49 protein-coding genes and 1 pseudogene (1 of these 50 cut by a window edge) are annotated in these 56,497 nt (G+C 71.7%); 30 read left to right on the forward strand and 20 right to left on the reverse strand.

What is annotated here, in order from left to right; genetic code table 11:
* From ACTWPW_RS40925 to ACTWPW_RS40940, 4 genes and pseudogenes are all read right to left on the reverse strand, one after another.
* Nucleotides 1-199 (reverse strand): annotated as a pseudogene (locus ACTWPW_RS40925) (L-rhamnose isomerase); the annotation flags it as partial.
* Between the two features lie 10 nt (nt 200-209).
* Nucleotides 210-527, reverse strand: coding sequence for an L-rhamnose mutarotase (locus tag ACTWPW_RS40930; protein WP_443171838.1), 318 nt, complete (start codon nt 525-527; stop codon nt 210-212).
* Between the two features lie 209 nt (nt 528-736).
* The gene (locus tag ACTWPW_RS40935; RefSeq protein WP_443171839.1) at nt 737-2,665 is read right to left on the reverse strand and encodes a beta-galactosidase; all 1,929 of its coding nucleotides are present in this window, start codon (nt 2,663-2,665) and stop codon (nt 737-739) included.
* A gap of 197 nt (nt 2,666-2,862) precedes the next feature.
* Nucleotides 2,863-3,915: a Gfo/Idh/MocA family protein gene (locus ACTWPW_RS40940; protein ID WP_443171840.1), complete on the reverse strand. Its 1,053-nt coding sequence runs from the start codon at nt 3,913-3,915 to the stop codon at nt 2,863-2,865.
* Nucleotides 3,916-4,054: 139 nt separating this feature from the next.
* Between ACTWPW_RS40940 and ACTWPW_RS40945 the strand changes: the two genes are divergently transcribed.
* The 7 genes from ACTWPW_RS40945 to ACTWPW_RS40975 all read left to right on the forward strand — a co-directional run bounded on the left by ACTWPW_RS40945 (nt 4,055) and on the right by ACTWPW_RS40975 (nt 12,286).
* A complete protein-coding gene (locus ACTWPW_RS40945; protein ID WP_443171841.1) occupies nt 4,055-5,056 on the forward strand; it encodes a LacI family DNA-binding transcriptional regulator in 1,002 nt (333 codons plus the stop codon).
* On the forward strand, nt 5,053-6,465 hold the full coding sequence (locus tag ACTWPW_RS40950; protein WP_443171842.1) for a rhamnulokinase: 1,413 nt from the start codon (nt 5,053-5,055) through the stop codon (nt 6,463-6,465). Before ACTWPW_RS40945 ends, ACTWPW_RS40950 begins: the two co-directional genes overlap by 4 nt.
* Nucleotides 6,466-6,528: 63 nt before the next feature.
* A complete protein-coding gene (fdh, locus tag ACTWPW_RS40955) occupies nt 6,529-9,756 on the forward strand; it encodes a formate dehydrogenase (RefSeq protein ID WP_443171843.1) in 3,228 nt (1,075 codons plus the stop codon).
* A 3-nt stretch (nt 9,757-9,759) separates the two neighbouring features.
* On the forward strand, nt 9,760-10,599 hold the full coding sequence (locus ACTWPW_RS40960) for a 4Fe-4S dicluster domain-containing protein (RefSeq protein ID WP_443171844.1): 840 nt from the start codon (nt 9,760-9,762) through the stop codon (nt 10,597-10,599).
* The gene (gene nrfD / locus ACTWPW_RS40965; protein WP_443171845.1) at nt 10,599-11,600 is read left to right on the forward strand and encodes an NrfD/PsrC family molybdoenzyme membrane anchor subunit; all 1,002 of its coding nucleotides are present in this window, start codon (nt 10,599-10,601) and stop codon (nt 11,598-11,600) included. The genes ACTWPW_RS40960 and nrfD overlap by 1 nt, the downstream gene beginning before the upstream one ends.
* Nucleotides 11,597-11,725 (forward strand): hypothetical protein, encoded by a 129-nt coding sequence (locus ACTWPW_RS40970; RefSeq protein ID WP_375110185.1) that lies wholly within the window; start codon nt 11,597-11,599, stop codon nt 11,723-11,725. Before nrfD ends, ACTWPW_RS40970 begins: the two co-directional genes overlap by 4 nt.
* Before the next feature lie 24 nt (nt 11,726-11,749).
* A complete protein-coding gene (locus ACTWPW_RS40975) occupies nt 11,750-12,286 on the forward strand; it encodes an NUDIX hydrolase family protein (RefSeq protein WP_364116676.1) in 537 nt (178 codons plus the stop codon).
* Nucleotides 12,287-12,294: 8 nt separating this feature from the next.
* Here the strand turns inward: ACTWPW_RS40975 and ACTWPW_RS40980 are convergent, their stop codons facing one another.
* A complete protein-coding gene (locus ACTWPW_RS40980; protein ID WP_364116674.1) occupies nt 12,295-12,813 on the reverse strand; it encodes a peptidoglycan recognition protein family protein in 519 nt (172 codons plus the stop codon).
* Between the two features lie 159 nt (nt 12,814-12,972).
* On the opposite strand from ACTWPW_RS40980, the gene ACTWPW_RS40985 reads away from it, so the two are divergent.
* Nucleotides 12,973-14,148 carry an Ig-like domain-containing protein gene (locus tag ACTWPW_RS40985; RefSeq protein WP_443171846.1) on the forward strand — a complete coding sequence of 392 codons (1,176 nt, stop codon included), beginning with the start codon at nt 12,973-12,975 and terminating at the stop codon, nt 14,146-14,148.
* A 17-nt stretch (nt 14,149-14,165) separates the two neighbouring features.
* On the opposite strand, the gene ACTWPW_RS40990 is transcribed toward ACTWPW_RS40985, so the two are convergent.
* On the reverse strand, nt 14,166-15,803 hold the full coding sequence (locus ACTWPW_RS40990) for an arylsulfatase (RefSeq protein WP_443171847.1): 1,638 nt from the start codon (nt 15,801-15,803) through the stop codon (nt 14,166-14,168).
* A gap of 91 nt (nt 15,804-15,894) precedes the next feature.
* Entirely contained in the window at nt 15,895-16,788 is an 894-nt protein-coding gene (locus ACTWPW_RS40995; protein ID WP_443171848.1) for a sulfotransferase family protein, read from the reverse strand.
* A gap of 159 nt (nt 16,789-16,947) precedes the next feature.
* Between ACTWPW_RS40995 and ACTWPW_RS41000 the strand changes: the two genes are divergently transcribed.
* A complete protein-coding gene (locus tag ACTWPW_RS41000; protein ID WP_443171849.1) occupies nt 16,948-17,805 on the forward strand; it encodes a hypothetical protein in 858 nt (285 codons plus the stop codon).
* An 18-nt stretch (nt 17,806-17,823) separates the two neighbouring features.
* Here the strand turns inward: ACTWPW_RS41000 and ACTWPW_RS41005 are convergent, their stop codons facing one another.
* The gene (locus ACTWPW_RS41005; RefSeq protein ID WP_443171850.1) at nt 17,824-18,705 is read right to left on the reverse strand and encodes a MurR/RpiR family transcriptional regulator; all 882 of its coding nucleotides are present in this window, start codon (nt 18,703-18,705) and stop codon (nt 17,824-17,826) included.
* A gap of 85 nt (nt 18,706-18,790) precedes the next feature.
* Between ACTWPW_RS41005 and ACTWPW_RS41010 the strand changes: the two genes are divergently transcribed.
* The 10 genes from ACTWPW_RS41010 (at nt 18,791) to ACTWPW_RS41055 (ending at nt 28,799) form a co-directional block, all read left to right on the forward strand.
* On the forward strand, nt 18,791-20,341 hold the full coding sequence (locus ACTWPW_RS41010; RefSeq protein WP_443171851.1) for an ABC transporter substrate-binding protein: 1,551 nt from the start codon (nt 18,791-18,793) through the stop codon (nt 20,339-20,341).
* Nucleotides 20,341-21,303: an ABC transporter permease gene (locus ACTWPW_RS41015; protein ID WP_443171852.1), complete on the forward strand. Its 963-nt coding sequence runs from the start codon at nt 20,341-20,343 to the stop codon at nt 21,301-21,303. The genes ACTWPW_RS41010 and ACTWPW_RS41015 overlap by 1 nt, the downstream gene beginning before the upstream one ends.
* Entirely contained in the window at nt 21,300-22,130 is an 831-nt protein-coding gene (locus tag ACTWPW_RS41020; protein WP_364116660.1) for an ABC transporter permease, read from the forward strand. Before ACTWPW_RS41015 ends, ACTWPW_RS41020 begins: the two co-directional genes overlap by 4 nt.
* Nucleotides 22,127-23,038 carry an N-acetylmuramic acid 6-phosphate etherase gene (gene murQ / locus ACTWPW_RS41025; protein ID WP_375110179.1) on the forward strand — a complete coding sequence of 304 codons (912 nt, stop codon included), beginning with the start codon at nt 22,127-22,129 and terminating at the stop codon, nt 23,036-23,038. Before ACTWPW_RS41020 ends, murQ begins: the two co-directional genes overlap by 4 nt.
* Nucleotides 23,035-24,240, forward strand: a complete 1,206-nt coding sequence (locus ACTWPW_RS41030; RefSeq protein WP_443171853.1) for an anhydro-N-acetylmuramic acid kinase — start codon at nt 23,035-23,037, stop codon at nt 24,238-24,240. The genes murQ and ACTWPW_RS41030 overlap by 4 nt, the downstream gene beginning before the upstream one ends.
* On the forward strand, nt 24,237-25,295 hold the full coding sequence (locus tag ACTWPW_RS41035) for a serine hydrolase domain-containing protein (protein ID WP_375110177.1): 1,059 nt from the start codon (nt 24,237-24,239) through the stop codon (nt 25,293-25,295). Before ACTWPW_RS41030 ends, ACTWPW_RS41035 begins: the two co-directional genes overlap by 4 nt.
* A complete protein-coding gene (locus ACTWPW_RS41040) occupies nt 25,292-26,884 on the forward strand; it encodes an ABC transporter ATP-binding protein (protein ID WP_375110176.1) in 1,593 nt (530 codons plus the stop codon). Before ACTWPW_RS41035 ends, ACTWPW_RS41040 begins: the two co-directional genes overlap by 4 nt.
* Before the next feature lie 30 nt (nt 26,885-26,914).
* Nucleotides 26,915-27,352 (forward strand): winged helix-turn-helix transcriptional regulator, encoded by a 438-nt coding sequence (locus tag ACTWPW_RS41045; protein ID WP_443171854.1) that lies wholly within the window; start codon nt 26,915-26,917, stop codon nt 27,350-27,352.
* Nucleotides 27,349-28,080 carry a carbon-nitrogen hydrolase family protein gene (locus ACTWPW_RS41050; RefSeq protein ID WP_443171855.1) on the forward strand — a complete coding sequence of 244 codons (732 nt, stop codon included), beginning with the start codon at nt 27,349-27,351 and terminating at the stop codon, nt 28,078-28,080. Before ACTWPW_RS41045 ends, ACTWPW_RS41050 begins: the two co-directional genes overlap by 4 nt.
* A gap of 71 nt (nt 28,081-28,151) precedes the next feature.
* Complete coding sequence (locus ACTWPW_RS41055; protein WP_375110173.1) at nt 28,152-28,799, forward strand: sensor domain-containing protein; 648 nt, start codon at nt 28,152-28,154, stop codon at nt 28,797-28,799.
* On the opposite strand, the gene ACTWPW_RS41060 is transcribed toward ACTWPW_RS41055, so the two are convergent.
* Nucleotides 28,777-29,586: an SDR family NAD(P)-dependent oxidoreductase gene (locus ACTWPW_RS41060; protein WP_443171856.1), complete on the reverse strand. Its 810-nt coding sequence runs from the start codon at nt 29,584-29,586 to the stop codon at nt 28,777-28,779. The genes ACTWPW_RS41055 and ACTWPW_RS41060 overlap by 23 nt on opposite strands.
* A gap of 71 nt (nt 29,587-29,657) precedes the next feature.
* Here ACTWPW_RS41060 and ACTWPW_RS41065 point away from each other — a divergent pair, with 71 nt between their 5' ends.
* Nucleotides 29,658-30,245 carry a TetR/AcrR family transcriptional regulator gene (locus ACTWPW_RS41065; RefSeq protein ID WP_443171857.1) on the forward strand — a complete coding sequence of 196 codons (588 nt, stop codon included), beginning with the start codon at nt 29,658-29,660 and terminating at the stop codon, nt 30,243-30,245.
* On the opposite strand, the gene ACTWPW_RS41070 is transcribed toward ACTWPW_RS41065, so the two are convergent.
* Complete coding sequence (locus tag ACTWPW_RS41070) at nt 30,230-33,988, reverse strand: S8 family peptidase (RefSeq protein ID WP_443171858.1); 3,759 nt, start codon at nt 33,986-33,988, stop codon at nt 30,230-30,232. The two genes, ACTWPW_RS41065 and ACTWPW_RS41070, sit on opposite strands and share 16 nt — an antisense overlap.
* Nucleotides 33,989-34,144: 156 nt before the next feature.
* On the opposite strand from ACTWPW_RS41070, the gene ACTWPW_RS41075 reads away from it, so the two are divergent.
* On the forward strand, nt 34,145-34,954 hold the full coding sequence (locus tag ACTWPW_RS41075; protein WP_375110169.1) for an alpha/beta fold hydrolase: 810 nt from the start codon (nt 34,145-34,147) through the stop codon (nt 34,952-34,954).
* On the opposite strand, the gene ACTWPW_RS41080 is transcribed toward ACTWPW_RS41075, so the two are convergent.
* The 3 genes from ACTWPW_RS41080 to ACTWPW_RS41090 are packed head-to-tail and all read right to left on the reverse strand — an operon-like array spanning nt 34,951 to nt 38,011.
* The gene (locus ACTWPW_RS41080; protein WP_364116636.1) at nt 34,951-35,772 is read right to left on the reverse strand and encodes a carbohydrate ABC transporter permease; all 822 of its coding nucleotides are present in this window, start codon (nt 35,770-35,772) and stop codon (nt 34,951-34,953) included. The genes ACTWPW_RS41075 and ACTWPW_RS41080 overlap by 4 nt on opposite strands.
* Nucleotides 35,769-36,686 (reverse strand): carbohydrate ABC transporter permease, encoded by a 918-nt coding sequence (locus tag ACTWPW_RS41085; protein ID WP_364116634.1) that lies wholly within the window; start codon nt 36,684-36,686, stop codon nt 35,769-35,771. The genes ACTWPW_RS41080 and ACTWPW_RS41085 overlap by 4 nt, the downstream gene beginning before the upstream one ends.
* On the reverse strand, nt 36,683-38,011 hold the full coding sequence (locus ACTWPW_RS41090; RefSeq protein ID WP_443171859.1) for an extracellular solute-binding protein: 1,329 nt from the start codon (nt 38,009-38,011) through the stop codon (nt 36,683-36,685). Before ACTWPW_RS41090 ends, ACTWPW_RS41085 begins: the two co-directional genes overlap by 4 nt.
* A 120-nt stretch (nt 38,012-38,131) precedes the next feature.
* Here ACTWPW_RS41090 and ACTWPW_RS41095 point away from each other — a divergent pair, with 120 nt between their 5' ends.
* Nucleotides 38,132-39,343: an ROK family transcriptional regulator gene (locus ACTWPW_RS41095; protein WP_443171860.1), complete on the forward strand. Its 1,212-nt coding sequence runs from the start codon at nt 38,132-38,134 to the stop codon at nt 39,341-39,343.
* A 3-nt stretch (nt 39,344-39,346) separates the two neighbouring features.
* Here the strand turns inward: ACTWPW_RS41095 and ACTWPW_RS41100 are convergent, their stop codons facing one another.
* A complete protein-coding gene (locus ACTWPW_RS41100; RefSeq protein WP_375110167.1) occupies nt 39,347-40,033 on the reverse strand; it encodes a FadR/GntR family transcriptional regulator in 687 nt (228 codons plus the stop codon).
* Between the two features lie 365 nt (nt 40,034-40,398).
* Between ACTWPW_RS41100 and ACTWPW_RS41105 the strand changes: the two genes are divergently transcribed.
* Nucleotides 40,399-40,608 (forward strand): hypothetical protein, encoded by a 210-nt coding sequence (locus tag ACTWPW_RS41105; protein ID WP_443171861.1) that lies wholly within the window; start codon nt 40,399-40,401, stop codon nt 40,606-40,608.
* A gap of 13 nt (nt 40,609-40,621) precedes the next feature.
* On the opposite strand, the gene ACTWPW_RS41110 is transcribed toward ACTWPW_RS41105, so the two are convergent.
* From ACTWPW_RS41110 to ACTWPW_RS41125, 4 genes are read right to left on the reverse strand one after another with little or no spacing between them, the layout of a single operon-like run.
* Nucleotides 40,622-43,612, reverse strand: a complete 2,991-nt coding sequence (locus tag ACTWPW_RS41110; RefSeq protein WP_443171862.1) for an alpha-mannosidase — start codon at nt 43,610-43,612, stop codon at nt 40,622-40,624.
* 30 nt (nt 43,613-43,642) lie between these two features.
* On the reverse strand, nt 43,643-44,419 hold the full coding sequence (locus tag ACTWPW_RS41115; RefSeq protein WP_375110164.1) for a carbohydrate ABC transporter permease: 777 nt from the start codon (nt 44,417-44,419) through the stop codon (nt 43,643-43,645).
* Nucleotides 44,420-44,474: 55 nt separating this feature from the next.
* Nucleotides 44,475-45,347, reverse strand: coding sequence for a carbohydrate ABC transporter permease (locus ACTWPW_RS41120; RefSeq protein WP_364116616.1), 873 nt, complete (start codon nt 45,345-45,347; stop codon nt 44,475-44,477).
* Nucleotides 45,347-46,633, reverse strand: a complete 1,287-nt coding sequence (locus ACTWPW_RS41125; protein ID WP_443171863.1) for an ABC transporter substrate-binding protein — start codon at nt 46,631-46,633, stop codon at nt 45,347-45,349. Before ACTWPW_RS41125 ends, ACTWPW_RS41120 begins: the two co-directional genes overlap by 1 nt.
* A 94-nt stretch (nt 46,634-46,727) precedes the next feature.
* Between ACTWPW_RS41125 and ACTWPW_RS41130 the strand changes: the two genes are divergently transcribed.
* The 7 genes from ACTWPW_RS41130 to ACTWPW_RS41160 all read left to right on the forward strand — a co-directional run bounded on the left by ACTWPW_RS41130 (nt 46,728) and on the right by ACTWPW_RS41160 (nt 54,543).
* Nucleotides 46,728-47,768 (forward strand): LacI family DNA-binding transcriptional regulator, encoded by a 1,041-nt coding sequence (locus ACTWPW_RS41130; protein WP_375110161.1) that lies wholly within the window; start codon nt 46,728-46,730, stop codon nt 47,766-47,768.
* 10 nt (nt 47,769-47,778) lie between these two features.
* Nucleotides 47,779-48,999, forward strand: a complete 1,221-nt coding sequence (locus ACTWPW_RS41135) for a glycoside hydrolase 5 family protein (protein ID WP_375110160.1) — start codon at nt 47,779-47,781, stop codon at nt 48,997-48,999.
* A 168-nt stretch (nt 49,000-49,167) separates the two neighbouring features.
* Nucleotides 49,168-49,773, forward strand: coding sequence for a VOC family protein (locus tag ACTWPW_RS41140; protein ID WP_375110159.1), 606 nt, complete (start codon nt 49,168-49,170; stop codon nt 49,771-49,773).
* 162 nt (nt 49,774-49,935) lie between these two features.
* Entirely contained in the window at nt 49,936-50,586 is a 651-nt protein-coding gene (locus ACTWPW_RS41145) for a DUF4386 domain-containing protein (RefSeq protein WP_375110158.1), read from the forward strand.
* Between the two features lie 105 nt (nt 50,587-50,691).
* Nucleotides 50,692-51,387 carry an NUDIX hydrolase gene (locus tag ACTWPW_RS41150; protein ID WP_375110157.1) on the forward strand — a complete coding sequence of 232 codons (696 nt, stop codon included), beginning with the start codon at nt 50,692-50,694 and terminating at the stop codon, nt 51,385-51,387.
* Nucleotides 51,388-51,394: 7 nt separating this feature from the next.
* On the forward strand, nt 51,395-52,552 hold the full coding sequence (locus ACTWPW_RS41155) for a 5'-methylthioadenosine/S-adenosylhomocysteine nucleosidase family protein (protein ID WP_443171864.1): 1,158 nt from the start codon (nt 51,395-51,397) through the stop codon (nt 52,550-52,552).
* Nucleotides 52,549-54,543, forward strand: coding sequence for a hypothetical protein (locus ACTWPW_RS41160; protein WP_443171865.1), 1,995 nt, complete (start codon nt 52,549-52,551; stop codon nt 54,541-54,543). Before ACTWPW_RS41155 ends, ACTWPW_RS41160 begins: the two co-directional genes overlap by 4 nt.
* 68 nt (nt 54,544-54,611) lie before the next feature.
* Here the strand turns inward: ACTWPW_RS41160 and ACTWPW_RS41165 are convergent, their stop codons facing one another.
* Together ACTWPW_RS41165 and ACTWPW_RS41170 are read right to left on the reverse strand one after the other, a co-directional pair.
* A complete protein-coding gene (locus ACTWPW_RS41165; protein ID WP_375110154.1) occupies nt 54,612-55,427 on the reverse strand; it encodes a maleylpyruvate isomerase family mycothiol-dependent enzyme in 816 nt (271 codons plus the stop codon).
* 128 nt (nt 55,428-55,555) lie between these two features.
* On the reverse strand, nt 55,556-56,497 hold the 3' portion of the coding sequence (locus ACTWPW_RS41170; RefSeq protein WP_375110153.1) for an endo-1,4-beta-xylanase. It continues 675 nt past the right edge of the window; the window shows 942 of its 1,617 coding nt (coding positions 676-1,617); the start codon falls outside the window, past its right edge; it ends in the stop codon at nt 55,556-55,558.

Consider the following 56,497-nt stretch of genomic DNA (forward strand, 5'->3'; position numbering starts at 1 on the left):
TGTCCCACGGAATGTGCAGCGCCACCGTCGGCGCGATCCCGGTATACGCGTGCACCTGCGCCGCATCGGCCAGCTTCTCGTACGGATCCCGCGGCACCCCCCGCTGCGCGAAGACCTTGAACCGGGTGCCACTGTTGCCGAACGCCCAGGACGGCGTCTCGATGTGCTGTGCCCTCAGGGCGGCCTTGATGTCAGTCATTACTCCCCGATCAATCCAGGTGGAACACTTCGGTCAGCGGTGCCATGCCCTCGTCGGGGCGGCCGTCGAGGCCCTCGAAGAACGGCGCCATCTCGGCCTGCCAGCGGGCGTTGACCTCGGTCTCGGCCATGGCCTTCTGCGCGGCCTCGAAGTCGTCGGTCTCCAGGTACCCCACGAGCAGGCCGTCTTCCCTGAGGAAGAGCGAGTAGTTGTGCCAGCCGGTGCGTGACAGCGCCTCTCGCATCTCCGGCCAGACCTCGCGGTGGCGTTCGCGGTACTCCGCCAGCCGCTCCGGGCGGACTTTCAGCAGGAAGCAGACGCGTTGCACTGCCACTCCCTTCAAAACGTTTTAATCCGTCGTGCAGGAAACTACGATTCCTGGTGCTCGCTGTCAATGCACCGGCCGCCCCTGATCCGGTGCGAGGGTGGGGCTGAGGTGTTAAAACGTGTCATCCCCGGGGTGAGAGATGCCAGGGTTCTCGGAGGCTCTCAGCCGTCCCTCCAAGGCTCAGCGGCACCCGGTGGGCGGTGGTGCGGTCAGGTGGGGGTGATCGTGACGTCGCCGGCGGGGACGGTGATCGTGGTGCCCGATGTCAGCGTCACGGTGGCGTCCTCGGGGGTGTGGTTGATCGCGAAGAGGAACGAGCGGCCGTCGGCGTGCGAGCGGCGGACGACCTCCACCCCCGGCACGCTCCTGGCGGGGGGCTCGACCTCGGCCTCGTGGCAGGCCGTGGCGATGACCTGGGCCAGCGCGGCGTCGTCGAGCCTGGTGGTGAGATAGTGCGCGGCGCCGGCGCCGAACTCGTTGCGGGTCCAGGCGGGCTCGCCGGTGGCGTACGTGTCGAGCACCTTCGCGGTCGTGACCTGCGCCGCCTCGCTCCACACGGTCCCGGTCGCGCCCGAGGCCAGCCGGATCGGCGCCGTCAGCGGGAAGAACTCCTCGACGGTCACGCCGAGCAGGTCCCGCCAGGCGCCGGGGTAGCCGCCCAGCCGCACCCGGTCGTGCTCGTCCACGATCCCGCTGTACGGCCCCACGAGCACGACGCCGCCCCGGCGGGCGAACTCCTCCACGTTGGCCGCTCCCGAGTCGCTCACCAGGTACAGCTGGGGCACCAGGACCAGGCGGTAGCCGGTCAGGTCCCCTTCGGGGTGGGCCACGTCGCAGGTGACGCCGGCCCGCCAGAGCGCGGCGTGCCAGCGCTTGGCCTCCTCCACCGGGTCCAGCTCGGCGGTGGGCTGGGCGGGGTGGTCCTGGGCCCACACGCTGGAGTGGTCGACGAGCAGGGCCACGTCGGCCCGTACCGTGCTGCCCGCCACGTCGGAGAGCCCGGCCAGCTCGGCGCCGAGCGCCACGACCTCGCGCCAGACCTTGGTGCCGGTGCCCGCGTGCGGCAGCATCGCCGAGTGCCACTTCTCCGCGCCGGCCCGCGACTGGCGCCACTGGAAGAACATGATCCCGTCCGCGCCCCTGGCCAGGTGGGACAGGGAGTTGCGGCGCAGCTCGCCGGGGGTCTTGGCGAGGTTGCGGGGCTGCCAGTTGACCGCGCTGGTGGAGTGCTCCATGAGCAGCCAGGGGCGGCCGCCGTTGAGCGAGCGGGCGTAGTCGGCGGCGAAGGCCAGGTCGATGTGCGGCTCCGGGCGGGCGCCGGCCAGGTAGTGGTCGGTGGAGACCACGTCCAGCTCGGCGGCGAAGGCCCAGCAGTCCATGTCCCAGTGCGCGCCCGCCATCAGGTTCGTGGTGGCGGGCACGCCGGGGGTGAGCTCCTTGAGCAGGTCGCGCTCGGCGATGTAGAGCTCGACGAGCGCGTCCGAGCTGAACCGGCGGAAGTCGAGCTGCTGGCCCGGGTTGGGGAAGCTGGGCGTGGCGCGCGGCGGCAGGATCTGCGCCCAGTCGCCGTAGCGCTGGGACCAGAACGCGGTGCCCCAGGCCTCGTTGAGCGCGTCGAGCGAGGAGTAGTGCGTACGCAGCCAGGCGCGGAAGGCCGCCGCCGAGGTGTCGCAGTAGCAGCGGGCGTTGTGGCAGCCGTACTCGTTGTGCACGTGCCACAGGGCCAGCGCCGGGTGCTCCCGGTAGCGCAGGGCCACCTGCTCGGCGATGCGCAGCGCCTTCTCGCGGTAGATCGGCGAGCTGGGGCAGAAGCCCTGCCGGCTGCCGTGGTACAGCCGCCGCCCGTCCGCGTCCACCGGCAGCGCCTCGGGGTAGGCGTCGCCGAACCAGGGCGGCGGGGAGGCGGAGGGGGTGGCCAGGTTGGCCCGGATCCCGTTGGCGGCCAGCAGGTCCATCACCCGGTCGAGCCAGCCGAAGTCGAACACGCCCTCGGCGGGCTCGAGCATCGACCAGGAGAAGATCCCGACGCTGACCCGGTTGACGCCGGCCTCGCGCATCAGCGCGACGTCCTGCTCCCACGTCTCCTCGGGCCACTGCTCGGGGTTCCAGTCGCCGCCGTACGCGATGACATCCGGCATGAAGCCTGCCTTTCGAGATACTGTTAGCGCTCACAGCCCGTTACGCCTACGTTTACGGGGGATTAAAACGTTCCTCTGCCGCGCCGCACAAGACCTCACTCTCCGCCGTGAGCGGTTGTGGCTGATCAGCGGGGGTGATTCCGCAGGCAGGCCATCGGGATCCGAGCAGATCCCGTGATGCGCCGGTTGCCGGAACGTTATGAAAGGGCGTCAGCCACGAAGAACGTTTCAATGCCGCCGTCGAGCCGGTGGTAGAACGGGCTGTCCGGGTTGATCTCGTCGCGGCGCACCGGGCGGCCGGTGAAGGCGGAGGCGTACAGGCCGGTGACGAACTCCATCGCCCGCCGGCCGTCCGCGCCGGAGGCCGGGGGGCGCTCGCCGCGCCCGTAGGCGTCGAGCAGCAGGCCGAGCTGGGTGGCGTGGCTGCTGGGGAGGTCCCCGGGCGGGTTCCACAGCGGGGAGGTGGAGCTCCAGTCGGCGTTGCGGTAGCCGTACAGGTGCCGCAGCTCGACCGTGGCCTCGGCGAAGTCGAAGCGCAGATAGCTCTCCTCGCGCGGCGACAGCACGCTGGTCACCACCGAGGCCATCGCGCCGCTCTCGAACCTGACCATGGCCATCGACACGTCCTCGGTCTCGATGGGCCGGTCCAGGCGGCCCGCCATCGCCCTGATCTCCGCCCAGTCGCCGAACACCGACAGCATGAGGTCCATCTGGTGCACGCCGTGCAGCACGGTGGTGCCGCCGCCCTCGGTGGCCCACTTGCCGCGGTACGGGACGGCGTAGTAGTCCGCGCCGCGGTGCCACGTCGTCTGGCACAGCGCCAGCAGCGGCCGGCCCAGCGCGCCGCCCAGCGAGCGCAGATGGTCCGCGCCGGAGCCGAAGCGCTGCTGGTAGACCACCGACAGGTACGGGCCGCCGGGACCCTCGGCCGCCTGGATCCGGTCGTACTCGGCGAGGGAGAGCGTGGCCGGCTTCTCGCACCACACCCACGCCCCGGCCCCCAGGGCCGCGATCGCCTGCTCGACGTGCAGGTGCGGCGGCGTGCAGATCAGCACCAGGTCGGGACGCTCGGCGGCGAGCAGGTCGCCCGGATCGGTGTAGGCCGCCACACCGTCGGCCAGCGACTTCGCCCGGTCCCCGGCCACGTCCGCCACGGCCACCAGCTCGACGCGGTCACGGTGGGCCCGCAGGGCGGGCACGTGGCTGTGCGCGGCGATGGCGCCGGCCCCTATGATGGCAGCCCGGATCATGAGCGCGCTCCTCTAATAGAACGTTTTACTTCCGGCGCGCGACGTTAGGGTCCCTTTCGCGGCGGTGTCAACGGGAATCAGCGTTCCTACCGGTGCCGCGACTGGCGCAGGGTTCGTTAGTACGTTTTAATTGGGCTCCATGGCCATGGTCAGCATCAAGGACGTCGCCGCCTTCGCGGGCGTCTCACCAGGCACGGTCTCCAACGTACTGAACCGGCCGGGCAAGGTCGCACCCGCCACGCGGGAGCGGGTGGAGGCGGCCATCAGCGAGCTGGGGTTCGTCCGGCACGGCTCGGCCTCGACGCTGCGCGCCGGGCACAGCAGGACGATCGGCCTGAGCGTGATCGACATCGGCAACCCGTTCTTCACCGAGGTCGCCGCCGGCGTCGAGGACGTGGCCAGCGAGCTGGGCTACGCGGTCATCCTGGGCAACTCGGCCGGGTCGCCGGACAAGGAGGACCGCAACCTTCGCGTGCTGGCCGAGCACCGGGTGCGCGGCGTGCTGATCACCCCGTCCGGCGAGGACCCGGCCAGGCTCGACCGGCTGCGCGGGCACGGCATCAGCGTGGTGCTGGTGGACCATCCCGCGCACCGGCCCGACCAGTGCGCGGTGGCCGTGGACGACGTGGCGGGCGGCCGGGCCGCGGTCGCGCACCTGCTGGCCAAGGGGGCGCGCACCGTGGCCTACGTGACCGGCCCGCTGACGATCAGGCAGTGCGTGGAGCGGCGCGAGGGCGCCAAGGCCGCGATGCGCGGCGTCGGGCTGGAGCCCGAGAACCTGCGCGTGTACGAGGCCACGACGATGACGGCCCGCGCGGGCGAGAAGGCCGCCGCCGACCTGATCGCGCACGGCCTGCCCGAGGCCGTCTTCTGCGCCAACGACCTGCTCGCGCTCGGCGTGCTGCGCGCGCTGCTGCGGTCGGGGGTCCGGGTGCCGGAGGACGTGGTGCTGATGGGCTACGACGACATCGACTTCGCCGCCGCCTCGACCGTGTCGCTCAGCTCGATGCGCCAGCCCACGTACCAGCTCGGCCGCATCGCCACCGAGCTGCTGCTGGACGAGTGCGACAATCCAGAGACGCACGCGCACCAGCACATCATGTTCCAGCCGGAGCTCGTCGCCAGGGAGTCGACGCAATGAGCCGCCGTTTCGCCGCCGTGGACCTGGGCGCCTCCAGTGGCCGGGTGATGCTGGCCGACCTGTCCGACGGGCTGAGCCTGACCGAGGCGCACCGCTTCCCGAACGGCCCGGTACGCGTGGCGGACCGGCTCTACTGGGACGTCCTCGGCCTCTACCGGGAGATCCTGACCGGCCTGCGCGCCGCCGGCCCGGTCTCCTCCATCGGCGTGGACTCGTGGGCGGTGGACTACGCGCTGCTCGACGAGTCGGGCGCGATGCTGGGCAACCCGGTGCACTACCGCGACGACCGCACGCGCGGCGTGGCCGAGCAGGTCGCGGACGCGGTCGGGGCGGAGACCCTGTACGACGTGTCCGGGCTGCAGGTGCTCCCGTTCAACACGATCTACCAGCTGCTGACCGACCGGCTCGACGGGGCGGCCACGATGTTGCTGATCCCCGACCTGATCGGCTACTGGCTGACCGGCGAGGTCGGCGCCGAGGTGACCAACGCCTCGACGACGGGCCTGCTCGACGTGCGCACCCGGTCATGGGCGTTACCGCTGATCAAGCAGCTCGGCCTGCCCTCCGGGATCTTCCCCGGGCTGCGGCAGCCCGGCGACGCGGTCGGCGGCCTGCGGCGCGACGTGGCCGGGGAGATCGGCTGGTCGGCGCCCGTCCGGGCGGTGGGCTCGCACGACACGGCCTCGGCGGTGGCCGCGGTGCCCGCCTCGGGCCCCGCCTTCGCGTACGTCTCGTGCGGCACCTGGTCGCTGGCCGGGGTGGAGCTGCCGGAGCCGGTCCTGACCCCGCGGAGCCGGGCCGCGAACTTCACCAACGAGGCCGGCATCGACGGCACCGTCCGCTACCTGCGCAACGTCATGGGCCTGTGGCTGCTGCAGGAGTGCCTGCGCGCCTGGCCGGGCTCCGACCTGGGCGAGCTGCTGGCGGCCGCGGCCGGCGAGCCGGCGTTCGCCGCCGTGGTGAACCCGGACGAGCCGGTGTTCATGCCGCCGGGCGACATGCCGGCCAGGATCGCCGCCGAGTGCCGCCGCACCGGCCAGCGCCCGCCCTCCTCCCCCGCCGCCTTCGTGCGGTGCGTGCTGGAGAGCCTGGCGCTGGGGCACCGGCTGGCCGTGCGGCAGGCGATGGAGCTGTCGGGGCGCGACGTCGAGGTGGTCCACCTGGTGGGCGGCGGGTCGCGGAACGAGCTGCTGTGCCAGTTCACCGCCGACGCCTGCGGGCTGCCGGTGGTGGCGGGCCCGGCGGAGGCGACCACGTTCGGCAACGTGCTGGTGCAGGCGCGGGCGGCCGGGCTGGTCTCCGGCCTGGACGAGATGCGCTCGCTGGTCGCCTCGGCCGAGCCGCTGCGCCGCTACGAGCCCTCCGGCGACCGCGCCGCCTGGGACGAGGCCGCCGCCCGCGTCTTCTGACCTGCCGGTTTTCCCCCCGTCCCGCCCGGGCAGGACTCGGGCCGTGGGGCATCGGGGGGTGTCATGGATTTCGCGTGGCCGCTGCTGCGGCAGCTAACCGGCGAGGACCGTACGGCGCGGGGGTCGGCGGCGAAGTCGGCCAGGACGGGGGCGCTTCGGGCCCGTACGGCCGTGGTCGACCGGGTGGTGAAGTCGGTCTGCCCGTACTGCGCGGTGGGCTGCGGCCAGAACGTGTACGTACGGGATGAGCGGGTCGTCCAGATCGAGGGCGACCCCGACTCTCCCATCAGCCGCGGCCGGCTGTGCCCGAAGGGCGCGGCCACCCTGCAGCTCACCACCGGCTCCGAGCGCCGGCACCAGGCGCTCTACCGGCCGCCGGGCGCGGCCGACTGGCAGGCGATCGACCTGGCCACGGCCATGGACATGATCGCCGACCGGATCATCGCGACCAGGCGCGAGACCTGGGAGTGGGAGAGCGACGGCCGGCGCACCGCCCGGACCATGGGCATCGCCAGCCTGGGCGGCGCCACGCTGGACAACGAGGAGAACTACCTCATCAAGAAGCTGCTGACGGCGCTGGGCGTGGTGCAGATCGAGAACCAGGCCCGCGTCTGCCACAGCTCGACCGTGGTGGGGCTGGGCACGTCGTTCGGGCGGGGCGGCGCCACCACGTTCATGCAGGACCTGCAGCACTCCGACTGCGTGGTCATCCAGGGCTCGAACTTCGCCGAGTGCCATCCCGTGGGCTTCCAGTGGGTGATGGAGGCCAAGGCGCGCGGCGCGGTGATCATCCACGTGGACCCGCGCTTCACCCGTACGAGCGCGCTGGCCGACGTGCACGTGCCCATCCGCGCCGGCTCCGACGTGGCCTTCCTCGGCGCGATCATCAGCCACGTGCTGGAGAACGAGCTGTACTTCCACGAATACGTGGTCAACTACACCAACGCGGCCACCATCCTGCGCGAGGACTACCGCGACGCCGAGGACCTCGACGGCGTGTTCTCCGGCTTCGACCCGGACAACCGCAAGTACGACCAGGACTCCTGGCAGTACGAGGGGATGACGGCGGTGCCCTCCTCGGGCGAGCGCGACGCGGAGTTCCTGCGCCGGGCCGGCAAGACGCCGCCGGGCCGCGGCGAGGTGCAGGGCGGCACCGGCGTGCCGCTGGACGGGCGGCCGGAGCGGGACGAGACGCTGCGGCACCCGCGCTGCGTGCTGCAGGTGCTGCGCCGCCACTACGCGCGCTACACGCCGGAGATGGTCGAGCGGGTGTGCGGGGTGCCCAGGCACCTGTTCGAGGAGGTGTGCCGCCACCTGACGGAGAACTCCGGGCCGGAGAAGACCTCGGAGTTCGTCTACGCGGTGGGCTGGACGCAGCACAGCGACGGCTCCCAGTTCATCCGGGCGGCGAGCATCCTGCAGTTGCTGCTCGGCAACATCGGCCGCCCGGGCGGCGGCATCCAGGCGCTGCGCGGGCACGCCAGCATCCAGGGCTCCAGCGACGTGCCGACGCTGTTCAACCTGCTGCCCGGCTACATCCCGATGCCGCACGCGCACGAGAACGAGCGGCTGCGGGACTTCCTGCTGGCCGACGCGCCGCACAAGGGTTTCTGGGCGAACATGCCCGCCTACCTGATCAGCCTGCTCAAGGCGTGGTGGGGCGACTCGGCGCAGGCGGACAACGACTACCGGTTCGGCTGGCTGCCCCGGCTGACGGGCTCGCACAGCACGTACGACACGGTGATGGCGCAGATGGAGGGCGTCTGCAAGGGTTACCTGCTGCTCGGCGAGAACCCGGCGGTCGGCTCGGCCAACGCGAAGATGCAGCGCCTGGGCATGGCGAACCTCGACTGGCTGGTGGTGCGCGACTTCAACCTGATCGAGAGCGCCACCTGGTGGAAGGACGGGCCCGAGATCGAGTCGGGCGAGCTGCGCACGGCCGACATCGGCACGGAGGTGTTCTTCCTGCCCGCGGCGGCCCACACCGAGAAGAGCGGCAGCTTCACCAACACCAACCGGTGGCTCCAGTGGCACCACCAGGCGGTCGAGCCGGCCGGCGACGCCCGCAGCGACCTGTGGTTCATGTACCACCTGGGCCGCATCATCCGGGAGAAGCTGGCCGGGTCGCAGGACCCGATGGACGCGCCCGTGCTGGACCTCACCTGGGACTACCCGGTGGTCGGCGAGACGGCGGAGCCGTCGGCGGAGGCGGTGCTGGCCGAGATCAACGGCCGGGACGCGGAGGGCCGGCCGTTGCCGGGCTACGCCGCGCTCAAGGCCGACGGCTCCACGTCGTGCGGCTGCTGGATCTACAGCGGCGTCTACGCCGACGGCGTCAACCAGGCCGCGCGCCGCAAACCGGGCTCGGAGCAGGACTGGATCGCCGCCGAATGGGCGTGGGCGTGGCCGGCCAACCGGCGCGTGCTGTACAACCGGGCCTCGGCCAGGCCCGATGGCAGCCCGTGGAGCGAGCGCAAGCGGCTGGTCTGGTGGGACGAGAGCGCGGGCCGGTGGACCGGCCACGACGTGCCCGACTTCGAGACGGACAAGAGCCCCGGTTACCGGCCGCCGCCGGAGGCCCAGGGCGTGGAGGCGCTGTCGGGGATCGACCCGTTCATCATGCAGGCCGACGGCAAGGGCTGGCTGTTCGCGCCCGCGGGGGTGGTGGACGGGCCGCTGCCCACGCACTACGAGCCGCAGGACTCGCCGGTGGCCAACCCGCTCTACGGGCACCAGCGCAACCCGGTGCGCAAGGTCTATCCGCACGAGAACAACCGCTACCAGCCGAGCGGGGAGGAGCCGGGGGCGTCGGTCTACCCGTACGTGGTGACGACGTACCGGCTGACCGAGCACTTCACCGCGGGCGGCATGAGCCGCTTCACCCCCTACCTGGCCGAGCTGCAGCCGGAGATGTTCTGCGAGGTCTCGCCCGCGCTGGCGGCCGAGCGCGGGCTCGTGCACGGCGACTGGGCCACGATCATCACGGCGCGCAACGCCATCGAGGCCCGGGTCATGGTCACCGACCGGATCCCGTCGCTGCACCTGGACGGGCGGGTCCTGCACCAGATCGGCCTGCCGTTCCACTACGGCCCCAACGGGCTGGCCAAGGGCGACGCGGCGAACGAGCTGTCATCGATCTCGCTGGACCCCAACTCGCACATCCAGGAGGTCAAGGCCCTGTCGGCGGACATCCGCCCCGGGCGGCGGCCGCGCGGCCCCGCCCTGCCGGAGCTGGTCAGGTCCTACCAGCGGCGCGCCGGCGTCGGCGCCGACACCGGAATGGAGGTGTGAGCCGTGGCATTCGACCTGGAAGAGAAGCTCGGCGAGAGCCGGGTGGGGTTCTTCACCGACACCAGCATCTGCATCGGCTGCAAGGCGTGCGAGGTGGCGTGCAAGGAGTGGAACCACGTCCCCGACGACGGCCTCGACTTCACCGGCATGTCCTACGACAACACCGTGGGGCTGAGCGCCGACACCTGGCGGCACGTGGCGTTCGTCGAGCAGCGGCGGCCCCTCGGGCACCAGGAGCCCGGGGTCGGCGACATGGACTTCCGCTGGCTGATGGCCTCCGACGTGTGCAAGCACTGCACGCACGCGGCCTGCCTGGACGTGTGCCCGACCGGGTCGCTGTTCCGCACCGAGTACGGCACGGTCGTGGTGCAGGAGGACGTCTGCAACGGCTGCGGCTACTGCGTGCCCGCGTGCCCGTTCGGCGTGATCGGCAAGCGGGAGACCACCGGCACGGCGGCCAAGTGCACGATGTGCTACGACCGCCTGGGCGCGGGCGAGGAGCCGGCCTGCGCCAAGACGTGCCCGACGGACTCCATCCAGTTCGGTGACCTGGACGAGCTGCGCGAGCGGGCCGAGCGCCGCCTGGCGCAGGTGCGCGAGGCCGGGATGGGCTCGGCCCGCCTGTACGGCCACGACCCGGACGACGGGGTGGGCGGCACGGGCGCGTTCTTCCTGCTGCTGGACGAGCCGGAAGTGTACGGCCTGCCGCCCGATCCGGTGGTGACCACCAGGGACCTGCCGTCGATGTGGCGGCACGTGGGCGTGGCGGCCCTCGCCCTGCTGGCGGGGGTGGCGGCCACGGCGCTGAGGGGCCGCTCGGACGTGCAGGGAGGGCGACGCTGATGAGCCAGACCGATGTGCGGCTGGACGGCTCGGCCGAGGTGCGCGGCGAGCGCGAGGCGACGCCGGGCTCGGCGGGCCGCAGGCGCGAGCGGCTGATGGTGCCGAAGGCGGACTTCGACTCCTACTACGGCCGGCCGGTGCTGAACGAGCCGACGTGGCAGGCCCCCGACATCGCCGGCTACCTGTTCCTGGGCGGCCTGGCGGGCGCGTCGTCCACGCTGGCCGCCGCCGCCGAGCTCACCGGCCGGACCCACCTGGCCAGGGCGGCCAAGGTCGGCGCGCTGGGCGCGGTGGGCGGCTCGCTCTACTGCCTGGTCCACGATCTGGGCCGGCCGGAGCGCTTCCTCAACATGTTGCGGGTGTTCAAGGTGACCTCGCCGATGAGCGTCGGCACCTGGATCCTCAGCGGGTACGCCCCGCAGGCCGCTGGCGCGGCGGCCACCGGCCTCACCGGGCTGTTCCCGGGCCTGGGGCGGGCCGCGACCGTGGGGGCCGGGCTGACCGGGCCGGCGGTGGCCACGTACACGGCCGCGCTGATCTGCGACACCGCCGTGCCCGCCTGGCACGAGGGGTTCCGGGAGATGCCGTTCCTGTTCGCCGGGTCGGCGGCGGCCGCGGCGGGCGGGCTCGGGATGCTGGCCGCGCCGCTGTCGGAGTCGGCCCCGGCGCGCCGGGCGGCGCTGCTGGGCGCGGCCGTGGAGTGCGCGGCCGCCACCCGCATGGAGCGCCGGCTGGGGCCGCTGGCCGAGCCGCTCAAGCGCAGCAGGCTGCTGCGGCTGGGCGAGGCGCTGTCCCTGGCGGGCGCGCTGACCGGGGCGACGCTGGGCCGGCGCAGCCGGATCGCGGCCATGGCGGCCGGCGCGGCCCTGCTGGCGGGGTCGGCGTGCACCAGGTTCGGGATCTTCCGGGCCGGGATGGAGTCGGCGAACGACCCCCGCTACACCGTGCAGCCGCAACGCAGGCGGCTGGTCAAGAGCAGATCGGAGCATGACCTCACATGAAGCGAAAAGTCCTCGAATATCTGCCGTTCCTGGGCATCGTGCTGTTCATCTGCACGACGTCCTGGCTGGCGGGCCGGACCACAGCCGGCACGATCTCACTGGGCAGGAGCGCGGTACGCCGGTGACCCACCGGGCCGTACGATCAGCAGATGACCGAAAAGACCGAAACGACGCCCGCCTGGCTCGCCCCGGAAGAACTGGAGTCGGTGCGGGGCCGGCTGCCGATCCTCTATGTCGACGCCGTGCCGGTGCGGGCCGATGACACCGGCGTGGTCACCCACGTCGGGCTGCTGCTGCGCATCCAGTCGGACGGCACGGTCAGCCGGGCGCTGGTCTCGGGGCGGGTGCTCCACCACGAGCGGATCCGCGACGCGCTCATGCGTCACCTGGAGAAGGACCTCGGCCCCGTGGCGCTCCCCCGCATCCCCATCTCCCCGCAGCCGTTCACGGTCGCCGAGTATTTCCCCACGCCGGGCGTCACCCCTTATCACGACCCGCGGCAGCACGCCGTCTCCCTGGCCTACATCGTGCCCGTCGCCGGGGACTGCCGGCCCCGGCAGGACGCGCTCGACCTGGTGTGGTTCACGCCGGAGGAGGCGGCCTCGCCGATGGTGCAGGAGGAGATGGCCGGTGGGCAGGGCGTGCTGCTCAAGCAGGCGCTGGCCCACGTCGGGCGCCTGCTCTAAGGGGACCGTCAGGGCCGGTCGGCCCCGTCGCGTACCCAGCGGTAGAGCGGGTCGCCCGGGCACGAGGTGTCGTAGCCGTCGCGGTGCCCCTTGACCTGGCGGCCGGCGTCGCCGTGCTCGCGCAGGTATTCGATGGCGTCGACCAGGGCGTTGAGCAGGTCGTCGTTCGGCTCGGTCAGCCCCGAACTGCCGACCAGGGCGAGCACCGCGTAATGGTCGGAGTTGAGGCCCGCGCCGTTGGCGGCCGGGAGGGCGTGGGGGCCGCGGCCCATGAACGTGCGCCCGTGGGGGCAGCACACCATGTTGTAGCCCAGGTCGATGTACCTCTCGCCGCGGCCCCCTGACATGTGCATGCGCTGGATGTCCTGGACCAGGTCGACGCAGCGGTCGTGGTTGCCGGACTCCGCGAGGTCGGCCGGCACCTTGCCACCCGTGTAGTGGATCTTGACTCCTTGCGTGGACGACAGGCGGGTGTAGTCGCTCGACGGCTTCTTCGCGTGCCATTCCGAGCGGGTGATCAGATTCATGCGTTCCTCTCGTCGTAGGAATGTCCTGGATATCAGAATGTCAACTTTCAGTAGCGATGTCATTACTCGTTGTTACTAGGGTGACGTGCCGCCGGGGTGACGCTTCCATGCGAGCCGCCGCTAACGCCGGGGAAACAGGGCCCTCGCCAGGCTCTGGTCATGATCCGCCGGTTGTTGCGATATTTCGTGATCCTTACTGCCGTGATGCTGCTGACCACGGCGGTGGTCCTGGCCCTGGACCGGCCCGGCAAGCCGCCCGCGGTCCCCGTCGCGGGGCCGCCGCCCGCGGCCGCGCCGCCGGTGATCGAGATCACGCCCGCCGACGGCGGCCGGAACGTGCGGCCCGAGCGGGGCGTCACCGTGCGGGTGTCGGGCGGGACGCTCACGGAGGTCACGGTCAAGGGCGTGAAGGGGCGCTTCAACGCCGCCCGTACGGAGTGGACGTCCGACCGCGCGCTCGCCCCCGCCAGGTCCTTCACCGTCGCCGCGGCGGCCACCGGGGCGGGCGGCACGGCGGCGACCGCGACCAGCCGGTTCCGGACGCTGAAGCCCGCCAGGACGATCGAGGTCGAGGACGTGACGCCGGAGCGGGGCGAGAAGGTCGGGGTGGGGATGCCGGTCATCGTGACGTTCAACCGGGACGTGGCCGACAAGGCCGCCGTGGAGCGGGCGCTGGTGGTGGAGTCGGGCAAGCGGTCCGAGGGCGCCTGGCGCTGGCTCGACGACCGGACCGCGGTCTACCGCACCCGTACGTACTGGAAGGCGCACCAGAAGGTGACCTTCGAGGCCCGCCTGACCGGGGTACGGGCCGGCAGGAACGTGTACGGCGTCAAGGGGCACCGCACCACGTTCGAGATCGGCGCGGCCCGGATCAGCACGGTGGACGTGGACGAGCACACCATGGTCGTCCGGCGGGACGGCGAGAAGGTGCGCACGATCCCGATCAGCGCGGGCAACGGCGCCACCCGCGAGTACACGACGACCAGCGGGGTCCACCTGACCATGGCCAAGACCGACCCGGAGGTCATGACCTCTCCGGGCCGGGCGCCGGGCCAGGCGGGATACTACGAGACCGTGGTGGACGACGCGGTGCGGATCTCCGACAGCGGCGAGTTCGTGCACAGCGCGCCGTGGTCGGTCGGCTCGCAGGGCCGGGCCAACGTCAGCCACGGGTGCGTGAACGTCAGCCCGCGCCACGCCGCCTGGTTCTACGAGCGCACCAGGCGGGGTGACGTGGTGCAGATCACCGGCACGGACCGGCGGCTGGAGTGGGACAACGGCTGGGGCTTCTGGCAGATGAGCTGGAAGCAGTGGCGCAGGGGGTCACGCGCATGACCCCCTGACGCCCCGGCTCAGCCGACGGAGCGCAGCGTGAGCGGGCGCTCCCCGCCCGTGTGGGCCCGGCGGAAGACGTGCGACCTGCCGTCCGCCTCGAAGGCGGCCCGCGCCGTGATGCGGCCGGACGGCGCCGGGAAGCCGACCGCGATGGCCGTCCCCGGGTCCACCCGCTCGACGGTGTGCGCCCGCGTCCGGCGTTGCCCGTCGAGACCGAGCTGGACCCGGCGCCAGGGCACGGAGGAGCCGTTGTGCAGGGTCACCACGACCTGGCCGCCCTGGAGCTCCGTCCGCAGCCCGTACGGGATGCGCGGGTCGGGCCCGATCGAGCGGTCGAGCCGGTCCACCAGCTCCTGGGTCAGGGCGGGCCGGGCGGCGGCCAGGTCCCGCTGCTCCCCGGGGTCGTCGAGCAGGTCGTACAGCTCGACCCGGCCCTCGGGCCCGGCGCCGGCGATGTTGGGCGCCAGCCTGACCACCTTCCACCGGCCCCGGCGGATGGCCTGGGCCTTGCGCGGCCGGTTCCACACCAGGTGGTCGTGCTTGGGGGCGCCCTCGCCGGTGAGCAGGCCGCGGAAGGAGCGGCCGTCGAGGTGCGCGGGCAGCGGCACCCCGGCCAGGTCCCCGAACGTCGGCAGGACGTCCCAGAACGCCACCGGCTGCCGCTCCACCCGGGGTCGCAGTCCGGGCGACCAGGCGATCATCGGGACGCGGATGCCGCCCTCGTACACGTCGCGCTTGTCGGCACGGAAGGGGCCGTTGGAGTCGAACAGCCAGGGCGTCACGCCCTTCTCCCGGTGCGGGCCGTTGTCGCTGGTGAACAGCACGAGGGTGTCCTTGGCCCGGCCCGAGTCGCGCAGCGCCCTGACCAGTGCGGCGACGTCGGTGTCGAGCCGGGCCACCTGCGCGGCGTGGCGGCGGTTCGGGCCGCTCCAGGGTTTGTCCTCGTACGGGCCGGCGTCGCCGGGGATCACACTCGGCGAGTGGGGCAGGTTGCTGGCGTAGTACAGCAGGAACGGGTCCTCGCTGTCGGCGTTGATGAACTCGACGGCCCGCTGCCGGAACAGGTGCGGCGCGTACGACGTGCCGTCGAGCTGCACCTTCTTCCCGTTGTGCCAGAGGTATTTCGGGAAGTAATGGTGGGCGTGGGCGTGGCCGATGTAGCCGAAGAACTCGTCGAAGCCGCGCGCGTTCGGGTGGGAGTCCTGGCCGGGCTCCTCGGGGCCGAAGCCCCACTTGCCGATGCAGGCCGTACGGTAGCCGGACAGCCGCAGCAGCTCGGCGAACGTCAGGTCGGCGTCGGTGAGCGCGTGCTGCGGCCCGCCCTCCGGGTTCTCCCGCACGGTGCTGTGCCCGGCGTGCAGCCCGGTGAGCAGCGCGCAGCGCGACGGCGCGCAGAGCGGCGCCCCCGCGTACGCGGCCTTGAACTGCACGCCCTCGGCCGCCAGCCGGTCCAGGTTCGGGGTCCGGATCATGCGCTGCCCGTTGCTGCCGATCTCACCCCATCCCAGGTCGTCGGCCAGGATGAGCAGGATGTTCGGCCGCGCGGGCAGGTTGCCGCGGGCGGAGGCCTCGGCGCCCGCGGGGGTTACCGCGGGCAGGGTGAGGCCGGCGAGGGTACCGGCGAATAAGGCTCGGCGAGAGGGCCCGTTGATCACGAAGGGCAACATATCGGAGCCCCGGGCGAATGGCGGGCAAATCGCGAGCGAACTCTGTCACATACCGGCCACCACCGGGGTGAGACCCTTGTCACCGGAGATAGTCCCACGTCCGGCAGATGTCGTGCAGCTCGGCGGGGATCTCCTCGGGTGCGGGCAGGGGACGTCCGGCGACGACCGTGCCGGTGCGGATCTTGTCCCGCCAGTCGCCGATGCCCTTGACGAAGCCGCCGTGGTCCTTCTTGCCGTAGTTGAGCATGACGGGCTCGAACTCCACGCCCAGGAACAGGCACAGCCTGCGCAGCTGGGCCTCGGGGTCGGCGACCAGCTCCTCGTAGCGCAGGGTCAGGCCCTCCAGGTGGGTACGCGCCTCCTCCAGGTAGGTCATGTAGCTCAGCGTGCGCGGCACGGCCTCCTCCATGGGCCGCTTGACCGGGTCGGCCTCGTGCCAGGACTGCACGATCGACATCGGGTGGCGCAGCAGGAAGATGAAGCGCGCGTCCGGCCAGCAGGTCGAGATGCGCCGCCAGGCGAAGACGTTGCTGGGCGTCTTCTCGGCCATGATCGGCTTGCCGCTGCGGGTCAGCTCGCGGTGCAGCAGCCGGTCCCACACGAGGTGCTCGATGTCGCTGTGGGTGTGGCCGAGCAGCTCCATGGCCTGGCGTACGGGGTCGGTGCCCAGGCCGACGGTCACCCGCCGGAAGTGCGTCTCGATCGGCGAGTGGATCTGCGAGTGGCTGTTGAGCATGACGCGCAGCAGCGTGGAGCCCGACCGTACCGACGACAGCAGGAAGACGGGCTCGCGCAGCAGCCGGTCGTGCTCCGGGTCCGTGGGCGGCCGCACCGTGTCCCCGGGCAGCCGCTGCAACTCCAGCGGCACCTTGGGCGGTGGCGGCGGTTTCGGGGGCTCCTTGCGCAGCCGCCGCGTCAATGTGTATCCCGTCAGGCCCTCAAGAGTCGCGTTGGCCCGGTACCTCCAGCTCATGGGCCTACAAGGTAGAGCGGGCCAGTGAACCCCAGGTGAATCGCGGCTGTGAAGATGTTGCGAGGAAGACAGATCATCCGTGCACAAAGACGCAGAGCAGAACAAAGTTCCACACCACTATGGAGCCGTCAATCATTCAACCTCTCCATAGGAGGAATCATGCGCACGCTCAAGCGCCGAGCCCTGCACCTTTCTCTACTCGGCGGCCTCGCCGTGGGAGCGCTCGCCGCGCTCCCCGCGACCGGACACGCCGCGGCCGGCACCTCGTCCGCGTCGGTACGGGTGGTGACCGGCGGCCTGTTACAGCTCGACTACACCGGCTCCGCCGACGCCAACAACGTCCTGATCACGCTCGAGTCGGGCACCAACGCGCTGCGGATCAGCGACTCGGTGAACATCACGCCCGGCGCCGGCTGCGTCTCGGCCCCCGGCGACCTCACCACCGTGCGCTGCTCCGTCGGCATCACCAGGATCGCCGCCCGGCTGGGCGAGGGCGCCGACAGGTTCGTCACGCAGGTCCCGCTGGCGGGCACCGTCGAGGGCGACGGCGGCGACGACGTCTTCCGTCCCAGCCGGTCCAAGGGCACCGTGGGCGCGGCGACCAGCCAGATCTTGTATGCCGGCGGCGCCGGCGAGGACACCGCGGACTACTCCGGCGTGCCGGCCACCGGCCCGAACGGGACCACCGGCGTCCGGGTGAGCCTGGACTTCGCCGGAAACGACGGGCGCGAGGCCGACGGTTCCCGCCCAGCCGACAAGGACAACGTCCAGACCGAGAACCTGGTCGGCGGCTCCTTCGGCGACACGCTGACCGGCGACGCGCAGAACAACAGGCTCACCGGCGGCAACGGCCGGGACACCCTGTCGGCGGGCCGCGGCAACGACGTGATCGACCTGCGGGACAACGTCTCCGATCACCTGTCGTCGTGCGGCGAGGGCACCGACCTGGCGCTCGCCGACCCCGGGGCGGGCGACAACGTCAGCGTGGACTGCGAGACGGTCCAGCGCCCCGCCTAGAACGCGACCGGAACACGGCTAGACCCGCTTGACGACGCGGTCGTGCACGACCGCGTACGTGTTGCGCAGCGCCTCCATCGACTCGTCGTAGGAGGCCTGCGCGACCGCCGTGAACAGGCAGTCCACGACCATGAGCTGGGCGATGCGGCTGCCCAGCGCGCCCGAGCGGAACTTGGTCTCCCGCGCGGCCGTCGTGAGCGTCACGTCGGCCGTGCGGGCCAGCGGCGAGTCGCTGAAGTTCGTGATCGCGACCGTCGCGGCCCCCGACTTGCGGGCGATGGACAGGAACTCGACCGTGTCCACGGTGGCCCCGGTGTGCGAGACGGCCACCGCCACGCAGCCGTACTTCAGCGTGGCCGCCGAGGTCCAGGCCGAGTGGGAGTCGTGCCAGTTGATCGCGGTACGCCCGATGCGCGACAGCTTCTGCTGCAGGTCGAGCCCCACCAGCGCGCTCGCCCCCACGCCGAAGGTGTCGATCCGGCGGGCGGCCAGCAGCAGCAGCACCGCCTCGCCCAGCGCCTCCATGTCCAGCGAGCGGGCCGTGTCGGCGATGGACAGCGTCTCGTTCATCGCGACCTTGGAGACGATGCCCTCCAGGCTGTCGTTCCGGTCGATGTCGCCCGACACCTCGGGCAGGCTCGACCTGGCGTGCTCCTCCCTGGCCACCGCCCTGGTCAGGTCGATCCTGAAGTCCATGTAGTGGGCGTAGCCCATGCGCCGGTAGAAGCGCACCACCGACGTCGTGGAGGTCTCGCAGCGGGCGGCCAGCTCGGCGATGGACAGGTTCGCCACCGCGGCCGGATCGCCGGTGAACACCTCGGCGATGCGCCGCTCCGACGGCCGCAGCGCGGGCATGGCGGCACGGATGCGGATCAGCAGGGTCTCGGCGTCCTCGGCCATCGTCACCCATCCCGGTTGATGGAAAGAAAATACCCTGGTGGTATGGTCTGCGTAATTTTATGACCTACTGCCCAGAGGAGACCACATGCCCCGTGGCGCCGTCTCCGCGGCCGGCCTCGCCGCTGCGCTTTCCCTCGCCCTCACCAGCTGCTCGTCCTCCTCTCCTGGGCCCGCCGCCGGCACCGGCTCCACCGGTCAGGCCGGCGGCACGCTCGTGGTCGGCGTGACCTCCGACCCGGACACGCTCTTCCCCTGGAAGGCCACCCAGTTCCAGGCCGTCAACGTGCTGCAGAACCTGTACGGCACGCTCACCGAGTTCGACAAGGACCTCAACGTGGTCCCCGGCCTGGCCGAGTCGTGGGAGACCTCGCAGGACGGGAAGAAGCTGACGCTCAAGCTCCGCCAGGGCGTGACCTACGCCGACGGCAGCGCCTTCGACTCCAAGGACGTCAAGGACTCCCTCGACAAGATCATGGACGAGAAGACGGCGGCCGTGGCCAGGGCCTCGCTGTCGTCGGTGAAGTCCGTCGAGGCACCCGACGCGGGCACGGTCGTGCTGGAGCTGACCGGCCCCGACGCCGCGCTGCCCGCCAACCTGGCCACGGTCAACATGGCCATCCTCTCCTCCGACGACACCGAGGAGAAGCTCAACGCCACGCCGAACGGCACCGGCCCGTTCACGCTGGGCAAGCGCGTGCCCAGCCAGTCGATCACGCTGGCCAGGAACGACAAGTACTGGGGCGCCGAGAAGCCCAAGGTCGGCTCGGTCGAGTTCCGGGTGATCCCCGACGAGTCGTCCATCGTCTCGGCCATGCAGTCGGGCAACGTCCAGCTCGCGGTCTTCAACGACCCGCTCGTCGCGCAGACCGCCGGGGGCGGCGGCACGATCACCGTCGCCAAGACGCCGCAGCTCAACTACCACGTCCTGCAGCTGAACGCGCAGCGCGGCGACCTCAAGGACGTCAACGTGCGCCTGGCCGTGCAGTGCGCGATCGACCGCAAGCAGGTGATGGACACCGCGGCGCTCGGCGAGGGCGAGGTGACCGGCCCGATCACCGCCCCGGCGTTCAAGTCGGACCCGAACAAGCGCCCGTGCCCCACCCGCGACCTCGCCAAGGCGGCCGAGTATCTCGGCAAGGCCGGCAAGTCCGGCGGCGTGACGGTCAAGACCATCGTGTCCCAGGGCGAGTACGCCACCTCCGTCAACGAGGCCCAGAACCTCAAGGCCCAGCTGGCCGAGGCCAAGATCAACCTGGAGCTGGAGGTACTGGAGTCCGGCGCGTTCGTGGACCGCTGGGTGGCGGCCGACTTCGACGCGGCCGTCGCGCTCAACGGCGGCCGTCCCGACCCCGACGGCTCCTACGGCCGCTACTTCACCAGCAAGGGCAACCTGAACAAGGTCGCCGGCTACAGCTCCCCCGAGCTCGACAAGCTGTTCGCCGAGGGCAAGGCCACGACCGACCAGGCCGAGCGCAAGGCCATCTACGACCAGGTGTCGGCCCAGCTGGAGGACAACGCGGCGTGGATCTGGCTGTTCGCCGGCTACACCTACACCGCCACGACCTCCAACGTGCAGGGCTTCGTGCCGATGGCCAGCGGCTCGCTGCAGTACCTGCGCACCACCTCCGTCGGCTGATGTTCCTGCGCAACCGTGTCGTGCGGCGCGTCGCCGAGACGCTGGGCATCCTGTTCGGGGTGGCCGTGTTCGTCTTCGTGATGCTCCGCGCGGTCCCCGGCAACCAGATCACGGCGGGCCTCGGCACCGAGGCCGCCGCGCTCACCCCGGCCCAGCGGCAGGCTCTGGAGCAGTACTACGGCCTGGACCAGCCGCTGGTCACGCAGTTCTTCTCGTGGCTGGGCAACATGTTCACCGGGAACTTCGGCTACTCGGCCCGCTCCCAGCAGAGCGTGCTGGAGCTGACCCTGAACGCGCTGCCGGTGACGTTCGAGCTGGCGGTGTTCTCGATCGTGCTGGCCCTGCTGATCGGGGTGCCGCTCGGCATGCTGGCCGCCTCCCGGACGAACTCGGCCAGGGACGCCGCCGGCCAGGTCGTGAGCCTGGCGGGGTTGTCGATCCCGGCGTTCCTGCTGGCCACGACGCTGCTGTCGGTCTTCGCGGCGTCGTTCGGGTTCAACCCCAACGGGCAGGGCTTCGCCCCACTCTTCGAGAACCCGCTGCTCAACCTGCAGCAGATGTTCCTGCCCGCGCTCGTTCTGGGCTTCGGCATCGCGGCGCCGATCCTGCGCACCACCCGCACGGCGGTGCTGGAGGTGCGCTCGAACGACTTCGTCCGCACCGCCCGCGCCAAGGGCGTGCCGGAGCGGCGGCTGCAGGTCAGACACGTGCTCGGCAACGCTCTGGTGCCGATCGTGACCATGACCGGCCTGCAGTTCGGCTACCTGCTGGGCGGGGCGGTCGTGGTGGAGCAGATCTTCTCCGTGCCCGGCATCGGACGGCAGGTGCTGCTGGGCATCCAGCAGAAGGAGTACGCGGTCGTGCAGAGCACGGTGCTGGTGATCGCGCTGGCGTTCGTCCTGGTGAACCTGCTGACCGACATGCTCTACCGGATCATCGACCCGCGGGTGAGGGCCTCATGAGCGCCCTGCTGCGGCGCAGCCCGGCGGGGCTGGCGGGCGTCGTGATCCTGGTGCTGCTGGCCGTGGTGGCGGGGCTGGGCTACCTGGGGCTGCTGCCGTACGACCCGATCGCGCAGCACCCGCCCTCGCGGTTCCTGTCGCCGTCGGGCGAGCACCTGTTCGGCACCGACCAGTTCGGCCGGGACGTCTTCTCCCGGGTCGCGGCCGGGGTGGGCAACTCGGCGCTCATCGCGGTCGTCGCGGTGGCGTTCGCGACCGTGGTGGGCACGCTGGGCGGGCTGGTGTCCGGCTTCTACCGGGGCCTGGCCGACGGGGCGATCGGCGGGGTGACGAACGTGCTGTTCGCCTTCCCGCCGCTGCTGCTGGCGCTGTCGCTGGCCTCGGTGCTGGACCGCAACTGGTTCACGATCGCCGTGGCCATCGCCATCGTGTACGTCCCCATCTTCGTCCGCGTCACCCGCGGGCCCGTGCTCTCGCTCAGGGAGATCGAGTACGTGAAGGCGGCCGTCTCCACCGGCCAGAGTCGCGGGCAGATCATGCTGCGTCACGTACTGCCGAACATCACCTCGATCATCGTCATCCAGGTGGCGCTGTCGCTGTCGTGGGCGGTGCTGACCGAGGCGTCGCTGAGCTTCCTGGGCCTGGGCACCCCGCCGCCGGCGCCGTCGCTCGGCTCGATGATCTTCGAGGCGCGCAGCCTCGTGTTCGTGGCCCCGTGGACGCTGATCGCGCCCGGCGCGGTCGTCGTACTGCTCGTGGTGGGACTGAACCTGCTCGGCGACGGCCTGCGCGACACTCTCGACCCCCGAAACCGAGGAAAGCGGTGAACAACCTCTCAGAGCTGACGACCGAGTCGGCCGATCCGCGCTTCGCCGGCATCGACGCGATGAGCGTCGGGGAGCTGGCGGCGACGATGAACGCGGCCGACGCCACGGTGCCCGCCGCCGTCGCGGCGGCGCTGCCCAGCATCACCACGGCGATCGAGGCCGCCGCCGCGCGCATGGAGGCCGGCGGCCGGCTCGTGTACGTGGGCGCGGGCACCCCGGGCCGGCTCGGGGTGCTGGACGCCTCCGAGTGCCCGCCGACGTTCTCCACGCCGCCCGAGCAGGTCTTCGCGATCATCGCGGGCGGCGAGAGCGCGATCGTGTCCCCCTGCGAGGGGGCCGAGGACGACGAGGAGGCGGGGGCCGCGGGCGTGGCCGAGGCCGGGATCGGGCCCCTGGACACCGTGGTGGGCGTCGCCTCCAGCGGGCGCACGCCGTACGTGCTGGCGGCCGTGCGGCGGGCGCGCGAGCGCGGCGCGCTGACCGTCGGGTTGTCGTGCAACGCGGGCACGCCGCTGAGCGCGGCGGCCGAGCACGCGATCGAGGTGCTCGTCGGGCCCGAGGTGATCAGCGGCTCGACCCGGCTCAAGGCGGGCACGGCGCAGAAGCTCGTGCTCAACATGTTCTCGACGATCGTGATGGTGCGGCTCGGCAAGACGTACGGGAACCTCATGGTCGACGTGAAGGCCAGCAACGGCAAGCTGCGCGAGCGGGCCGTGCGCATGGTGCGGACGATCACCGGCAGCGGGCGCGAGGAGGCGCTGGCCGCCCTGGACGCCAACGGCTTCAACGTCAAGCAGGCGGTCGTGGCCTCGCGCTTCGACCTGTCACCGCAGGACGCGGCGGCCCGGCTGGCCAGGGCCGGCGGGCGGCTGCGGACGGCACTGGAAGAGCGCGGGGAGCGGGCATGAAGGTTCTCGGGATGATCTCCGGCACCTCGCACGACGGGATCGACGTGGCCGTGGTGGACTTCGAGCCGGTCGGGAGCGTGCTCGAAGGCCGGGTGGGGCACACGGCGAGCACGCCGTACCCCGCCGGGCTGCGGTCCCGGCTGATCGCGGCACTGCCGCCGGCGCGCACGACGCTGGCCGAGGTGTGCGAGCTGGACACAATCATCGGGCAGTGCTTCGCCGAGGCGGCGGCCGCGGCGATCGAGGCGGGCGGACCGGTGGACCTGGTCGTCTCGCACGGGCAGACCGTCTACCACTGGGTGGAGGGCGCGCACGCGCTCGGCACGCTGCAGATCGGGCAGCCCGCGTGGATCGCCGAGCGCACGGGTGCGCCGGTGCTGTCGGACGTGCGGATCAGGGACATCACGGCGGGCGGGCACGGCGCGCCGCTGGTGTCGGTGCTGGACGGGCTGCTGCTCGGCGCGCACGACGGCGGGGCGGCGGCGCTCAACCTGGGCGGCATCGCGAACATGACGGTGGTGCGCGGGGACTCGCTGCTGTACGCCTACGACATCGGGCCGGCGAACGCGCTGATCGACGCGGTGGTGACGGGCCGGGGGCTGAACGCGCGGGGCTTCGACGAGGACGGCCGGATCGCCGCCTCCGGACGGGTGGCCGAGCGGCTGCTGGAGGTGCTGCTGGACGAGCCGTACTACCGGCTGCCGGCGCCGAAGAGCACCGGCAAGGAGCTGTTCCACCCGGAATACGTGGAGACGGCCCTGGCGAAGGCGGGCCTGCGCCTCGGCGACGCGGCGGAGGCGGCTGCCGGGACGGGAACGATCGGGGACGCGGACCTCGTCGCGACGCTGACCGAGCTGACCGTGCGCACGGTCACCCAGGACGTGCTGGCCGCCGGGGTGAGCGCGCTGGTCGTCTCGGGCGGCGGCTGCCGCAACCCCGTGATCATGGACGGGCTGCGGGCGGCGCTGCCCGGCGTGCGGGTGGCGCCGTCCGACGACTACGGCGCGCCCGCCGACGACAAGGAGGCGATCGCGTTCGCCCTGATCGGCTGGCTGACCGCGCACGGCCTGCCCGGCACCGTGCCCGGCGGGACGGGCGCTCACGCCGCCCGCATCCTCGGCACGCTGACCCCGGGCGCCGGACCGCTGGTCCTGCCCGCCCCCGCCGCCGAGCCGCCGCGGTCCCTGGTGCTGACCCGATGACGTCGCCGGCCACCCCGCCGCCCGCTCCGCCGCCGGGCCTGGTCATGGCGGCCCGCACGCCCTGGTTCGACCTCACCGAGTGCGCCGGGCACCGCACCGTGCGCCAGGAGGAGGACGGGCTCGCCGGGGCGGCGCCCATGACCATGGACACCTACCACGACCTCGCCTCGGTCACGAAGGTCGTGGCCACGACCACGATGCTCATCCGCCTGGTGTCCGACCGGCTCGTGGACCTGGACGCGCCGCTGAGCGCGTACCTGCCGCGGTCGTACGAGGCGATCACCGTGCGGGACCTGCTCCTGCACCGGGGCGGGCTATGGGAGTGGTGGCCGCTGTACATCCAGGCGCAGCTGCCGCCGCCCCGCTACCGGCCCGGCCGCGCCCGGCACTACTCCGACCTCGGCTTCGTGCTGCTCGGCCGGATCGTCGCGGCGGTCACCGGGCTGCGCCTGGACCGCGCGCTGGCCGAGCTGGTCACCCGGCCGCTCGGCCTCACCTCGACCACGTACGCCGGCCCGGCCGGCTCCGAGGTGGCCATGGGCGCCCTGGACGACCGGGTCGAGATGACCATGCTCGACACCGGGCGGCCGTACCCGGTCCCCTACCGCAGCACGGACTTCGCCCGCTGGCGCGCCGAACCGGTGATCGGCCAGGTCGCCGACGGCAACGCCCACCACGCCTTCGACGGCGTCTCCGGGCACGCGGGCCTGTTCTCGACGGTGCCCGACCTGCTGCGCTACGCCACCGCGCTGTCCAGGTACGAGGAGTACGACCACCTGTGGCGGCCCGAGGTCGTACGGGAGTTCTTCGCCCCCGGCCCCGACCCCGAGCAGGCGCTCGGCTTCCGCAGGTACGCGCTGGAGCTGCCCGGCGAGACCGTCACCGTCCTCGGCCACCCCGGCTACGTCGGCTGCGCGGTCGGCTTCGTGCCCGGCCGCGACATCGCCCTGGCCCTGGCGAGCAACCGCCTGCTCGTCGAGGGCGCCCCGACGCCCACCGACGCCCTCTGGCACGACCTGCTGCAGGCCACCGAACACCGATCGAGGACCGCATGACCCCGCTCCTGGAGATCCGAGACCTCTCGGTCGCCTTCCGCACCCGCAAGCAGGACGTCACCGTCGTCAGGAACGTCTCGATGGAGATCCTGCCCGGCCAGACCGTCGCCGTGGTCGGCGAGTCCGGCTCGGGCAAGTCGACCACGGCGGCCGCGGTCAACCGGCTGCTGCCCGACAACGGCCGCATCACCGGCGGGCAGGTGCTGTTCGACGGGCGCGACCTGGCGACGGCGAGCGAGCGCGAGATGACCGCGATCCGCGGCGCGGGCATCGGCCTGGTCCCGCAGGACCCGATGTCGAACCTCAACCCGCTCATGCGCATCGGCGACCAGATCGCCGAGGCGCTGGAGGTGCACGGGGTCGCCACCGGCCGGGCCGCGCGAGCCCGCGTGGTGGAGCTGCTGGACATGGTGGGCATCCCGGACCCGGCGCGGCGGGTCGCCCAGTACCCGCACGAGTTCTCCGGCGGCATGCGGCAGCGCGCGCTGATCGCCATGGGACTGGCCTGCCGGCCGAAGCTGCTCATCGCCGACGAGCCGACCTCCGCGCTCGACGTGACCGTGCAGCGGCGCATCCTCGACCAGCTGGAGCAGCTCACCGCCGAGATGGGCACGGCCGTCTTCCTCATCACGCACGACCTGGCGCTGGCGGCGGAGCGGGCCGACGTGGTGGCCGTCATGTACCAGGGCGAGATCGTGGAGACGGGGCCGGCGGCCGGGATCCTGGCCGATCCCGGGCACGAGTACACGCGCCGGCTGCTGAAGGCCGTGCCGAGCCTGTCGTCGGTACGCGTGAGCGAGCCGCCCGGCGACTCCGGCGAGCCGCTGGTCGTGGTGGACGGCCTGCGCAAGGTGTTCCCGGGCAGGGGCACCGGCGAGGAGTTCACGGCGGTGGACGGGGTGTCGTTCAGCGTGCCGCGCGGGCGTACCGTCTCGATCGTGGGCGAGTCCGGCTCCGGCAAGTCGACGACCGCGAACCTGCTGCTCGGCCTGGACGACCTGACCTCGGGCAGCATCCGCTTCGACGGCACGGACCTGACCGCGCTCGGCAGGCGGGAGCTGTTCGCCTTCCGCAGGAGGGTGCAGCCGGTCTTCCAGAACCCGTACGCCTCCCTCGACCCCCGCTACACGGTGGAGAAGTCGATCACCGAGCCGCTGCGCGTGCACCGCGTCGGCACCCCGGCCGAGCGGCGGAAGACGGCCGCCGAGCTGCTGGACAAGGTGTCGCTGCCCGCGTCGATGGCCGAGCGGCTGCCGCACGAGCTGTCCGGCGGCCAGCGCCAGCGGGTGGCCATCGCCCGCGCCCTGGCCCTGTCGCCCGAGCTGGTCGTGCTCGACGAGGCCGTCTCCGCGCTGGACGTGCTGGTGCAGGCGCAGATCCTGGAGCTGCTCGCCGGGCTGCAGCGGGAGCTGGGGCTCAGCTACCTGTTCATCAGCCACGACCTGGCCGTGGTCCGGATGATCTCCCACGCGGTGCACGTCATGCGCGCCGGGCGGATCGTGGAGAGCGGCACGGCGGAGGAGATCTTCGACCACCCGTCGGACGACTACACCCGCGAGCTGCTCGCGGCGATCCCCGGCAGCCGGTAAGTTGGAAATCTGGACTTAGGAGGCGCCGTCATGCCCAGGGAATGCTCGATCGCCAACGCGCTGGCGGTCGTCGGCGAGCGGTGGAGCCTGCTGGCCCTGCGGGAGATCTTCCTGGGCGTGCGGCGCTTCGACCAGATCGCCCGCAACACCGGCGCCAGCCGCGACATCCTCACCGCGCGGCTGCGCAAGCTGGAGGAGGCCGGGCTGCTGGAGCGCCACCAGTACGAATCCCACCCGCCGCGCTACGAATACGTGCTGACCGAGCCCGGCCAGGCGCTGCACTCGGTGCTGCTGACGCTGATGGCCTGGGGCGACCGCTACGTCACCGAGGGCGAGCCGCCCACGGTCTGGGCCCACTCCTGCGGCGAGGTCCTGGAGCCGGTCACGGTGTGCGCGCGCTGCCAGGAGCCCGTGCGCCCCGAGGAGATGACCGCGCTCCACGCGCACGGGGTCACAGTAGACACGTGAAGATCCTCCTGGTTCAGCCCCCTCACTGGTCCCCCGACGGCCACGCCAACTTCGACGCCGTCGAAGAGCTGCTGCCCGGCCCGTCCGCGGACGTCGTCCTGCTGCCCGAGCTCGCGGGCTCCAGCCTGCCCCGCGCCGACTACCTGGCCAGGGTGCGCGCCCTGGCCGTGGGGTCGGGGACGGCGGTCGTCGGCGGCTCCCACTACGACGGCGCGGTCAACCGGGGCGCGGTGTTCGACGCCGGGGGCACGCTGCTGCTGGAGTACGACAAGGTGCACCCGTACGGGCTGGAGCTGCGCTCCGGCGTCCGCCCCGGCCGGCCGAGCGGCGGCTTCGAGCTGGCCGGCCGCCGCCTGCGCGTGCTGCTCTGCGCGGACCTGTGGTATTCGGCGAGCCTGGCCGGGCACGACGCGCTCGACGCGGTCCTGGTGCCCGCCTTCTCCGTCACCCGCTGGGACGGCCCTGCCCCGGCCCGGGAGTTATGGCAGCACATGAGCGTGGCGCGGGCGTACGAGTTCATGACGTACGTGGCGGTCAGCGACTGGCACCACGAGACCACCTACCGCGGCCACCCCTGCGCCGGGGTCACCGGATTGGCCAACCCGTGCCCCGAGACGCACTCCGGCTTCTTCACCGGCCCGCCCGACGCGCCCGTCTCGGCCCACGACCTCGACTTCGACCGGCTGGACGCCTTCCGGAACGACCGCGCCGAGCGCGGGTTCCGGTAGGGCTGGCCCTACCCTCCATAGGGCCGCGAGCAGGGTCGATCGGCGCGGGCCCGGCTCGTAGCGTTCTTCCCATGAGAACCCTCCGGCGCCGCCTCGCCACCGACACCCGCTACACCCTGCTCGGCCTGCCCACGGCCGTCGCCCACTTCACCGTGGTCGTGGCCGGGGTCTCGGCCGGGCTGGGCAGCGCGGTCGCGTTCGTCGGCCTGCCCATCCTGGCCGGCACCGCCCTCATGGCTAGGAACCTGGCCGACTTCGAACGGGTCGCGCTCCCCGACGTGCTCGACCGGCCCGTCGCCCGCCCCCACTACGGGACCACCCCCGCCGGCGCGGGCTGGTTCCGCCGCGTGATGAACCCGCTGACCAGCGGCCAGGCATGGCTGGACCTGCTGCACGGCATCGTCGCCTTCCCGATCGCGCTGGCCGCCGCCGTCGTCACCGCCGTGTGGTGGGCGGGCGCGATCGCCGGCCTGACCTTCCCGATCTACGGCTGGGTCCTGGCCCGCATCCCGGAGGTGGACGGCGGATGGCCGGCCCTGCTCGGGCTCGGGGACGGCGACCTGGCGTTCGTCGGCTTCAACACCCTGGTCGGCGTGCTGTTCGCGCTGACGCTGGTGCCGGTCGTGCGCGGCGCGGCGCTGATCAAGGCGAGCGTCGCCCAGGCCATGCTGACCCGCGCCCCCGCCTACCCCTCCGTCAGCGAGCCACGCTGGGCGTGAGCTCGTCCGCCACCTGCCGCGTGACCAGCCGGCCGATGAGGGCGATGAGCTTGCGCGGCCGGCGCGGCATGAGGTGGGCCATCGCGAGATTGCCGCGACCGGGGACCACGTAACCCCGGTCGCTCTCGTATGCCCGCAAGGCGGAGGCGACGACGGACTCCGGGGTGGCGATCCTGGCCCCGATGGCGGCCTTGCGGGTGCCGATCCGGTCGAAGAAGGCCGTCTCGACCGGGCCGGGCGTGACGGCGAGGACCTTCACCCCGCGGCCGCGCAGCTCGCTCCACAGGGCCAGGCTGAAGTTGAGGACGAACGTCTTGGACGCGCCGTACGTCGCGAAGTACGGGGTGATGTTGAAGCCGGCCGTGGAGCCCACGTTGATCACCCCGCCCGCGACCCGGTCGAGCATCCCCGGCAGGAACGCGTGCGTCAGGCCCACCAGCGCGACGACGTTGACCATGAGCTCGTCGTGCTCGCGCTCGGGCGCGATCCGGGCGAACTGGCCCGCCGTGCCGAAGCCGGCGTTGTTGACCAGCAGCTCGACCGTGATGCCGCGGGCGGCGCACTCCCCCGCGACCCGCGTGGCCGCGTCGGGCGCCGACAGGTCCTGGACGATCACGTCCGCGCGCACGTCGTAGCGGGCGCGCAGGCCGTCGGCGAGCGCTTCGAGGGCCGGCGCGGACCTGGCGACCAGCACCAGGTCGTGGCCCTGGGCGGCCAGCTGCCGGGCGAACTCCGCGCCGATGCCGGAGGAGGCGCCGGTCACGAGAGCGGTTCCCTTGGTTGTCATGAACTAGAAAGTATCAGATCAATCCATATCTGCGGCAATTAGTCGCAGTTAAACCCAGTAACGTCTCCTTCATGGGAAAACTGCGGTCCGACGCCGAGCGCAGCATGCGGGCGATCATGGCGGCGGCGGAAGACGTGCTGAGCGCCAGCCCGGTGGCCACGATGGAGCAGATAGCCGAGGCGGCCGGCGTGGCCAGGGCCACCATCCACCGCAGGTTCGCCAGCCGGGAGGCGCTGATCGAGGCCATGGAGGTGGCCGCGTGGCGGGAGATCCTGGAGGCGGTGCTCGCCGCCCGCCCGCACACCGCGCCCCCGCTCGTCACGCTGCACCAGGCCACCGCCAACATCCTGCAGATCAAGCCCTGCTGGCGCTTCACCCTGGCCCGGCCGGTGCCCCTCAGCCAGGAGGCCCAGGCCGTGCAGGCGGAGGTGATGGGGCTGTGCGAGGCCGTCCTGGGCAAGCTGCTGGGCCCGGGCGCCGACATCGCCTGGGCCAGGCAGGTCTACCTCGCGCTGCTGGGGGAGGCCGCGCACGGCACTCCCCCAGCATCGGGCCCAGCTTCGGGCCCAGAGTCCAGCCCGGCGTCAGGCAGGGATCCTGACGCGCTCGCCACGAGGGTGATCGACACCCTCATGCACGGCGTTCAGCGCACGGCGTAGGCGCGGATCACCTCCTGCGTGAGCGTGTTGCCGTTGACGTCGGAGGCGTTCAGGCGCAGCGAGACGAACCCGGACGGCGCGCGGTCGAGCGTCGTCTCGTAGGCCCGCTTTCCCTTGTCACGCAGGCGGGCGGGCTTCCAGGTGGCGCCGTCGTCGTACGACACCTCCAGCGCGACGTCCTTGATCGCGCTCTGCTCCGCCCCCTCCTGGTGGCGCAGCGACAGGCCCAGCCTGCGGGACGTGGCCTGGTTCTTCAGGTCCACGGGCGCGTCGAAGGCGGCCAGCAGCAGCGGCACCACGGTCGTCTCCGCGGCCCGCTCCGAGGTGAACGTCCACACGCCACGGGTGCGGGTGGACAGCTTCGCCCAGTCCGACTCGTTCGTCAGGTCGTACTCGATCCGGTACGTGCCCTTCTCCGCCGGCAGCGTGCCCGACCCGGCGGGCAGGTAGTCCGTCTGCCACAGCAGCGTGTCGCCCTGGTAGAGCCGGAAGTCGGTCTTCATGCCGCGCTCGAACAGGCTGGTGTAGGCCTCGCCGTAGTTGCCCTGCGCGTCCACGAAGCCCTGCATCGAGATCCGGAGCTTGTCACCCTCCCGGCGTACCGGGTTGCGCGGGTTGGTGCCCGGCAGCAGCGGCTGCTTGAACACGCTGCGGGCGGCCCGCTCCCCCGCCTCGTACGGCCGGAACTCCGGCGACGACACCCCCACGCGCACCGTGTCCGGGTGCGGCCACAGGTTGTTGTACGGTCGCTCCGGCGTGCTCGCCGACGTGCTCCACCGCAGCTCGGGGTCGGGGGTGACGTAGTCGGTCCGGGTGCGCGGCGTCCTGGCCATCGGGTGGTTGGTCGAGATCGACAGGGTGTCCCATGGCTCGAAGACGTAGCGGGCCTCGTTGACGGTCACGTCGTCGGCCAGCTGGCTGTGGTAGCCGGTGTCGATCCTGGCCAGCGACCTCGCGCGGACCACGTAGTCGAGGGACTCGCGGACCCGGCCCTTCTCCCGCAGGTACAGGTCGTAGACGTACGGGCTGGCCACGATGCCCTTGGCCACGATCGGCACCGGCAGGCGGCGCAGCCGCTCGACCAGCTTCAGCCCCTGCTCGTGGGTCAGCCGCACGGTCGGGACCGCGAGCTTGACCCGGTTGCCGCCCGTGGTGACGTCGGCGCCGGGCCGGTCGCTGTAGACGGCCACCATCGCCGCCCCGGCCGCCGCCGCCGCGTTGGCCTGGGCGGAGACCGGCACGCCGTCGGTGCGGCGGATGACGGCGAGCCTGCCGCGCAGGTCGCGGGCCCTGATCTCCTCCGCGCTGCCCCGGCCGGCGTCCACCGCCATGAGCAGGCGGGTGCCGTCCAGGCGCGGGTACTCGGTGGCGAAGTCGCTGAACTGGACCGGGTCGACGTACTCGGGCTCCAGCTCCAGGCCGAGGGTGGAGAAGGCGATCTCGGGGGCCTTCAGCCGCCAGCGGGTGGCGACCACGAACGTGCCCTTGGTGACCTTCCTCGTCGGCTGGACGAACAGGCGCTCCTCGATCTGCCCGCCGGGCGAGATGGTGGTGCCGCCGCGCAGCGCCGTGCCCTGCTCGCCGGCGCGGTACCACATGAGGGCGGCGGCCGCCCCCGTGTTCCGCTTGGTCCTGTGGTCGGGCGTCTCGACCTCGACCTCCACGGCTTCGCGGGCGTCCAGGACGACCTCGGTGTTCTCGGTGATCTCCATCTCCGGGTCGCCGAGCAGGCTCTCGTTGAGCGGCTTGCCGCTCTCGGTGCTGGACTGCGTGGCGGGCATGGTGAAGATGTGGCCGAGCACGGAGTAGGTGCCGGGCTTGACGAGCAGGCAGGTTCCGGAGCCGTACTTGGCGTCCGTGCAGGGCTGGGCCGGGTCGCCGGGGAGCACGCGGCCGACCAGGGTGCCCTCGTCCAGGTTCAGCACGGTGAAGCCGCCGCGGCCGGTGCGGCCGTCCCTGGCGATGCCGCGTACGCGCAGCTCGACCCGCTTCTCCTCGACGCTCGCCGTCAGCAGCGTGCGCGTGCCCGCCGCCGTCAGCTCCTGGCGCAGCGCTCCCGCCCGGGCCGCCTTGAGCGTGACCTTCGCCTCGGCGGTGCCGCCGGCGGGCACGGTGAGCCTGGCAGGCTCGACGGTGAACGCGTCGCCGCCGGACAGCTCCAGCTCGGCGGGCGCCTGGCCGGGGTTGCGGTAGCCGACGGTGAGCGTCTTCTCCTCTCCGAGGGTGAGCTTGCCGAAGTTGAGCGAGCCGGCCGAGGCCACGACCGGGCTCTTGAGCGCGGCGGCCACGTCGATCCGGCCGGTGCCCTGCGCGTCCACGGGGATGTCCTGACCGGGCCTGGCCGTGGTCATGAGCAGGGACTTCAGCTCGGAGCCGGTCAGCCCCGGGCGGGCCTGGCGCAGCAGCGCCGCCGCGCCGGCGACGTGCGGGGTGGCCATGGAGGTGCCGGACATCGCGATCCGGCCCCCGCCGGTGCGCGCGGCGGAGATGTCCACGCCGGGCGCGGTGACGTCGGGCTTGACGGCCTGGTCGGTCAGGATCGGGCCCCTGCTGGAGAAGTCCGCGAGCCGGTCCTGCTTGTCCACCGCGCCGACGGTGAGCGCCTCGGGGGCGTCGCCGGGGGCGCCCACGCACGAGTCGCAGCCGTCGTTGCCCGCGGCGACCACGAACAGCGTCCCGTACTGCTCGGTGAGCCTGGACACCGCGTCGGTGAGCGGGCCGCCCGCCTCGGGGCTGCCCAGGCTCATGTTGACGACCTCGGCGCGCTTCTCGCCGGCCGCCCACTCCATGCCGTCGATGATCCAGGACAGCTGGCCGTAGCCGTCGGCGGCCAGCACGCGGCCGTTGAGCAGCTTCGCTCCGGGCGCGACGCCCTTGCCGCCCGTGCCGGCGCCAGTGCCGCCGCCCGTGCCGCTGTCCGTGCCGGCTCCGGCGATGGTGCCGGCCACGTGGGTGCCGTGGCCGTGGGGGTCGCCGGTGACGTTCTCGCCGGTGAAGTCGCGCTGGTCGGCGACCTTGCCCGCAAGCTCGGGGTGGGTGGCGTCGACGCCGGTGTCGAGGACGGCCACGGTGGTGCCGGTGCCGTCGTACCCGGCGGCCCACGCCTCGGGCGCGCCGATCTGCGGCACGCTGTCCGCCAGCACCGGCGCCACCTTGCGGTCGAGCCAGATCTTGGTCACGCCCGCCAGCGGCCCGGCCGCGCGCACCTGCGGGGACGGGGAGGCCAGCCTGGCCAGCTCCGCCCCGAACGCCGCCGCGTCCGCGGCCGCCACCGACACGCCCGCGCCGCCGATGCTCTCCAGCGTGCGGACCTGCTTGGCGGCCGGCACCGCGGCCTTGGTCGCGGTGGCGGCGTAGGTGAGGATGAGCGGGATGGCGGCGCCGTACCGCTGCTCGGCCAGCTCCGTCACGTTGAAGAGCGCGGTGTCGAGCCGGTCGGGGACCAGCGTGGCGACGTCGTCGGGGATGACCGTGACCCCGCGCTCGGACTCCAGCACCTGGAACGTCGGCACGGAGCCGTCCGCCCGGGGCACGGGGGTGACCGTCACGGCCTTGTGCTCGCCCTCCACGGCGCGGACCTGTACCCGGTCACCGGTGATCAGGGTGATCTCGCCGCTCGCCGCCCCGGCCGTGAATTCCGTGGGCGGAGCGGTGACCGCGTCCGCGCCGGGAACCGAGAGCAGCGAGGCCGCCATGACCGCCGAGGCGGCCATCACCGTCCCTCGCCTTAAGCCGCGCAGCATGGACGACCTCCAGAGAATCGGTAAGCACGAATACCGAATTCCTAGTCATCCTGAACTGCGCTGTCTATGAGATAGGCGTGGCTAGATCCTGACTTGTCGTAAACCCGCCAGCTCGGGGTTGGCGGCCCGATCAGGCCCGTCTACAGTGAGCGGACCATGGACACAGGAATGCTCGACGTCCCGGGCGCCAGGCTCTATTACGAGGTACGCGGCTCCGGTCCGGTGCTACTGGTGATCCTCGGCGGGGGCGCCGACGCCGCGATGGCCGCCCCGCTCGCCGAGGCCCTGTCCGGCCGCTACACGGTCATCACCTACGACCGGCGCGCCGCCACCCGCAGCCCGCTGACCGGGCCGCCCGGGGAGCAGCGGATCGAGGAGCACGCCGACGACGCGCTGTGCCTGCTGGAGGCGGCCGGCGCGGACCCCGGCCACGTGTTCGCCACCCACGCGGGCGCGCTGATCGCGCTCGACCTGCTGGCCCGCCGCCCGGAGCGGGTGCGGCGGCTGGTGGCGCACGAGCCGCCCGCCTTCGAGCTGCTGCCCGACGCCGAGCACTGGCGGCGGCTGACGCGCGAGGCCCTGGACCTCTACGAGCGCGAGGGCGCCGGGCCTGCCGTGCGCAGGCTCGGCAAGGAGACCGGCATGATGCCGCCCGGCACGCCCGATCCCGGCCTGCCGCAGTGGGTGCGCGACATGCTGACCAGGATGACGGCCAACAGGGAGACGAACCTCCGTTACGAGCTGCGCCCGTTCAGCGCCTACGTCCCCGACGCGGCGGCGCTGCGCGGGGCCCCGATCGACGTGGCGTACGGTGCCGACGACCGGGGCGGCGTCTTCCACCGCGCCACGCTCGCCGTGGCCGAGCTGCTCGGCAGGCAGGCCGTGGAGCTGCCCGGCGACCACGTCGGCTACCTGCGCAGCCCGGCCGAGTTCGCCCGGGCGCTGCACGACCGCCTGGCCGCCTAACCCTTCACCGAGCCGGCGAAGTTGAACGACCCGGCCAGATACTTGTTGACCGCCACGTAGAGGACCACCGCCGGGGCCGTGTAGAGGATGGAGAAGGCGGCCAGCTGGCCGTAGGCCACCTGCCCGTACTGCGAGAAGAACGTGTAGACGGTGACGGCGGCCGGCTGCTTCTCCGGGGCGTCCAGCAGCACGAACGGGGCGAAGAAGTTGCCCCACTGGCCGACGAAGACGAAGATGGCCACCACCGCGATGCCCGGCGCCATCAGGGGGCCCACCACGGCCCGCAGCGACTGCACCCAGCCGGCCCCGTCCACCCAGGCCGCCTCCTCCAGGCTCACCGGCACCCCGTCCATGAAGTTCTTCATCATCCAGATCGAGAACGGCAGCGAGCTGGCCGTCAGGAACAGCACCATCGCCGGCACCGAGCCGTAGAGGTTGAACCGGAAGAACATCGCGTAGACCGGGACGAGGATCGCCGTCACCGGCAGGCCGGTGGTGAACAGCAGCGTCAGCATGAAGTGGCGGCGGTAGCGGAGCTGGTAGCGCGAGAGCGGGTACGCGGCCAGGCCGGCCACCAGGACCGTCAGGATCGCCGTCGAGCCCGAGATGACGATCGAGTTGATCAGCGGCAGGATGATCGTCTCCCAGGTCAGCACCGCCTTGAAGTTGTCCAGGGAGAACGTGGGCGCCGGCGCGGCGGCCAGCGTGGCCTCCGGCTGCACCGAGGCGATCAGCACCCACACGAACGGGCCCAGGAAGGCCAGCGCGATGAGCAGGAGGGCGAGCGAGGCCGCACCCCTCGCGGCGAGCCTGGTCATGCGTCCTCCACCTTGATCAGCCGAAGGTAGACCAGCGAGAACAGGGCACCGATCACGAGCATGACCAGGGCGATGGCCGAGCCGTAGCCGATCTCGAAGTAGCGGAACGCCTGCTCGTACATGTAGAGCGGGGTGGTCTGGCTGGCGGTGCCCGGTCCGCCGCCCGTCAGGGCGTAGATGAGGCCGAAGCTGGCCAGCGTCTGCAGCGTGATCAGCATGAGGTTGGCCATGATCGAGCGGCGGATCAGCGGCAGCGTGATGTGCACGAGCCGGCGGACCGGGCCGGCCCCGTCCACCGCGGCCGCCTCCACCAGGTCACTGGGCACCTCCGACAGCGCGGCCGAGTACACCAGCATCGAGAAGGCCGTGCCGCGCCAGATGTTGGCCAGGATGACCGCGACCATCGGGGCCGTGTAGAGCCACTCCTGCGAGATGCCGAGCACCGCGTTCAGCGTGCCGTCCTCCGCCAGGAACGCGAACCAGCAGGCCGCCGCCACGACCTCGGGCATCACCCAGGCTCCGATGACCACGCCGTTGACCACGCTGCGGGTCACCCGGCCGCGGCCGCGCTGGAGGAGGGCGATGATCAGGCCGAGGGTGTTCTGGCCGATGACGGCCGAGCCGATGACGAAGACGAAGGTGAGCAGGAAGGAGTTGAGGAAGTTCGGGTCGCCGAAGAGCTTGACGAAGTTCGCGAAGCCCACGAACTGGGAGTTCACCGAGGCCGAGCCGGTCAGGGTCTCGTTGGTGAAGGCGATGTAGACGCTCCACAGGATGGGCCCCGCCAGGAAGAGCGCCAGCAGCACCAGCGCGGGGCCCAGGGGCAGCAGCCAGCGCAGGACCCGCCGCCGCCGTGACGGGCCGCCCGGGGGCGAGCTCGTCACGGGCGGGGACGGTGCTGTGGCGATCGTCATCGGGCCAGAACCTTGTCGGCGCCTCCGACGGCCGTGGGCAGTGCCTTGACGTAGGCCGCGGTGGCCTCCTCAGGGGTCCTGGAGCCGGTGGTGACCGCCTCCATGGCCGCCTGGACCTGGGCCGACACCTTCGGGTACGCCTCGTACGCCGGCCGGTAGCGGGTCACCGAGGCCAGGTCGGTGAAGAACTTGACGCTCGGGTTGTCGGCGGTGTATTTCGGGTCGGCCGCGACGTCCTTGCGGGGAGCCAGGTCGCCCGTGCTCACCGAGTACGTCATGGAGTTCTCCTTGTTGGTGGCCACCGTGATGAAGTCGAAGGCCTCCTGCTTGAGCTTGGTGTAGGAGCTCATCGCCATCACCCAGCCGCCCGACATGCTGATCGCCCCGGGCGGCTCGCCGTTCTGCGTCGGCATGGCCGTCCAGCCGATCTTCTCCTGCCACTGCGGCCACGGCTTGGTGCTGGTCGGCTTCCAGGCCGCCGCGGTCCACGCGCCGTCGAGCGAGATGCCGACCTTGCCCGCGGGGAACCACTCCAGGTTGACCTTGTCGGCGAGCTTGGCGTTGTGCGCGTCGGCCTGCTTGGGGCCGAGCTCCTCCCGGTAGATCGTGTTGATGAAGGTCAGGGCGTCGGTGAAGTTCTTGCCGCCGGCCACCCACTTCTTCTGCGCGTCGTCGTAGAGGGTGCCGCCGGGGGTGCCGTACAGGAGCATCTCGAAGCCCTGCATGGTCGACGCCTCGCCGTGGACCTTCGTGGAGTACATGCTGAACGGGACCGTGCCGGGCACCTTCTGCTTGATCGTCCGGGCGGCGGTCAGGACGTCGTTCCAGGTCTTCGGCTCCCACGGGACGGGGAGGCCGGCCTTGGCGAAGACGTCCTTGTGGTACCAGAGGCCGCGCGTGTCCGTGCTGATCGGCACGCCGTAGATCTTGCCGTCACCGCCCTTGGCGGCCTGCTTGACGGAGTCGGGGAACTGCGTGCTCCAGTCGGGCCACTTGGCCAGGTAGTCGTCGAGCGGGGCCAGCTTGCCCGCCGCGACGTCCGCGTTGACCTGGAACGTGTCGTGGTAGTAGAGGTCGGGCGCCGAGTCGGGAGATCGGTTGAGCAGGGCCAGCTTCGTGTAGTAGGCCTCGTTGTTGCCCTGCACCGGGGTCAGCTTGATGGTGACACCGGGGTGGGCGGCTTCGTACTGCTTCTTGGCGTCGCCGAGCATCTTCTCCAGATGCGGCCACGTCGGCTCGACCTTGTAGAGGACCTCGAGTTCCTTGGCTCCGGAGGATTCCTGCGCGGCGTCGCTGCCGCAACCGGCGGCTGTCAGCGCTGTCAACAGCAGGAGGGAACCGGCCAGGCAACGGTTCATCACGGCCTCCCCTTGTTTTCCCTGGGTTGACGCGAACGTAAATCTTTTTGATTTACTAAGTCAACACTCTGTGGTGACATTGCTCACATGCAGCAGGGCACGAACCTGCCCAAGGTCGGTAGCTACAACCGGGCCGTGGTCCTGGAGGCGATCCAGGCGTCGGACGGCATCAGCCGGGTGCAGATCGCCGCCGTGACCGGGCTCACCGCCCAGACCGTGTCCGTGATCGTGCGCAGGTTGCTGGAGGAGGGCCTGGTCGTCGAGGACGGCTCCGCGCCGTCGAGCGGCGGCAAGCCGCGCACGATCCTGCGCGTCGAGGCCCGCGCCGGATACGCGGTGGGCGTGCACTTCGACCCGCAGGAGCTCTCGTTCGTGCTGGCCGACCTGGCGGGACGGCCGGTCGCCCGGCTGCACCAGCCGGTACGCCCGGGGGCCCGGCCCGACACGGTGATCCGCCAGATGGCCACGGCCTCCCGCAGGATCCTGCGCGAGGCCGGGGTGCCGGACGCCAAGGTCCTCGGTGTGGGGCTGGCCTGCCCGGGGCCCTTCGACGGGGCAGGGGTGATGGTCTCGCCGCCCCGGCTGCCGGGGTGGGACCGGGTGCCGATCGAGGGGCTCCTGCGGGAGTACACCCGCTTCCCGGTGACCGTGGACAACGACGCCACGGCGGCCGCGATCGGGGAGCGGTGGGCCGGGATCGCCCGCTCCACGCCCAGCTTCGCCTACCTCTATCTAGGGACCGGGATCGGCGGCGGGCTCTTCCTGGACAACCAGGTCTACCGGGGCAGGTCGCTGAACGCCGCCGAGTTCGGGCACATCACGGTGGAGCCCGACGGGCCCGAGTGCTACTGCGGCAACCGGGGGTGCGTGGAGGCCGTGTGCTGCCCGAGCGCCATCGAGGCGGCCATGCGGGCGTCCGGGGCCGGGGGCCGCTCCGACCATGCCGACCATGCTGACCACGCCGCCATCTGCGCGGCGGCCGCGGCCGGGGAGCCGCGGGCGCGGCGGGTGATCGAGCGGGTGGCGGGCCGGCTGGCCGACGCCGCCGTGAGCCTGGTGAACATGCTGGACATCGACCTGCTCGTGCTCGGCGGGCCCGCGCTCAGGGAGGTCGGGGAGATCTACCGGGCGGTGATCGCGCGGGCCGTGTCGGGCCGGACGCTGGCCAGGCGGCTGCACGCGGTCCGGGTGGAGACCTCGCCGATCGCGGCCGACGCCGCGGCGATCGGTGCGGCCTCGCTGGTCTTCCACGCCACCTACGCGCCCCGCCTGGGCACGCTGCCGAGCCGCCAGATGTAACGGCTAGAGGGCCGCCTCGTCCCGGTCCGCCCGCGCCAGCAGGTCCCGCATGGCCGCCTCTGCAGCGTCCGCGTCACCGTCGCGTACGGCGTCCAGCACCGCCCGATGGGTCACGGCGAACCCGGGGCGCTCGCCGGTCGAGTGCACCAGCCGGTCCCGGGCCGACAGCGCGGCCGCGATCACCACCTCCAGGCACTCCAGCAGCTCGTTGCGCGAGGCGGCCAGCAGCACCCGGTGGAAGACCACGTCCGCCTCGGTGTGCGCCACCGGGTCGGCCGCCGTGGCCCCCATCCGCTCGAACGCCGCCTCCAGCGCCGCCACGTCCGCCTCCGTACGCCGGGCGGCCGCCAGCCGCGCCCCCGCCGGCTCCACCACGGCCCGTACCTCGGCCAGGTCGCGCAACATGTCGGAGTCACCCCGCTGCTCGAAGCGCCAGCGCAGCACGTCGGGGTCGAGCAGCGACCAGTCGCCCCGCGGCCGCACGAACGTGCCGCGCTTCGGCCGGGCGTCCACCAGCCCCTTGGCCGCCAGCGTCTTGAGCGCCTCCCTGACCACGGTATGGCTGACGTGGTAGCGGCGGCCGAGCTCGACGGGGTCGAGATGGCCGGTGGCCTCGGGATCCCCGCTCACGATCCGGCGGCCGAGATCTTCGACGACCTCACCGTGCATGCCTCGCCTTGGATAGCTCATGCGGCGTCACCCCTTCCATCCGTCTTCCGATGGTGATAAATCGTATTTTACGAAAATTCAGCCACATCGTCTGAGGATCCCCCGCCTCGACTTGGCCGCGGTGGTGATGGTGCTAATCAGCGCCTGCGGCCCTACCTCACACAGGCCGACCGGGCGGAGCAGGCGACCGGACCCATGGCGCTCTACTACCGGGACTCCCTGGAACAACGCCCAGGACGACCTCTGGCACGCCGAGCCGACCAGCCCGGACGCCCCCGAGTCGCTGGGCAGGTGGCGGGCCGCTGCGCGGCTGCGACCACGCCATCCTGGCCCCGTTCCCGGTCCTGCTCTCGGCGTTTTTTGTGGCGCCGATCGGCTAAGCGCTGGTGCAGAGCCTCACCCGGGTGGAGCGCTCCGGGCTGCTCGGCCCGCACGGGACCCTGTGGTTCGCGGGCCCGCGGCTGTTCCGCCGGCCGATCCTGCGGACGCTGACCGTGGTGGGCGCGCCGGTGTCGGTGATCCCGCTGATCGTGCGGTCCGGCGCGCCGCAGCGGTTCTGGCGCGCCGGACTCACGGAGGGAAGCGTGCGCGAGTAGCCCCGGAGGGTGATCAGGCGCGCTTCATCCGCAGCGTGACCAGCTCGAACGGCCGCAGCGTCACGGGGATGCCGTCGCCCGGGCGCTGCGGCTCGCCCGTGGGCCGCTCCAGCAGGTCGGTGGTGACGACCTCCGCCACGGGGAAGCCGGCCCGCAGGGTGGCCCGGGCCCGGCCGCCCCTGGACTCGTAGCACCGTACGATCACGTCGCCGCTCCTGTCGTCGGCCAGCTTGACCGCGCTCACCACCACGGCGTCGTCGTCCACCGCGACCAGCGGCTCGACCACCTCGGCGGCGCCGGACCCGGCGCGCACGGGCTGGTTGACGAAGTAGCCCTCGCGGACCGCGTCGCCGATGGACGCGTTCGGCACCAGCCCGTGCCGGAAGCGGTGCACGCCCTGGTCGGTCTCGGGGTCGGGGAAGCGCGGGGCGCGCAGCAGCGAGGCGCGCAGCGTCGTGGTCGTGCCGGTCCCGTCCACGTCGCGGGTGACGTCGTGGCCGTAGGTGGAGTCGGTCACCAGCGCCACTCCCCAGCCCGGCTCCTCCACGTGCACGAAGCGGTGGTTGCACGCCTCGAACTTGGCCGCCTCCCAGCTCGTGTTGGTGTGCGTGGGGCGGAAGACGTGGCCGTACTGGCTCTCGGAGGCGTACCGGTCGGCGCGTACGTCGAGCGGGAAGGCCAGCTTGAGGATCTTCTCCGTCTCGTGCCAGTCCACCTCCGTCTCGATGTCCAGCCGTCCCTCGTCGAGGCTGATCCACTGGGTCACCGTCGAGGACCCGAACGAGCGCCTGATCTCCACGCGCCCCCCGTCGCCGGTCACCCGGTCGGCCTCGGTGAGGTCGGTGACCGTGTTGCGGTAGAAGGCGTCCACGTCCCAGGCGTCCCACTTGTTGGGGAAGTCGGGGTGGAGCTGCAGCAGGTTGGCCGCCCGGCCCGGCGCGACCGCCTCCCTGCCCGTCTCCAGGTCCCGGAGCGAGACGACCAGCCCGCGGGCGTCGATCTCCGCCCTGAGCAGCGGGCCCTCCAGCACGTAGCCGCCGCCCGCCCGCTCCGTGCAGGTCGCCGGCCGCACGCGGGCGGACGCGGCGCCACCGGCCGGGACGCCGAGGCGCGCATGCGGCGAACCGTTGAAGCACAGGCCGGTGGCCTGGCCCGCCGCCAGCGCGTCCTGGGCGTCGCCGATGATCGCGTTCAGCTCCTCCGCCACCAGCTCGTACGTCCTGCGCGCCTCCCGGTGCACCCACGCGATCGACGAGCCGGGCAGGATGTCGTGGAACTGGTGCAGCAGCACCGTCTTCCAGATCCGGTCCAGCCGCTCGTACGGATAGTCCACGCCCGCGCGCACCGCCGCCGTCGCCGACCACAGCTCGGCCTCCCGCAGCAACGCCTCGCTGCGCCGGTTTCCCTGCTTGGTCTTGGCCTGGCTGGTCAGCGTGCCCCGGTGCAGCTCCAGGTAGAGCTCGCCCACCCACACCGGCGGGTGCGGGTATTCGGCCTCGGCCTTGGCGAAGAACTCGGCCGGCGTCTCCCACGCGACCTTGGGTGAGCCCTCCAGGTCGCGGACCCGGGCCGCCTTGGCCACCATCTCCCGCGTCGTGCCGCCGCCCCCGTCGCCCCACCCCGTCGGGGCCAGCGAGTGTCGCGCCACGCCCTTGTCCTTGAAGTTGCGTGCCGCGTGCGCCAGCTCGCGCCCCCGCATCGAGCAGTTGTAGGTGTCCACCGGCGGGAAGTGCGTGAAGATCCGCGTGCCGTCGATGCCCTCCCACAGGAACGTGTGGTGCGGGAACCTGTTGGTCTGGCTCCACGAGATCTTCTGCGTGAGCAGCCGCTTCGCCCCGGCGGCCTTGATGATCTGCGGCAGCCCGGCCGCGAAGCCGAACGTGTCCGGCAGCCACACCTCCTCGTTGTCCACGCCGAACTCGTCGATGAAGAACCTCTTGCCGTGCACGAACTGCCGGGCCATGGCCTCCGAGCCGGGCATGTTCGTGTCGGACTCCACCCACATGCCGCCCGCGGGCACGAACCTGCCGGCCGCCACCGCCTTGGTCACCTTCGCCCACACCTCGGGCCGGTGCTCCTTGACCCACGCCCACTGCTGGGCCTGCGACATCGCGAACACGAAGTCCGGCTCGTCCTCCAGCAGCGCGGTCATGTTCGAGGTGGTGCGGGCCACCTTGCGCACGGTCTCGCGCAGCGGCCACAACCAGGCCGAGTCGATGTGCGCGTGCCCGACCGCGCTGATCCGGTGCGCCGAGGGCACGGCCGGGGACGACAGCACCCCAGTCAGCTCGGCCCGGGCGGCCGCCGCCGTGCCGCCCACGTCCTGGAGGTCGACCGCGTCCAGCGCCCGCTCCAGGGCCCGCAGCAGCTCCCAGCGGCGGGCGCCGTCCACGGGCAGCTCCAGCATCAGCTCGCCGAGCACCTCCAGGTCCATCACCAGCTCCCACACCGTCTGGTCGAAGACGGCCAGGTCCACGCGGGCCAGCCGGTACAGCGGGTCGGTGCCGGCCGTCTCCTTGTCGCCCATCCGGGTCGGCAGGAAGGGGTGATAGTCGAGGATGACCGGGTTGGAGGCGGCCTCGACGTGCAGCCGCACCCGCTCGCCGCCCTCCGCGGGGGAGCCCACGCGGACCCACTGGTTGCGCGGGTTGAGGCCCTTCACCGGCGTGCCGTCGGGCCGGTAGACCAGGCCCTCGCACTGGAAGCCCGGCATGTTCTCGTCGAAGCCGAGGTCCAGGATCGCCTCGACGATCCGGCCGCTCCACTCCATGGGGACGGTGCCGGTGACGGTGAACCAGCTGGTGCCCCACGGCGCGCCCCACGCCTGGCCCACCGCGATCGGCCCGGGCTCCGCGGCCAGGCCCTCCGCCACCGGCACGGGCTCGCCGGGCGCGTGCCAGACGGCCACCTCCAGCGGAACGGACTCGGGGTAGATCGCCGGGCGGATCCGCTCGTCCAGGACGCGCTTCAGGCGGGCTTCGACCAGGTCGCGGTCGTCATGCATCAGGTGAGCTCCTCAGCAGATGGTGATTTATCAGCCTTTGATGGCGCCTTCCTCCACGCCCTTGAAGAAGAAGCGCTGGAGCGCGGCGAACACGATCACGATCGGCAGGAACGAGATCATCGTCCCGGCCGCGATCAGCCGCGGGTTCGCGCTGAAGGTGCCGTTGAGGTACTGCAGTCCGACGGTGAGCGTGTAGTTGTCGGGATCGGTCAGGACGATCAGCGGCCAGAGGAAGTCGTCCCAGGCACCGATGAAGGCGAAGATCGTGACCACGCTGAGCATGCCGCGCACGTTCGGCAGGCCGATGTGCCGCAGCCGCTGCCACGTCGTCGCCCCGTCGATGATCGCGGCTTCGTCCATCTCCGGAGGAATCGCCTGGAACGCGGTACGCATCAACAGCACGTTAAGCATCCCGATGGCCCCCGGCAACGCCACGCCCAGCAGCGTGTCGGCCAGGCCCAGCGAGCGGACCGTGACGTACTGGGAGACGATCGTCACCTCGCCGGGCAGCACCAGCGTCGCCAGGAACAGCCCGAGGAGCAGTTTCGCGCCCCTGAAGCGGAGCTTGGCCAGGGCGAACCCGGCGGCCGTGGCGCCCGCCGCGTTGCCCGCGACCACGATGGCGGCCACGATCAGCGAGTTGACGGCGTACGACCAGACGGGGATGGTCTCGGCGACCTCGGCGTAGTTCGACAGCGTCGGCCGGCTGGGCAGAAGGCCCGGCGTGCCGGTGTAGATGTCCTCCTGGAGGCTCTTGAGCGAGGTGGACAGCTGCCACAGGAACGGCGAGACGGTGACGGCCAGCACGAGCAGGAGCAGGACGTACCTCAGGGCCCGCTCGCGCGCGGTGACTCTGTTGATGTCAGGCCGCCTTCCTGTTGAGCCGCAGCAGCGCGAGCATCGGGCCGATCGTGACGGCCAGCAGCACCAGGCTGAGCGCGGAGGCGTAGCCGAGGTGACCGGTGAAGCCGCGGCTGTAGAGCTGGATGAGCATCACCAGCGACATGTCCCGGCCGCCGGGGCCGCCGGTGCCGTTCGAGAGCACGTACAGCTCCGAGAACACGCGCAGCGCCGAGACCGACACCAGCACCGAGACCAGCAGCATCGTGTTGCGCACGCCGGGCACGGTGACGCTCAGGAAGCGGCGCACCGGGCCCGCGCCGTCCACGGCGGCGGCCTCGTGCAGCTCGCGCCGGACGTTCCCGAGCGCCGACAGATAGATGATCATGTAGTAGCCGAGGCCCTTCCAGACGGTCAGGCTGATCGCGCTGAACAGCAGCAGCCACCGGTCGGTCAGGAACGGCACCGGCCCGCTCACCCAGCCCAGCCACTGCGCGAAGCCGTTCACCAGCCCCCGGTCGTCCAGCAGCCAGCCCCAGATCAGCGCCACCACCACGGCCGAGGCCACCACCGGCGTGTAGAAGGCGGTGCGGAAGAACGTGATGCCGGGCAGCTTCTTCTCCACCAGGATCGCGATCAGCAGCGGCAGCACCGTCAGCAGCGGCAGGCAGACCAGCATGAACACGATGCTGTTGACCAGCGCGTCCACGAGCTGGTCGTCGTCCAGCACGCGCCGGAAGTTGGCCAGGCCGGTGAAGTGGCCGCCGCCGAGCGGCTTGGCGTCGGTGAACGCCAGCACCACCGTGTTGATCGACGGCCACACCGAGAACATGAACAGCCAGACCGCGGCGGGCGCCACCAGCACCCACGGCGTGAACCAGCGATGGTGGCGCATCAGTTCTTCAGCAGCTCGTCGCACTTGGCCACGGCGGCGTCCAGCGCCTCCTTCGAGGTGACGTCACCGCTGATGGCCAGCGCGAACTGCTGCCTGACGAGCTTCTTCATCGCCTCGGTGACCTGGACCGGCTCCAGCACCTTCGCCCTGGCCAGCGACTCGAACGCGATCACCTTGGCGTCGCCGGAGCTGGTCCCGTCGCTCTTGCTGAAGAACGGGTCGTTCGCCGAGGACTTCGTGCTGGGGAAGATGTTGACCAGGTGGGCGAAGGCGGCCTGGTTCTCCGCGCTGGTCACCCAGCGGGCCAGGGCGAGCGCGGCGGGGGCGTTCTTCGTCTGCTTCGGGATCGACAGGCCCTGGACGTACAGCGGCGGGGTGCCCATCGCGGGCGACGGGACGACCTTGGGCGCGAGCGTCGGGTTGTCGGTGGCCAGGCTCGTGATGTAGTTGCCGCCGCCGGTCGTCCAGGCGACCGTGCCCTCGTTGAACAGCTTGGCGTTGCCCGCGTAGGTGTCGGTGAGCACGTCGCGGGGCAGCAGGCCCTCCTTGAACGCGTCCCGGTACCGGTCGAGCAGGGCGACCGCCTCCGGGGTGTTGAAGGTGAACCGGGCGCCGTCGGGGGACATGATGGGCACGCCCGCGTTGGTCAGGTCGCCCAGCTCGGGGCGGCGGCTCATCAGGTAGACCTTGCCGCCGGACTTCTCCTTCATGGTCCTGGCCTGGGTGATGAGCTCGTCCAGGGTGGCCGGGGGCTTGTCCGGGTCGAGGCCGTGCTTGGTGAGCAGCTCGGTGTTCCAGTAGTTGACGTCGGTGTTGAGATACCAGGGGTAGCCGTGGGTGCCCTGGACGCCGGGGTAGGCGTAGGCGGCGAGGGCGCCGGGGACGTACTCGGTGGCCAGCGCCGGGTCGGCCTGGGCGACGTCGAGCAGGAGGCCCTGCCTGATCAGCGGCACCGCGAAGTCCGGCGGCAGGTTGACGACGTCGGGCAGCGTGCCGCCGGCCGCCTGGGTGAGGACCTTGTCCGAGTAGCCCTCGGCGGGCTGGTCGAGCCACTCGACCTCGGTGCCCGGGTACTTCTTCTCGAAGCCGTCGATGACGCCCTGCACGTACTCGGTGAACTTCGGCTTGAGCGCCCACGTCTGCAGGCTCACCTTGCCCTTCACCTGGCCGCCCGCGCTCGCGGCCGGCGGGGCCGCCCCGGGCCCCGTGGCGGAGTCCGGGCCGCCGAGCCCGCATCCCGCCATCGTGGCGACCACCACGGCCAGTCCTGCCCAGTACTTTCGCATGGCGCTCTCCTTCGGCACTAAACCGCTCTAGTTGCCGGACTATTCACCGGGCTAGACTCCGCTGTCAATAGGGGCCTCGGAGAAGGAGCACGCGTTGGGCCGACCGACGATCGCCGACATCGCGCAGCGGGTCGGGGTGTCCAAGGGCGCGGTGTCGTTCGCGCTCAACGGGCGGCCCGGCGTCAGCGAGGCGACCAGGGCCCGCATCCTCGAGGTGGCCAGGGAGATGAACTGGCGCCCGCACAGCGCCGCCCGGGCGCTCGGCGGCGCCAGGGCGGAGGCGGTCGGGCTGGTGATCGCCCGCCCGGCCAGCACGCTGGGCGTGGAGCCGTTCTTCGCCCAGCTCCTGTCGGGGCTGCAGGCCCGGCTGTCGGAGCAGCAGGTGGCGATGCACCTGCTCGTCGTGGAGGACTCCGAGGCCGAGATCGAGGTCTACCGGGAGTGGACCTCGGCCCACCGGGTGGACGGGTTCATCCTGGTCGACCCCAAGGTCCGCGACCCGCGCTTCGCCGCGCTGGAGGAGCTGGACGTGCCGGCCGTCGTGCTCGGCGGGCCCGGCGGGCACGGCTCGCTGGCCAGCGTGTGGGCCGACGACCGGGAGGCGATGCTGTCGGTCGTCGACTACCTGGCCGCGCTCGGGCACCGGCGGATCACGCACGTCGCGGGGCTGCCGGGGTTGCGGCACACGCAGCGGCGCATGCGCGCGCTGCGCGACTCCGTCAAGCGGCTCGGCCTGGTGGACGCCGTGTCCGTGCCGACCGACTTCAGCGACGCCGAGGGCGCGGCGGCGACCAGGACGCTCCTGTCCCGGGGCCGCCGGCCGACCGCGATCGTGTACGACAGCGACGTGATGGCCCTGGCCGGCCTGGGCGTGGCGATGGAGATGGGCGTGCGCGTGCCGGACGAGCTGTCCGTCGTGGCCTTCGACGACTCCGTGCTGACCCGGGTCACGCACCCGAGCATCACCTCGCTGTCGCGGGACACGTTCGCGCTCGGCGGGCAGGTGGCCGAGGTCATGCTCGAGGTGATCGCCGATCCGGCGGCCAGGCGCGACGTGAAGACCGCCACCCCCCGGCTGGTCGTCCGGGGGAGCACCGCGCCGCCGGCTCTTGGCAAGGACACTAAAGCGGTTTAGAGTCCAGCCCGTGCCCCATCCTCCCGCGCGGCCCCGCTTCGGGGCCAACCACGTCCCCTCCGCCGGCTGGTTCTACGGCTGGCTCGACGACCCCGCCGAGGCCGCCCGCCGCGACTTCGAGGACCTGGCCGGGATCGGGCTCGACCACGTGCGGATCTTCCCGGTCTGGCCCTGGATCCAGCCCAACCGCACGCTGATCAGGCGGCGCGGCGTGGCCGACCTGCTCGCCGTGATCGACGCCGCCGCCGAGTTCGGCCTGTCGGTGGCGGTGGACCTGCTGCAGGGCCACCTGTCGAGCTTCGACTTCCTGCCGTCGTGGGTGCTCACCTGGCACCGGCGTGGCGTGTTCACCGATCCGGAGGTGCGCGCGGGCCTGGTCACGTACGTGGACACGCTCACCCGCGCCGTCGCCACCCGCGACAACGTGTTCGCGGTGACCCTGGGCAACGAGGTCAACAACCTCTACCCGGCCAGCCCCGCCACCCCCGGTGCGGCCCGGGAGTGGGCCGCCGAGCTGCTCGGCGTCGCCCGCGCCGCCGCCCCCGGCCTGCTCACCCTGCACTCCCTGTACGACGCCACCTGGTACGACCCCGAGCACCCCTTCCACCCGGCCGACAACGTCGACCTCGGCGACCTGACGACCGTGCACTCGTGGGTGTTCAACGGCGTCTCCGCCTTGGACGGCCCGCTCGGCCCCGCCACCGTCACCCACGCCGACTACCTGGTGGAGCTGGCCGCCGCCACCTCGCCCGACCCGGCGCGCCCGGTCTGGCTCCAGGAGGTCGGCGCGCCCCGGCCCGACGTGCCCGAGGCCGACGCCCCCGAGTTCGTCCGCCGCCTGCTGGACGCGGTCACCCCCAACCCGGCCCTGTGGGGCGTCACCTGGTGGTGCTCCCACGACCTCGACCGCTCGCTGGCCGACTTCCCCGAGCGCGAGTACGACCTCGGCCTGTTCACCGTGGACCACCGGATCAAGCCCGCCGCCAGGGAGCTCGCCGCCGCCGCCGGCCGCCCGCACGCCCCCGCCCGGCACCGGCCGGCGCTGGTGTGCGAGGTGGACCTCAGGTCCGAGCCGGAGCGCCGCGCCGAGGTCGCGCCCGGCAGCGCCTTCCACGCCGAATGGGTGCGGCTGCGCGAGTCCGGCCCGCTCGCCATCGTGCCCGCTGCCCGCGCCGGCGACCCCGCCCACCTCGCGGCCAGGGGGATCGACGCCGTACTCGACCGGCTGTGACCCGGCCATGACGAGGAGCTCAGATCGCCCTGCGAGCACCGTCACCTGGACTCCCTGACCCGCCGAGCCCCGGCACCTCGCCCGGAGGACCCCCGCCACGACCTGAAGCCGGCCACCGTCACGAAGCAGTGGCTTAACGGAGATAGTTGAAAGGCATACGGTTGACCCATGGCTGCGACCCCGGAAACGGTGCACTGGCGCGGCGTGCACCATCTCGCCCTGGTGACCTCGGACATGGACGCCACCGTGCGCTTCTGGCACGGCGTGCTCGACGCCCGCCTCGTCACCACCCTTGCCCTGCCCGCCTTCAAGCACTACTTCTTCGAGGTGGGCACGGGCAACACCGTCGCCTTCTTCGAGTACACCGACCAGCAACTCGACAGCTTCGCCAAGCCCGCCGGCGTGCCGTACGCGAAGGCGGCGCAGTTCGACCACCTGTCCCTGCACCTGCCTGACGAGGACGCGCTCATCCGGCTGCGCGACCGGCTCAAGGCGCACGGCTGCGAGGTGACCGACGTCATCGACCACGGCTTCCTGCGCTCGATCTACTTCAGCGACCCCAACGGCATCGCGATGGAGGCGTCCTGGTGGACGGTCGACCCGACCGGCCGGCCGGTGGACTACGCCGACGAGCGCCTGTTCGCCGACCCCGACCCCGTACCCGCCGTGCGCGAGCTGCGCGACGAGGGCCGGCTGCGCCACACGGTCGCCACCCGCCTGGTGGACGGCATCATCGAGGACCTCCGACGCGAGGGGATCACCCTGGACCCCTGATCCCCTGACTCCCCTCCACTCCGGCTGCCGCTCACCCCGCCCGGCGATGTAAAAAATTCTAGACATCACGTCAATGATTCATTACATTGACGGATGTCAAAGATTTTGTACATCGCCGATGCGCGGCGCCCTGGCGCGCCCGGCCGCCTCGCAGGGGAGAACATGACCACGTCCCACCCCACGCCCCACCACATCCGGTCGGCCGCCCTGGTGGCGGGCCTCTCGCTCCTGGCCCTGGCCGTCCTGGCGGCGCTGGCCAACTTCGGCGTCCTGGAACGCCTCGTCACGCCCGGCGACGCCGCCAGGACGGCCGCGGACATCCGCGCCGCCGAGGGCCTGTTCCGCTCCGGCGTGGCCGGCCTGCTCCTGGTCGCCGTCCTCGACGTGGTCGCGGCCTGGGCGCTCCTGGCCTTCTTCCGGCCCGCCCACGAGGGCATCGCCACCCTCGCCGCCTGGCTCAGAGCGGTGTACGCGGGCGTGTTCGCCGTCGCCATCGCCCAGCTCGCCGGAGTCCCCGGAGCCGATCCGGCTCAGGCGTCAGCGAAGATCGACACCTTCCACGACATCTGGCAGGCCGGACTCCTCCTCTTCGGCGTCCACCTGGTCCTGCTGGGCCACCTGGCCTACCGCTCGGGCTACGCGCCGCGGCTGCTGGGCGTCCTGCTGGTGATCGCGGGCCTCGGCTACCTCGTCGACAGCCTCGGCGTGATCCTCGTCCCGGGCTTCGCACCCACGGCATCCATGTTCACCTTCGTCGGCGAGGCTCTGCTCATGCTCTGGCTTCTCATAAAGGGCAGAAACATCACCATTTAGCGAAAACAACGGGATTCACGGCCCCAGACCAGAAAGCGCATGGGCGTCACGCTGCAGCTCGGCAGAGGACTTCCTGTCGATCTGACAAAAAGCTAGGGTGGACTCATGCCCGACGACCCATGGCAGCCGCCGCGCATCCTGCTCGCAGTCGACCTGGTGATCCTGACCCTGCGCGACACGCGCCTGCACGTCCTGCTCGTGGAACGCGGCATCGACCCGTTCCGAGGGGCTCTCGCCCTGCCGGGCGGCTTCCTGCGCGACGAGCACGAGGACATCGAGGCGGCGGCGCGGCGCGAGCTGTCGGAGGAGGCGGGGCTGTCCGACGTGCACCTGGAGCCCCTGGCCGTGTACGGCGAGCCGGGCCGCGACCCGCGCGGCCGCGTCGTGTCCGTCGCCTACCTGGCCATCGCCCCCCGCCTGCCGGAGCCGGTCGCCGGCACCGACGCCGCCGCCGCCTCCTGGACTTCCGTGGACGACGCCCTGAGCCCGGGCACCGAGCTGGCGTTCGACCATCGCCGCATCCTCATCGACGGGATCGAGCGCGCGCGTGCCAAGCTGGAGCACACCGCCCTGGCCACCGCGTTCTGCGCCGAGACCTTCACCATCTCGGAGCTCCAGCAGGTGTACGAGGCGGTCTGGGGCGTCCGCCTCGATCCCCGCAACTTCTACCGCAAGGTCCAGGGTGCCCGCGGCTTCATCGTCGCCGGCGGCCCGATGCGCAAGACCCCGAACGGGCGGCCCGCCCGGCTCTTCAAGGCGGGTCCGGTCCACGTCCTCAATCCCCCGATGACTCGGCCTTAGGAGGTCGATGGTCATGATCGTGATCCTCACCGCGCTGGATCTGGAGTATCAGGCCGTCCGCGGGCACCTGACCGACCCGCGCGTGCACCGCCACACCGCCGGCACCCGTTTCGAGCTCGGCCGCCTCGCCGGCGACGGGCGCCGGGTGGCCCTGGGGCTGGTCGGCAAGGGCAACCATCCTGCGGCGGTGATCACCGAGCGGGCGATCGCCGAGTTCTCGCCGTCGGCGCTGCTGTTCGTGGGGGTCGCCGGGGCCCTGTGGCCCGGCATCGGCCTGGGCGACGTGGTGGTGGCCACGCACGTGTACGCCTACCACGGCGGCACCAGCGAGGACGACGGCCTCAAAGCCCGCCCGCGCGTCTGGGAGATCGCCCACGAGACCGACCAGATCGCCCGTCACCTCTACCGCACCGAGACCTGGACCCGCCACCTGCCCGCGGGCGCGGCCGTGCCCGCGGTGCGCTTCGGCCCGATCGCGGCCGGCGAGGTCGTGCAGGACTCCTCGATCTCCGCGCACGCCCGGTGGGTGCGCCAGACCTACAACGACGCGCTCGCGATCGAGATGGAGTCGGCCGGCGTGGCGCAGGCCGCCCATCACAACAGGTCGCTGCCCATGGCCGTGGTGCGCGGCATCAGCGACCGCGCCGACGGCACCAAGACCGCGACCGACGGCCTGAGCTGGCAGCCGAGGGCGGCGGCCAACGCCGCGGCCTTCGCCGTGGCCCTCGCTCAGGAACTGGCCGTGGAGCACGAGAACCATCCGGCGAGCAAGGCGAGGCAGGCGAGAGAGGCGAAGCTCATGACCGACAGCGTGAAGAACGTCGCCCGCGACAACGCCCGGGTGGGCGTGCAGGCCGGGCACATCCACGGCGATGTCACCATCGGCCACCCGTCCCAGACCCAGGCATCCGCCCCGGCCGTCCAGCTCGCCGAGCTGCGCGACCGGCTTGCCCGGGCGCGTAAGGCTCAGGAGGTGGACGAGGAGACGTTCACCGCGGCGGAGGCGGAGATCGCCGTCGCCGCCGAGTCGCTGTCCGAGAGCACCGAGGAGGGCAGGAGCAAGGCGGTGATCGCGCTCAGGAAACTCCGCGGTCTCCTGGCGGACGTGGCGGAGCTGGCGGCGCACGTGTCGGCCGTCATCGCGGCCGTCAGGGGCGTCCTGTGAGCGATCCCCACCTCGGCCCGACCAACCTCGCCACGGACTCGGCGAACGTCGCCGTCCAGGCGGAGGCCATCCACGGGCCGGTCAACGTCTACCAGGTCGAGGCCACCCCCTCACCCGAGGTGACCTTCGCGGCGGGGCTCAATTCGCTGCGCGCCGGGATGGCTCCGGAGGCGCGCGTTCATATCGGCAACGCCGTGGTCAAGGGCAACTACGTCAACGGCCACTCCTGCTTCTACCTGCTGCTGGCCCTGCTCAGCGGACGCACCCTGCAGCAGGTGCCTCCAAAGGAGATCGCCATGCTTCGCCGCGTGCGCGGCGCCGTCAAAAGCGACGACGAATGGGCCGGCGCGATCAAGCTGGTCGACCACCTCCTGACGTCCCGTCCCACGGAGGGCGGGGCTGTCGGCCTGGAGCAGGAGCTCCAGCACTTGGCCGACGAGCAGCGCAACGACGTCCTCCAGCACTTGGAGATGTTCCTGGACAGCTCCGCCGAGGACGCCCTCTGGGCGCGCGCCTTCGACGCGGCCAGGAGGGACCGTTACGCCAATGACCGGACGCACCGGGCCTGGAAGTTCTTCCAGCCGGAGCCCGTCGGCGCACGGGTACGGCCGGCGGACCCCGTCCTCATCGGCCTCGGCACCTGGACCGGAGCTACGGCGACCACCGCGCTGGCCCTGGTGACCGTCGGCTTCATCGGCGCCACGGCATGGCAGCACACCGGGGCGGCGGCGGTGTCCGCCCTGCTGGCTCTCGCGGCGGGCTGCTACGCGAGCGTGCGCAGCGGCGCTGAGTGGCGGTGCAGGAAGGAGCGCCGCCAGGCGAAGGACCACGAGTATCAGCGCCGGCCGGCCGCCACCCCGCGCGGCGACGGTTTCGCGAGCAAGATCGACCACCAGTTCAACCATTATTTCGCGCTGTACACCCCGCACGGCGCGGACAAGGCCCGCTGGCTCTCGGAGACGGCGGGCGTCCGCCGGGCCTTGCGTGACGAGGTCGTCACCATCTACCGGGAGAGCACGGTCAACGCCGAGCAAGTCGCCTGGCTCACCAGATACCTGGTCGCCGACGTCGCGCGGCGCTGGCAGGCGGGCAAGCTGCGGGACTATCGCAAGGAGTTGCGCGTCCCGTTGTCCAGGAAGGCGATGTGCGTGCTCGCCGCGATCGCGGCAGCCGCGGCAGGCGCCTTCCTGGTCTGGAGCGGCGCGCACGTCGATCCGGTCATCGTGTCGCTGGCCGCGCTCGTCGCCATGGCCTCCGTCTGGTGCGCGGCTCGCGTCTGGCTGCGCATCGCCACGGAGCACAAGAGGCACTCCGCCGACAAGGCGGAGAAGAAGATCCTGCTGGCCGGCCGCCAGGCGGCTTTCGACCGGTGGAAGCGCAAACTCGCCGACAGACCGGACGATCTCGAGATGGCCCGCTGGCTGGAGTGCGACCGCAAGGCGCTGATGGAGCAGGCGATGAGCCTCTACCGGCTGAAGCGGCAGGACGTGCTCGCCCACGCCTTCATCGAGGCGCCCGCCACGCCCTCCTACGACAGGGCACGCATCGAGAACGGGCCATGGCGCTATTCGAAGTACAAGATCCTGCTTTTCCTGCTCACCAAGGACGGTGTGCGGCAGTACACCGTGCACCTCGACTTCCAGCAGGCCACCTTCCGCAGCCGGGCACGCACCAACTACCGCTACGACGCGTTCACCTCCGTCCAGGTGGCCCAGACCGACAACGGAGAGAACGTCTTCGAGCTGACGCTGACCAACGGCGAGCCGATCAAGGTCAAGGTGACCGATCCACCCACAGACGTCACCAAGCATGAGGACGAGACCCCGCTGGGCGCGTCGCAGAGGACCCTCGACACGGCGGGACTCGACAACGCCCTGCACGTCTTGGAGGGGGTCGCCGCGGAGGGCAAGGAGTGGATCACCTTCGAACGCCGGCGTGAGAAAGTCCCCCTCGCGGAGGTGAGCAAGGCGGTGAACGCCATCTTCGCCTGACGGACCATGACGTGGCTCGGTGACCTGCCGGCCCGCACACCAGCAGGTCACCGAGCTCCAGGCCGGCGCTAGATCCGGAAGAACAGGTTCAGGTACCGGTCGGCGATCGCCAGGTCGCCGCGCACCGTCCCCGCGTTGCTCCGCCCGAACGTCGTCAGCACCATGCTCCCCGCGTCGAACTCGATCACGGCCGGCAGCCCGTCCAGACCGCCCGGGGCGTACGTCATCCCGCCCGGCCCCACCGAGACGTGGAAGTCACCCCCGTTGACGCCGCCCACCCGGATCCCGAGCTCGAACGGCGTCAGGTCCGCCCCCTGCCGGATCGTCGACTGCCACAGCACGAACATGAACGGCACGAGCAGGTCGGCCGCCTCCCCCGAGAGCCCGTGCGCCCGGCCGGTGCCCTGGCGGATGTCCCACGAGTGCACGGCGTAGTCCATGAGCTGCCCGGCCGCGTAGAAGTACGCGGGCAGCGGCCCCATGTAGAAGTGCGGGACGGTCAGCCCGTCCCATTCGTCCTCGCCGAGGTCGCGCAGGATCGCCTGCATCCGGGCGAAGTCCGTCCTGAGCCGGTCGAGCAGCTCCTTCTGCGGGATCCCGCGCAGCGCCACGGCCTGCTCGTTGACCCGGGTCCCCATCCCGGTCAGCCCGTACGCCGTGCCGAGATCGCCCCCGCCCCGGGCGGCGTCGAAGGCCGCGAAGTACCCCTCCGTCGTGTCCACGATGTGCGCGACCACGTCACGCGTCGTCCAGCCCGTGCAGGCGGTCGGAGCCTCCCAGGCCTCCTCGGGCTCGGCCAGCGCGAACAGCCGCTCGGCCTCGTCCTGGACGACCCGCAGGATGGTTTCCTTCCCCGCGTACGAGGTGGCATCCCATTCATTCATGCCGTTCACCTCCTACGGCGAACGACAGACCTCAACGGTTTAAAAGTCAATATTCCCATTGGAGAGAATCCCCTGGGACGGGACCGGGTGCCGGGCGGGCAGGCGGGCAGGTCCCAGGGGATCCCCGCTCATGCGCAGGTGTAGCCGGAGGGCGTCTGCGTGTTGCCGCTCGGGCGGCTGACCTGGAACCCGAAGCTGGTGCTGGCGTTCGGCGCCAGGTTGCCGTTGTAACCGGCGCTCCTGGCGGTCACGGTCTGACCGCTGACGGTCAGGGTGGCGTTCCACGACCCGGCCAGGGTGTGGCCGGCGGGGAGGGTGAAGGTGACGGTCCAGCCGGTGATGGCCGACGTGCCGGTGTTGGTGACGGTCACGGGCTGGACGACGTAGCCGTTGTTCCACTGGGTCTGCACGGTGCCCGCCGCGGTGCAGCCGCCACCGCCGCCGGGACCCTCAGTGGTCGTGAACGTGGCCAGTGGCGAGTTGGCCGACAGGTTCCCGGCCCCGTCGCGCGCCCGCACGTACACCTGGTACTGGGTGTTCGGGGTCAGCCCCGTCAGCGTGATCGAGTTGGTCGTGCTCTGGCCGAGCTGCGTGTCCGTCGTCCCCTGCTCGCGGTAGACGTTGTACCCGGCCAGCCCGCTGCCGCCGGAGTCGGTCGAGGCGGTCCAGGTCAGCGTGGCGGAGTTGGAGGTGACGTTGCCGGAGGTCGGCGTGCCGGGCGTGGTCGGCGGGGTGGGGTCGGTGGGGGTGCCGCCCGCGAGCGCGTCGTGCACGGCGGTGTACGCGGGCTTCTGCTGGTAGCTCTCGTTGTAGATCAGCGCGGCGCCCTCACCGGGGAAGGTGTCCGGCACCCAGGAGTACTTGTCGGTGAAGCCCCAGATCGTCACCCCGGCGCAGGCGGTGACGGCGTTGCAGGCGTTGATGACGTTGCGGTAGTAGGTGGCCTGGGTGGCGTCCTTGGTGGCGTTCCTGGGCGTCTGCATGCGCACGTCGAGCTCGGTGATCCGCACCTGGACGCCGAGGTCGGCGAAGCGCTGGAGGTTCTGCTGCAGGTCGTTCGGGAAGCCGTA

It is taken from the genome of Nonomuraea sp. KM90 (assembly GCF_052246675.1).
Classification (GTDB): domain Bacteria; phylum Actinomycetota; class Actinomycetes; order Streptosporangiales; family Streptosporangiaceae; genus Nonomuraea.

Bases quoted from the DNA above. Each gene is read 5' to 3' on its own strand.
- ACTWPW_RS41010 (WP_443171851.1), top strand. From the start codon at position 18,791: ATGCCCCGTGGCGCCGTCTCCGCGGCCGGCCTCGCCGCTGCGCTTTCC.
- ACTWPW_RS41100 (WP_375110167.1), bottom strand. From the start codon at position 40,033: ATGAGCTATCCAAGGCGAGGCATGCACGGTGAGGTCGTCGAAGATCTC.
- ACTWPW_RS41070 (WP_443171858.1), bottom strand. From the start codon at position 33,988: ATGCTGCGCGGCTTAAGGCGAGGGACGGTGATGGCCGCCTCGGCGGTC.
- ACTWPW_RS41155 (WP_443171864.1), top strand. From the start codon at position 51,395: ATGGTCATGATCGTGATCCTCACCGCGCTGGATCTGGAGTATCAGGCC.
- ACTWPW_RS41085 (WP_364116634.1), bottom strand. From the start codon at position 36,686: ATGACGATCGCCACAGCACCGTCCCCGCCCGTGACGAGCTCGCCCCCG.
- ACTWPW_RS41035 (WP_375110177.1), top strand. From the start codon at position 24,237: ATGACGTCGCCGGCCACCCCGCCGCCCGCTCCGCCGCCGGGCCTGGTC.
- ACTWPW_RS41055 (WP_375110173.1), top strand. From the start codon at position 28,152: ATGAGAACCCTCCGGCGCCGCCTCGCCACCGACACCCGCTACACCCTG.
- nrfD (WP_443171845.1), top strand. From the start codon at position 10,599: ATGAGCCAGACCGATGTGCGGCTGGACGGCTCGGCCGAGGTGCGCGGC.
- ACTWPW_RS40975 (WP_364116676.1), top strand. From the start codon at position 11,750: ATGACCGAAAAGACCGAAACGACGCCCGCCTGGCTCGCCCCGGAAGAA.
- ACTWPW_RS41125 (WP_443171863.1), bottom strand. From the start codon at position 46,633: ATGCGAAAGTACTGGGCAGGACTGGCCGTGGTGGTCGCCACGATGGCG.
- ACTWPW_RS41020 (WP_364116660.1), top strand. From the start codon at position 21,300: ATGAGCGCCCTGCTGCGGCGCAGCCCGGCGGGGCTGGCGGGCGTCGTG.
- ACTWPW_RS41110 (WP_443171862.1), bottom strand. From the start codon at position 43,612: ATGCATGACGACCGCGACCTGGTCGAAGCCCGCCTGAAGCGCGTCCTG.
- ACTWPW_RS41150 (WP_375110157.1), top strand. From the start codon at position 50,692: ATGCCCGACGACCCATGGCAGCCGCCGCGCATCCTGCTCGCAGTCGAC.
- ACTWPW_RS41145 (WP_375110158.1), top strand. From the start codon at position 49,936: ATGACCACGTCCCACCCCACGCCCCACCACATCCGGTCGGCCGCCCTG.
- ACTWPW_RS40970 (WP_375110185.1), top strand. From the start codon at position 11,597: ATGAAGCGAAAAGTCCTCGAATATCTGCCGTTCCTGGGCATCGTGCTG.
- ACTWPW_RS41030 (WP_443171853.1), top strand. From the start codon at position 23,035: ATGAAGGTTCTCGGGATGATCTCCGGCACCTCGCACGACGGGATCGAC.
- ACTWPW_RS40985 (WP_443171846.1), top strand. From the start codon at position 12,973: ATGATCCGCCGGTTGTTGCGATATTTCGTGATCCTTACTGCCGTGATG.
- ACTWPW_RS40980 (WP_364116674.1), bottom strand. From the start codon at position 12,813: ATGAATCTGATCACCCGCTCGGAATGGCACGCGAAGAAGCCGTCGAGC.
- ACTWPW_RS41080 (WP_364116636.1), bottom strand. From the start codon at position 35,772: ATGACCAGGCTCGCCGCGAGGGGTGCGGCCTCGCTCGCCCTCCTGCTC.
- ACTWPW_RS41045 (WP_443171854.1), top strand. From the start codon at position 26,915: ATGCCCAGGGAATGCTCGATCGCCAACGCGCTGGCGGTCGTCGGCGAG.
- ACTWPW_RS41060 (WP_443171856.1), bottom strand. From the start codon at position 29,586: ATGACAACCAAGGGAACCGCTCTCGTGACCGGCGCCTCCTCCGGCATC.
- ACTWPW_RS41140 (WP_375110159.1), top strand. From the start codon at position 49,168: ATGGCTGCGACCCCGGAAACGGTGCACTGGCGCGGCGTGCACCATCTC.
- ACTWPW_RS41095 (WP_443171860.1), top strand. From the start codon at position 38,132: ATGCAGCAGGGCACGAACCTGCCCAAGGTCGGTAGCTACAACCGGGCC.
- ACTWPW_RS40950 (WP_443171842.1), top strand. From the start codon at position 5,053: ATGAGCCGCCGTTTCGCCGCCGTGGACCTGGGCGCCTCCAGTGGCCGG.
- ACTWPW_RS40945 (WP_443171841.1), top strand. From the start codon at position 4,055: ATGGCCATGGTCAGCATCAAGGACGTCGCCGCCTTCGCGGGCGTCTCA.
- ACTWPW_RS41000 (WP_443171849.1), top strand. From the start codon at position 16,948: ATGCGCACGCTCAAGCGCCGAGCCCTGCACCTTTCTCTACTCGGCGGC.
- ACTWPW_RS41065 (WP_443171857.1), top strand. From the start codon at position 29,658: ATGGGAAAACTGCGGTCCGACGCCGAGCGCAGCATGCGGGCGATCATG.
- ACTWPW_RS40995 (WP_443171848.1), bottom strand. From the start codon at position 16,788: ATGAGCTGGAGGTACCGGGCCAACGCGACTCTTGAGGGCCTGACGGGA.
- ACTWPW_RS41165 (WP_375110154.1), bottom strand. From the start codon at position 55,427: ATGAATGAATGGGATGCCACCTCGTACGCGGGGAAGGAAACCATCCTG.
- ACTWPW_RS41120 (WP_364116616.1), bottom strand. From the start codon at position 45,347: ATGCGCCACCATCGCTGGTTCACGCCGTGGGTGCTGGTGGCGCCCGCC.
- ACTWPW_RS41005 (WP_443171850.1), bottom strand. From the start codon at position 18,705: ATGGCCGAGGACGCCGAGACCCTGCTGATCCGCATCCGTGCCGCCATG.
- fdh (WP_443171843.1), top strand. From the start codon at position 6,529: ATGGATTTCGCGTGGCCGCTGCTGCGGCAGCTAACCGGCGAGGACCGT.
- ACTWPW_RS40935 (WP_443171839.1), bottom strand. From the start codon at position 2,665: ATGCCGGATGTCATCGCGTACGGCGGCGACTGGAACCCCGAGCAGTGG.
- ACTWPW_RS41075 (WP_375110169.1), top strand. From the start codon at position 34,145: ATGGACACAGGAATGCTCGACGTCCCGGGCGCCAGGCTCTATTACGAG.
- ACTWPW_RS40940 (WP_443171840.1), bottom strand. From the start codon at position 3,915: ATGATCCGGGCTGCCATCATAGGGGCCGGCGCCATCGCCGCGCACAGC.
- ACTWPW_RS41015 (WP_443171852.1), top strand. From the start codon at position 20,341: ATGTTCCTGCGCAACCGTGTCGTGCGGCGCGTCGCCGAGACGCTGGGC.
- ACTWPW_RS41040 (WP_375110176.1), top strand. From the start codon at position 25,292: ATGACCCCGCTCCTGGAGATCCGAGACCTCTCGGTCGCCTTCCGCACC.